At 63.0% G+C, this 56861-nt stretch carries 50 protein-coding genes (2 of these 50 only partly in view); 27 read left to right on the forward strand and 23 right to left on the reverse strand.

All coding sequences use genetic code 11. The features are described 5' to 3' along the window. A protein-coding gene (gene aroQ / locus BCV67_RS12040; protein WP_062169690.1) for a type II 3-dehydroquinate dehydratase crosses the window boundary here: on the reverse strand, positions 1-76 show its start. The gene continues 371 nt to the left of window position 1, outside the view; only the first 76 of its 447 coding nucleotides appear in the window; the start codon lies at positions 74-76; the stop codon falls past the left edge of the window. A 533-nt stretch (positions 77-609) separates the two neighbouring features. Between aroQ and BCV67_RS12045 the strand changes: the two genes are divergently transcribed. The 4 genes from BCV67_RS12045 to BCV67_RS12060 all read left to right on the forward strand — a co-directional run bounded on the left by BCV67_RS12045 (position 610) and on the right by BCV67_RS12060 (position 3645). Then, on the forward strand, positions 610-1239 hold the full coding sequence (locus BCV67_RS12045; protein ID WP_062169688.1) for a TetR/AcrR family transcriptional regulator: 630 nt from the start codon (positions 610-612) through the stop codon (positions 1237-1239). 10 nt (positions 1240-1249) lie between these two features. Further along, positions 1250-1936, forward strand: a complete 687-nt coding sequence (locus BCV67_RS12050; protein ID WP_062169685.1) for a type 1 glutamine amidotransferase domain-containing protein — start codon at positions 1250-1252, stop codon at positions 1934-1936. A gap of 117 nt (positions 1937-2053) precedes the next feature. Next, positions 2054-2464, forward strand: coding sequence for an organic hydroperoxide resistance protein (locus BCV67_RS12055; RefSeq protein WP_062169683.1), 411 nt, complete (start codon positions 2054-2056; stop codon positions 2462-2464). A 203-nt stretch (positions 2465-2667) separates the two neighbouring features. Continuing rightward, complete coding sequence (locus tag BCV67_RS12060) at positions 2668-3645, forward strand: zinc-binding dehydrogenase (protein WP_062169681.1); 978 nt, start codon at positions 2668-2670, stop codon at positions 3643-3645. 154 nt (positions 3646-3799) lie between these two features. On the opposite strand, the gene BCV67_RS12065 is transcribed toward BCV67_RS12060, so the two are convergent. The 6 genes from BCV67_RS12065 to BCV67_RS12090 all read right to left on the reverse strand — a co-directional run bounded on the left by BCV67_RS12065 (position 3800) and on the right by BCV67_RS12090 (position 10625). Then, the gene (locus BCV67_RS12065; protein WP_082746634.1) at positions 3800-5260 is read right to left on the reverse strand and encodes an arylsulfatase; all 1461 of its coding nucleotides are present in this window, start codon (positions 5258-5260) and stop codon (positions 3800-3802) included. A 251-nt stretch (positions 5261-5511) separates the two neighbouring features. Further along, positions 5512-6408: an STM4011 family radical SAM protein gene (locus tag BCV67_RS12070; protein WP_062169679.1), complete on the reverse strand. Its 897-nt coding sequence runs from the start codon at positions 6406-6408 to the stop codon at positions 5512-5514. Between the two features lie 7 nt (positions 6409-6415). Further along, the gene (locus BCV67_RS12075; protein ID WP_062169677.1) at positions 6416-7777 is read right to left on the reverse strand and encodes an STM4012 family radical SAM protein; all 1362 of its coding nucleotides are present in this window, start codon (positions 7775-7777) and stop codon (positions 6416-6418) included. Further along, entirely contained in the window at positions 7774-8589 is an 816-nt protein-coding gene (locus tag BCV67_RS12080) for an STM4013/SEN3800 family hydrolase (RefSeq protein ID WP_062169675.1), read from the reverse strand. The genes BCV67_RS12075 and BCV67_RS12080 overlap by 4 nt, the downstream gene beginning before the upstream one ends. Further along, the gene (locus tag BCV67_RS12085; protein WP_062171827.1) at positions 8582-9691 is read right to left on the reverse strand and encodes an STM4014 family protein; all 1110 of its coding nucleotides are present in this window, start codon (positions 9689-9691) and stop codon (positions 8582-8584) included. The genes BCV67_RS12080 and BCV67_RS12085 overlap by 8 nt, the downstream gene beginning before the upstream one ends. A 22-nt stretch (positions 9692-9713) precedes the next feature. Continuing rightward, the gene (locus BCV67_RS12090) at positions 9714-10625 is read right to left on the reverse strand and encodes an STM4015 family protein (protein ID WP_062169672.1); all 912 of its coding nucleotides are present in this window, start codon (positions 10623-10625) and stop codon (positions 9714-9716) included. A 975-nt stretch (positions 10626-11600) separates the two neighbouring features. Here BCV67_RS12090 and BCV67_RS12095 point away from each other — a divergent pair. Continuing rightward, positions 11601-13046: a serine hydrolase domain-containing protein gene (locus tag BCV67_RS12095; protein ID WP_237334375.1), complete on the forward strand. Its 1446-nt coding sequence runs from the start codon at positions 11601-11603 to the stop codon at positions 13044-13046. A gap of 104 nt (positions 13047-13150) precedes the next feature. Here the strand turns inward: BCV67_RS12095 and BCV67_RS12100 are convergent, their stop codons facing one another. After that, the gene (locus BCV67_RS12100) at positions 13151-13543 is read right to left on the reverse strand and encodes a hypothetical protein (RefSeq protein ID WP_062169668.1); all 393 of its coding nucleotides are present in this window, start codon (positions 13541-13543) and stop codon (positions 13151-13153) included. A gap of 226 nt (positions 13544-13769) precedes the next feature. Here BCV67_RS12100 and BCV67_RS12105 point away from each other — a divergent pair, with 226 nt between their 5' ends. Beyond that, on the forward strand, positions 13770-14282 hold the full coding sequence (locus BCV67_RS12105) for a GlxA family transcriptional regulator (RefSeq protein ID WP_231732511.1): 513 nt from the start codon (positions 13770-13772) through the stop codon (positions 14280-14282). A 430-nt stretch (positions 14283-14712) separates the two neighbouring features. Here BCV67_RS12105 and BCV67_RS12110 read toward each other — a convergent pair whose 3' ends face one another. From BCV67_RS12110 to BCV67_RS12115, 3 genes are all read right to left on the reverse strand, one after another. Next, positions 14713-16869, reverse strand: coding sequence for an AAA family ATPase (locus tag BCV67_RS12110; RefSeq protein WP_065868224.1), 2157 nt, complete (start codon positions 16867-16869; stop codon positions 14713-14715). A 449-nt stretch (positions 16870-17318) separates the two neighbouring features. Beyond that, the gene (locus BCV67_RS20130; RefSeq protein ID WP_156455878.1) at positions 17319-18029 is read right to left on the reverse strand and encodes a hypothetical protein; all 711 of its coding nucleotides are present in this window, start codon (positions 18027-18029) and stop codon (positions 17319-17321) included. Between the two features lie 692 nt (positions 18030-18721). After that, positions 18722-19165 (reverse strand): DUF2834 domain-containing protein, encoded by a 444-nt coding sequence (locus BCV67_RS12115; RefSeq protein WP_197430035.1) that lies wholly within the window; start codon positions 19163-19165, stop codon positions 18722-18724. 149 nt (positions 19166-19314) lie between these two features. Here BCV67_RS12115 and BCV67_RS12120 point away from each other — a divergent pair, with 149 nt between their 5' ends. Further along, the gene (locus BCV67_RS12120) at positions 19315-20682 is read left to right on the forward strand and encodes an alpha/beta hydrolase (protein ID WP_082746631.1); all 1368 of its coding nucleotides are present in this window, start codon (positions 19315-19317) and stop codon (positions 20680-20682) included. Between the two features lie 126 nt (positions 20683-20808). Here BCV67_RS12120 and BCV67_RS12125 read toward each other — a convergent pair whose 3' ends face one another. The 5 genes from BCV67_RS12125 to cyoA all read right to left on the reverse strand — a co-directional run bounded on the left by BCV67_RS12125 (position 20809) and on the right by cyoA (position 25407). Continuing rightward, on the reverse strand, positions 20809-21483 hold the full coding sequence (locus BCV67_RS12125) for an SCO family protein (protein ID WP_082746630.1): 675 nt from the start codon (positions 21481-21483) through the stop codon (positions 20809-20811). Positions 21484-21558: 75 nt separating this feature from the next. Then, positions 21559-21891 carry a cytochrome o ubiquinol oxidase subunit IV gene (gene cyoD, locus BCV67_RS12130; protein WP_057627619.1) on the reverse strand — a complete coding sequence of 111 codons (333 nt, stop codon included), beginning with the start codon at positions 21889-21891 and terminating at the stop codon, positions 21559-21561. Between the two features lie 2 nt (positions 21892-21893). Further along, positions 21894-22523 (reverse strand): cytochrome o ubiquinol oxidase subunit III, encoded by a 630-nt coding sequence (cyoC, locus tag BCV67_RS12135; protein WP_062169664.1) that lies wholly within the window; start codon positions 22521-22523, stop codon positions 21894-21896. Then, complete coding sequence (gene cyoB, locus BCV67_RS12140; protein ID WP_062171818.1) at positions 22520-24502, reverse strand: cytochrome o ubiquinol oxidase subunit I; 1983 nt, start codon at positions 24500-24502, stop codon at positions 22520-22522. The genes cyoC and cyoB overlap by 4 nt, the downstream gene beginning before the upstream one ends. Before the next feature lie 5 nt (positions 24503-24507). Further along, entirely contained in the window at positions 24508-25407 is a 900-nt protein-coding gene (gene cyoA, locus BCV67_RS12145; RefSeq protein ID WP_062169661.1) for a ubiquinol oxidase subunit II, read from the reverse strand. Between the two features lie 182 nt (positions 25408-25589). On the opposite strand from cyoA, the gene BCV67_RS12150 reads away from it, so the two are divergent. The 4 genes from BCV67_RS12150 (at position 25590) to BCV67_RS12165 (ending at position 29491) form a co-directional block, all read left to right on the forward strand. Next, entirely contained in the window at positions 25590-27002 is a 1413-nt protein-coding gene (locus BCV67_RS12150; RefSeq protein WP_062171816.1) for a PLP-dependent aminotransferase family protein, read from the forward strand. 48 nt (positions 27003-27050) lie between these two features. Next, a complete protein-coding gene (locus BCV67_RS12155; protein ID WP_062169659.1) occupies positions 27051-27335 on the forward strand; it encodes a hypothetical protein in 285 nt (94 codons plus the stop codon). Further along, positions 27332-27937 carry a DUF6436 domain-containing protein gene (locus BCV67_RS12160; protein ID WP_231732400.1) on the forward strand — a complete coding sequence of 202 codons (606 nt, stop codon included), beginning with the start codon at positions 27332-27334 and terminating at the stop codon, positions 27935-27937. The genes BCV67_RS12155 and BCV67_RS12160 overlap by 4 nt, the downstream gene beginning before the upstream one ends. A 198-nt stretch (positions 27938-28135) precedes the next feature. Next, positions 28136-29491 carry a PLP-dependent aminotransferase family protein gene (locus BCV67_RS12165; RefSeq protein ID WP_231732399.1) on the forward strand — a complete coding sequence of 452 codons (1356 nt, stop codon included), beginning with the start codon at positions 28136-28138 and terminating at the stop codon, positions 29489-29491. Positions 29492-30001: 510 nt separating this feature from the next. Here the strand turns inward: BCV67_RS12165 and BCV67_RS12170 are convergent. The 3 genes from BCV67_RS12170 to BCV67_RS12180 all read right to left on the reverse strand — a co-directional run bounded on the left by BCV67_RS12170 (position 30002) and on the right by BCV67_RS12180 (position 32861). Beyond that, entirely contained in the window at positions 30002-30418 is a 417-nt protein-coding gene (locus BCV67_RS12170; RefSeq protein ID WP_062169653.1) for an H-NS family nucleoid-associated regulatory protein, read from the reverse strand. Positions 30419-30859: 441 nt separating this feature from the next. Then, positions 30860-31600 (reverse strand): GntR family transcriptional regulator, encoded by a 741-nt coding sequence (locus BCV67_RS12175; RefSeq protein WP_062169651.1) that lies wholly within the window; start codon positions 31598-31600, stop codon positions 30860-30862. Positions 31601-31616: 16 nt separating this feature from the next. Continuing rightward, positions 31617-32861 (reverse strand): acetyl-CoA hydrolase/transferase family protein, encoded by a 1245-nt coding sequence (locus tag BCV67_RS12180; RefSeq protein WP_062169649.1) that lies wholly within the window; start codon positions 32859-32861, stop codon positions 31617-31619. 135 nt (positions 32862-32996) lie between these two features. Between BCV67_RS12180 and BCV67_RS19585 the strand changes: the two genes are divergently transcribed. Genes BCV67_RS19585 through BCV67_RS12205 form a run of 5 tightly spaced genes read left to right on the forward strand, consistent with a single transcriptional unit; the run spans position 32997 to position 39789 of the window. Next, positions 32997-34355 carry an MmgE/PrpD family protein gene (locus BCV67_RS19585; RefSeq protein ID WP_062169647.1) on the forward strand — a complete coding sequence of 453 codons (1359 nt, stop codon included), beginning with the start codon at positions 32997-32999 and terminating at the stop codon, positions 34353-34355. Next, positions 34355-35746, forward strand: a complete 1392-nt coding sequence (locus BCV67_RS12190) for an MmgE/PrpD family protein (protein WP_062169645.1) — start codon at positions 34355-34357, stop codon at positions 35744-35746. Before BCV67_RS19585 ends, BCV67_RS12190 begins: the two co-directional genes overlap by 1 nt. Then, a complete protein-coding gene (locus BCV67_RS12195) occupies positions 35743-37140 on the forward strand; it encodes a phenylacetate--CoA ligase family protein (RefSeq protein ID WP_062169643.1) in 1398 nt (465 codons plus the stop codon). Before BCV67_RS12190 ends, BCV67_RS12195 begins: the two co-directional genes overlap by 4 nt. A 10-nt stretch (positions 37141-37150) precedes the next feature. Then, entirely contained in the window at positions 37151-38548 is a 1398-nt protein-coding gene (locus tag BCV67_RS12200; protein ID WP_062169641.1) for an amidase, read from the forward strand. Next, positions 38545-39789 carry a CaiB/BaiF CoA transferase family protein gene (locus tag BCV67_RS12205; protein ID WP_062169639.1) on the forward strand — a complete coding sequence of 415 codons (1245 nt, stop codon included), beginning with the start codon at positions 38545-38547 and terminating at the stop codon, positions 39787-39789. The genes BCV67_RS12200 and BCV67_RS12205 overlap by 4 nt, the downstream gene beginning before the upstream one ends. A gap of 405 nt (positions 39790-40194) precedes the next feature. On the opposite strand, the gene trmL is transcribed toward BCV67_RS12205, so the two are convergent. Both trmL and BCV67_RS12215 read right to left on the reverse strand, forming a co-directional pair. Beyond that, a complete protein-coding gene (trmL, locus tag BCV67_RS12210) occupies positions 40195-40674 on the reverse strand; it encodes a tRNA (uridine(34)/cytosine(34)/5-carboxymethylaminomethyluridine(34)-2'-O)-methyltransferase TrmL (RefSeq protein ID WP_057627589.1) in 480 nt (159 codons plus the stop codon). A 37-nt stretch (positions 40675-40711) separates the two neighbouring features. Next, on the reverse strand, positions 40712-41116 hold the full coding sequence (locus tag BCV67_RS12215; RefSeq protein ID WP_062169638.1) for a hypothetical protein: 405 nt from the start codon (positions 41114-41116) through the stop codon (positions 40712-40714). A 364-nt stretch (positions 41117-41480) separates the two neighbouring features. Here BCV67_RS12215 and BCV67_RS12220 point away from each other — a divergent pair, with 364 nt between their 5' ends. From BCV67_RS12220 to BCV67_RS12240, 5 genes are all read left to right on the forward strand, one after another. Then, positions 41481-44324, forward strand: a complete 2844-nt coding sequence (locus BCV67_RS12220) for a M16 family metallopeptidase (RefSeq protein ID WP_428999476.1) — start codon at positions 41481-41483, stop codon at positions 44322-44324. 501 nt (positions 44325-44825) lie between these two features. Beyond that, positions 44826-45143, forward strand: coding sequence for a DUF4156 domain-containing protein (locus BCV67_RS12225; RefSeq protein ID WP_062169634.1), 318 nt, complete (start codon positions 44826-44828; stop codon positions 45141-45143). A gap of 122 nt (positions 45144-45265) precedes the next feature. After that, positions 45266-46282 (forward strand): 3-oxoacyl-ACP synthase III, encoded by a 1017-nt coding sequence (locus BCV67_RS12230; protein ID WP_062169632.1) that lies wholly within the window; start codon positions 45266-45268, stop codon positions 46280-46282. Between the two features lie 208 nt (positions 46283-46490). Then, positions 46491-47384: an alpha/beta fold hydrolase gene (locus BCV67_RS12235; RefSeq protein ID WP_062169630.1), complete on the forward strand. Its 894-nt coding sequence runs from the start codon at positions 46491-46493 to the stop codon at positions 47382-47384. Between the two features lie 839 nt (positions 47385-48223). Continuing rightward, complete coding sequence (locus tag BCV67_RS12240) at positions 48224-48913, forward strand: phospholipase D-like domain-containing protein (protein WP_062169628.1); 690 nt, start codon at positions 48224-48226, stop codon at positions 48911-48913. 68 nt (positions 48914-48981) lie between these two features. Here the strand turns inward: BCV67_RS12240 and BCV67_RS12245 are convergent, their stop codons facing one another. Then, positions 48982-49413, reverse strand: coding sequence for a YkgJ family cysteine cluster protein (locus tag BCV67_RS12245; RefSeq protein WP_062169626.1), 432 nt, complete (start codon positions 49411-49413; stop codon positions 48982-48984). A 104-nt stretch (positions 49414-49517) separates the two neighbouring features. On the opposite strand from BCV67_RS12245, the gene oleC reads away from it, so the two are divergent. The 4 genes from oleC to BCV67_RS12265 all read left to right on the forward strand — a co-directional run bounded on the left by oleC (position 49518) and on the right by BCV67_RS12265 (position 53335). Next, positions 49518-51161 carry an olefin beta-lactone synthetase gene (oleC, locus tag BCV67_RS12250; protein WP_062169624.1) on the forward strand — a complete coding sequence of 548 codons (1644 nt, stop codon included), beginning with the start codon at positions 49518-49520 and terminating at the stop codon, positions 51159-51161. Between the two features lie 259 nt (positions 51162-51420). Further along, positions 51421-51807, forward strand: a complete 387-nt coding sequence (locus tag BCV67_RS12255) for an endonuclease domain-containing protein (RefSeq protein WP_062169622.1) — start codon at positions 51421-51423, stop codon at positions 51805-51807. A 283-nt stretch (positions 51808-52090) separates the two neighbouring features. Then, positions 52091-53077 carry a 2-alkyl-3-oxoalkanoate reductase gene (gene oleD, locus BCV67_RS12260; RefSeq protein WP_062169620.1) on the forward strand — a complete coding sequence of 329 codons (987 nt, stop codon included), beginning with the start codon at positions 52091-52093 and terminating at the stop codon, positions 53075-53077. 102 nt (positions 53078-53179) lie between these two features. Next, positions 53180-53335, forward strand: a complete 156-nt coding sequence (locus BCV67_RS12265; protein WP_065868112.1) for a DUF1328 domain-containing protein — start codon at positions 53180-53182, stop codon at positions 53333-53335. Between the two features lie 82 nt (positions 53336-53417). Here the strand turns inward: BCV67_RS12265 and ddlA are convergent, their stop codons facing one another. After that, positions 53418-54521, reverse strand: a complete 1104-nt coding sequence (gene ddlA, locus BCV67_RS12270; RefSeq protein WP_062169618.1) for a D-alanine--D-alanine ligase — start codon at positions 54519-54521, stop codon at positions 53418-53420. Positions 54522-54882: 361 nt separating this feature from the next. On the opposite strand from ddlA, the gene BCV67_RS12275 reads away from it, so the two are divergent. Together BCV67_RS12275 and ubiB are read left to right on the forward strand one after the other, a co-directional pair. Continuing rightward, on the forward strand, positions 54883-55533 hold the full coding sequence (locus BCV67_RS12275) for a ubiquinone biosynthesis accessory factor UbiJ (RefSeq protein WP_062171813.1): 651 nt from the start codon (positions 54883-54885) through the stop codon (positions 55531-55533). Continuing rightward, a protein-coding gene (ubiB, locus tag BCV67_RS12280; RefSeq protein WP_062169616.1) for a ubiquinone biosynthesis regulatory protein kinase UbiB crosses the window boundary here: on the forward strand, positions 55530-56861 show its 5' portion. 336 nt of this gene lie beyond the right edge of the window; the window shows 1332 of its 1668 coding nt (coding positions 1-1332); the start codon lies at positions 55530-55532; its stop codon lies beyond the right edge, outside the window. The genes BCV67_RS12275 and ubiB overlap by 4 nt, the downstream gene beginning before the upstream one ends.

Raw genomic sequence — 56861 nt, forward strand, 5'->3', positions numbered from 1 at the left:
TGTGGCCGTAGACGTCGGGCTCGCGGGTGCCCAGCAGGTTGAGGTTGGGGCCGTGAAGGACCAGCAGTTTTGCCATGTGCCAAGGGTCGGCGGGGAAGGGCGGCAGTGTGAGGGAAGCCGGGAATACTGTCCAGTTCGACGAAATTAGCCGTGTTTTAATCGATTGTTTGAATTTTGCGATGATGCTGGAGTGGCTTGTAGGGCGGTGCGTCCGCGTTGCCTGGGGGTAACCGCCGTGCGCAACTTCCCCTGCAGGGCCGGAAGCCGCTCCCCGCACGATGCGCAGAATTTGCGAGGAAATGAGCGAACTTGGGCTTTCTCCGGCAAACCGCGACGACCAAAGCCCCTCTCCCTTTCGGGAGAGGGGTTGGGGAGAGGGCAGAACGAAGCAGCCATCCTGGATTTCCAGAAAGCTATCCGCACCTGGCTTCAAACGATGAAGCCAAAGCAACAGCCAAAGCCCCCTCATCCGCCCCTTCGGGGCACCTTCCCCCACAAGAAGGGGGCTGCAGTCCCGTCAACGGGAGAAGGGATAGCAGGCTCCTGCTTTCTTCTCCCGGTAATCACCTGTTAATAGACGACCGGTCTATTCGGAGTAGCATCCGCCCCATGAACCTCTCCCCCAAAGCCCAGGCCACCCGTCAGCACATTCTGGACACCGGCTACCGGCTGGTCCTGCAGAAGGGCTTCGCCGCGCTCGGTCTGCAGGAAATCCTCAAGGCGTGCGCCGTTCCCAAGGGCTCCTTCTATCACTACTTCGCGTCCAAGGAAGTCTTCGGCTGCGAGTTGCTGCAACAGTACGTAGACGGCTACGGGCGCAAGCTGGATGAACTGCTGGCCGACCCCGGCAATGGCCGACAGCGCTTGATGCGTTATTGGGAGGCTTGGGCGCGCGACCCGGCCGATCCAGCGCAGGGTTGGGCCGAGGAATGCCTGGTGGTGAAGCTGGCCGCCGAGGTGTCCGACCTTTCCGAAGACATGCGCCGCGTGCTCGACCAGGGTGTGCAGCGCCTGCTGCAACGCATTGCCGCCCTGGTCGAAGAAGGCCGCGCCGACGGCTCGCTGCCCAAGGGCAAGCCCGCCCTGCAGGTTGCCCGCGTGCTGTACCAGATGTGGCTGGGCGCGGCCCTGCTGTCCAAGCTCAGCCAGGACCGCCTGCCACTGCAACAGGCCCACGAGGCCACCGAACACCTGCTGACCTGCGACAACACCGTCGCAGCTGCTTCCCCCGCCCACTGAAGGTACTGCCATGAAAGTTCTGTTCGTACTGACCTCGCACGACCAGCTCGGCGACACCGGGCACAAGACTGGCTTCTGGCTGGAAGAATTCGCCGCACCGTATTACGTGTTCAAGGACGCCGGCGCCAACATCACCCTGGCATCGCCAGCCGGCGGCCAACCGCCACTGGACCCGCGCAGCGATGAGCCCGATGCACAGACCCCGGCCACCGACCGCTTCCGCAGCGACGGCGACGCCCAGCAGCAACTTGCCACTACGCTCCCGCTGAAGCAGATCGACGCTGCCAAGTTCGACGCGGTGTTCTACCCCGGCGGCCATGGCCCGCTCTGGGATCTGGCCCGCGATGCCGACTCCATCGCCCTGATCGAAACCTTCGACCGCGCCAACAAGCCGCTCGGCCTGGTCTGCCACGCGCCTGGCGCCTTGATTGCCGCACGCACTGCCGACGGCAAGCCGCTGGTTGCCGGCCGCAAGGTCACTGGTTTTTCCAATAGTGAAGAAGAGGCCGTCGGCCTGACCGCCGTGGTGCCGTTCCTGATCGAAGACGAGTTCGCTCGTCTCGGCGGCAACTACAGCAAGGGCCCGGACTGGCAGCCCTATGTGCTTAGCGACGGCCACCTGGTCACCGGCCAGAATCCGGCCAGCTCCGAAGCCGTGGCCAAGGCCCTGCTCGCCCAACTCGCCCAACTCGCCTGAGCCGCATGACCAGTAGCCCGGGTAAGCAAAGCGCACCCGGGAAATGAGCCATCAAGAAAAATCTGCAAATCCGCGTTCCACCAAAGCACCCTCAACGCACCCCACAAGGAATCGGCAATGAAGATCTTCTACAAAACCCGCGCCACCGCCACCGGTGGCCGCGCCGGCCACACCGCGTTGGACGACGGCAGCCTCGGCTTCGATCTGGCACTGCCGGGTTCCAACAAGGCCGGCACCAACCCCGAGCAGTTGTTCGCGCTGGGCTATGCCGCCTGCTTCGACAACGCCTTGCCGGTAGCGGCCAAGCAGTTGCAGTTGCAGCCGGCGGGCACCGCCACCTCGGTGGAAGTCGGCATCGGCCAGACGGCTGAAGGCGGCTACGCGTTGGACATCGACCTGCACGTTGAAGTGAAAGGCCTGCCGCAGGTCGACGCCCAGCGTCTGGTCGAAGCCGCACACAAGATCTGCCCGTACTCCAACGCCACCCGCGGCAACGTCGATGTGCGCCTGCACGTAAGCGCGGTCTGATTCACGAATAAACGCCGAGTCAGTGCATGGCGCTGACAAACACTTGTAGGAGCGGCGTGAGCCGCGAAGCTGGCGTTGCTTACACGAATGGCATCTGTGCCATCTGATGATGTGCTTGCTTCGCGGCTCACGCCGCTCCCACAAAAACGAAGCTGATGCCAGAACTCTGACTACGGCCATTCCTCCAGCAACAGGAGACAAACATGCGCAGCGCCATCCACACCACCTTCGGTGAGCCGGCCGAAGTACTCGCACTCGGCGACAGCCCCCTCCCGCAGCCAGGCGTGGGCGAAGTACGGATCAAGACCCTGCTCGCGCCCATCCACAATCACGACCTGTGGACCGTGCGCGGCAAGTACGGCTACAAGCCTACGCTGCCCGCCATCGGTGGCAGTGAAGCAGTAGGCTTCGTTGATGCATTGGGCGAAGGCGTGCAGGGCATCACCATCGGCCAGCGCGTCATGGCCGCATCGGTGCACGGCACCTGGGCCGAATATTTCATCGCCCCCGCACGCATGGTCATTCCAGTACCGGACGGCATCGTCGACGAAGCCGCCGCGCAGTTGATCGCCATGCCATTGAGCGCGCTGATGCTGCTGGAATTCCTGCAGGCCGAACCGGGCCAATGGATCGTGCAGAACACCGCCAACGGTGCGGTCGGCAAGACCCTGGCCATGCTCGCTGCCGCGCGCGGCATAAACGTGCTGGGCCTGGTGCGTCGCGATGCGGGCGTCGATGAACTCAAGGCGCTCGGCATCAACAATGTTCTGTCGACGACACAGCCGGATTGGAAGTCGCGCGCGCAGGCATTGCTTGGCGCCAAGCTCGCACACGCAGCAGTCGATTCCATCGGCGGCCAGGCCAGCGCGGATCTGGTCTCACTGCTCGGCGACAACGGCACGCTGGTCTCGTTCGGCACCATGGCCGGCGAAGCGATGCAGATTCCCTCAGGCGACCTGATCTTCAAGCAGGCCACGGTCAAGGGCTTCTGGGGCAGCAAGGTGAGCCAGCAGATGTCGGTGGAGAACAAGCGTCGACTGGTCGGCGAGCTGCTGCAGCGTGTGCTGAGTGGCGAGCTTAAACTGCCGGTGCAGGCGGTCTATGAACTGGGTGATGTCGCCGAGGCGGTGACGGCGAGCTTGTTGCCGGGGCGCAAGGGCAAGGTGTTGCTGCGTCCCTGAGTGGATGGCGTTGCAGGTTCGCGATTGCCAGGGCCTCGCCGCCATGCGTGCGGGCCCCCGGCGTTTCAGCAAGCGGGGAAAACACGGACGCACGTCGCCTGCGTGAATGCAGCCGGCACTGCAACAAGGTCGTCATCCGTAGGCGCAGGCGAACTCAGTGCCTGGACGCTGCCGGCGTATAAGGATCTGGCGTGCCCATCTTGATGGGAGGATATTTCTTCAGGCTCGCCTCCCAGTCGTAGACAATCTTCATCATCGGCGTGGCCAGCCACGAGGCCTTGACGCCGACATCGCGTTCTTCCTTAAGGTCGGTAAGCAGGTTGATGATCTTTGGCTCGGCCAAGGTGATGGGCGCGTCATACATGTTTTCCTGCCAGATGAAATGCATCTTCCAGTCGTGCCACTTCACCGCTGAAAGCCGATCAGCGACGTAAGCCGGAAAGCCCTCACGATTGGAATGCGGTTGCTTGCCCTCGAAGAACGCCAGCTGGTTGACCCCATCAATCGCACGGTCGGTGGGCACCTTGGCGCCGGCAACATCGGCCAGGGTCGGATACATGTCGACGATATGCACGATGTCATTGCTGACCGTGCCTGCCGGGATTCTGCCCGGCCAGCGGATGATGAAGGGTGCGCGCAACGAGGCTTCGGTTGCGGTGAAGTACGTGCCGCGCCAAGGACCGCTGTCGCCTTGCCAGGGGTCGGTCGCCTCGGGGCCGTTATCACTGGCAAAAATAACGATGGTGTTGTCCTCGATACCTGCGTCATGAATGGCATCGAGAATCTGGCCGGTGCGCGCGTCCATCTCGGCCAGGCAGTCGGCCCAGTCACCATTGCCTGTCTTGCCGGCGAACTCCGGATTGGGCAACACCGGCATATGTACCATCGACGACGATACATAGGCGAAGAAGGGCGTGCCTTCGCGTGCGTTTTTCTGGATGAAGGCCACTGCGTGATCGGTGATCCCGGCCTCCATCGTCAGCCGCGCCTGCAGGTTCAGCGTGCCCACCTGGCGTGGTTTCTCGCCCTTGCGGGCCTCGTAGATCGGCTCCGGCGCGACGACATCGGCGTTCCAGCCTTGCTTGTTGCCAAATGACGGCCACATGCTGTTGCTTTGGTTCTGCGCCGGCCACATGGCCTCGTCATAGGTGCGCGGAATGCCGTACCACTCGTCAAATCCCTGGCCGGTGGGCAGCCGCGCTTCCGCGCTGCCCAGATGCCACTTGCCCCACATGCCGGTGCGGTAGCCTTGCCCGGACAGCAGCTCGGCAATCGTGATTTCCCATAGCGTCAAGCCATCGGTCTGCCCACCCACGGGCACCGCATAGGTGCCTGAGCGCATCGAGAAGCGCCCGGTCATCAAGGCCGAACGGCTAGGCGAACACTGGGCTTCAACATTGAAATTCAGCAGCCGCATGCCCTGGCTGGCCAGTGCATCAATCCGTGGCGTGGGCGCACCACGCAGAATGCCGCCGCCATACACGCCCAGCTCGCCGTAGCCAAGATTGTCGGTAAGGATGAAGACGATATTGGGCTTTGCACTGCTGGCTGCCTGCGCCACGCCGGCGTATAGCGGCAAGGCCAGCGCAAGGCTGGACGCAAGGACACGGCGCATGACGGAGGGCCCGTTCCAATGCGTGCGGATTGCAGTGCTCGGTTCGGTAAGCATGGTTCACCTCGAAGGGCAGTGCGCGCCACCATGACCGGCATTGCGCAGCCCACAAGCACGCGCTGCGCACACGGGCGGTATCAACGGCCTGCGGCGATCCAGCACAGTTTATGAAGTTCCGCTGCGGCGGATCTAAGTAATGAAAGCCACCCGCCTGCAGTATTTCTACTGGCTGCCTTGGCGGTGCCAGCCCTGGTTCAGAGCGACCTTCCGATTTTGAAAGCTGTCCCCGTCATGCCTTCGCCTCGCGTATCGCGAAAGCGCTCCAGCACCCCGGCCGGATAGTCCTGTTGGAACGGCAGATCCTTGCGGTGCGCATAGCCGATATAGCAGTCGCAACGCTGGTTCGGGCAGGCCCGTGCGCGCAGCTGGCCGGCGAAGCTGCCGTCATACAGATTGCCCAGCGGCGTGGCGACAAAGTGGCAGCGTTTGACGTTGCCATCACCGTCCACCGATATCACGTTCTCGCCGGTGAAGCAGGGCGCGCCCAGACTGGCCGAGGGTTCGAGGTTGAACAGGAAGTGCGGGTCCACGTGCTGCAGCTGTTGGATTTCCGCCTCGCTGTAGTAACCGGCAGGGCGTTCGTCGTAGGCGTTGATCCACAGCGGCACGTTGTCGGCCAGTTCGGCACGCAGCAGCTGGATCTCTTCCAGATGCTCGCGCATTGCCACCATGCCAACCGTATAACGCACGCCGCGCCGATCCAGTTCGCGGCAGCGGGCCAGGAAGGCAGCGCGGCTTACCTGCCCCGGGTGATACGTGCACCACAGCGCGAAGCTGTCGAGATTGACCTCGTCCAGCCAGCGCGTGCCGATGCACAGGTTGGTCTGGATAACCACGCGGCGGACATGCGGCATATGGCTGAGCTGCACCATCGCATCGCGGTAGTGGCGGCGCACCAATCCCTCGCCCCACGGCGTAAACAGCACCGACAGTTCCATCGTCTGCTGGCCCGCCCATTCGACGAAGCGCGTCAGGTCCTCGGCATCGCGGCGCAGCGCGGCGCGGGTATCGTAGGTCTTGGCGAAGGGGCAGTATGGGCAGTCGTAGTTGCAACTGCTGAGCCGGCCGCGATAGAGGATGGAAAGATGCATGCGTGGCTCAGTCCAATTGGTAGTCGCGCATGCGCTCTGCCACGCCGGCGGAGATCAGCCAGGGGCCGATGGTGTCGGCGCGGGCCAGGCCGGTGTCATTCAACGCAACCAGTGCGTCCTCGCGCGTGGCCAGGCCTTGCTCGAACAGCTCGTCCAGCTGCGGCAGATCGTCGAAGCACTCCGTACCGAAACGCTCACGGTACTGCGCAAGATCCAGGCCCGGCTGTGCCAGCAGTGATTGGATCACATAGCGACGACGTCGCTCGTCCTCATCCAATCGCACGCCGTAATCGATACTGGCGAAGGATGCCTCATCGCGTTCCAGGTAGTGCGCGAGAATGTCCGCCACCGAGCGGCGGCTGACGCCGTACTCGCTGGAGTAGTGCAGGCCGCTGGTGTACGAGCGGGCGCCGCAGCCAATGCCGACCATGCCATCGCTCTGGCAGCAGTAAGCCGGTCCGCCGGAATCCGGCGCATTGGCCGCGCGGAACATCCGCATCGATACCTGCACATAGCCTGCAGCAAGTAATCGCTCACGGCCGGCTTCATACAGGGCCAGCCGGTTGTCCACCGACTCGGGGTGAATGACGAAGGTGCGCTTGCCGCCTTCCTTAGCACCGATGCGGTCCAACCCGGTGTGCGGGCGCACGTACAGCGGATAGAGATAGAGTTCTTCAGGCTGGAAGGCGAGAGCGCTGTCGATCGAGCTCAGGAAGCTGGCCACGGTCTGCCCGGCGATGCCGTAGATCAGGTCCAGGTTGAGCGTTGGAATGCCCGCCGCACGAATTTGCGTGATGGCCTCCTCGACCACCGCGCGTTGCTGCGGCCGCACCAGCGAGCGCACTTCAGCATCGCTGAAACTCTGGATACCCATGCTGACGCGGTCGATGCCGGCGTCGCGGCAGATTTTCATCTTGGCCGCGTCCACGGTTTCCGGTGATACCTCGATGCCGGCGGGAATCGAATGCAGGTCGATGTTGGCGTGGCGCTGCACGAAATCGAACAGCCGCTGCAGTTGCGGCGCATCCAGATAGGTAGGCGTGCCGCCGCCCAGCGCGAAGCGCACGAAGCGGTGTTCGCCCAAGGCATCGGCGGTCACCCGCAACTGCTTCTCCATCTGCTCTAGATAGGCCTCTACCTGTGCCGGCGCCGGGCGCGCCATCGCAAACAGGTTGCAGAAGCCGCAGCGGTAGCTGCAGAAAGGCACATGCAGGTACAGGAACAGCGCATCACGCGGCTCACTCGCCCAGGCATCGGCAAGCAGCGGCGGCTGGGTGATCGGCCGGTACGCGGACTTGTGCGGGTAGGAGTACGAATAGGCCTGGTAAGGCTCGAGCTGCAACAGCTCGGACAATCGATGGGCGGTCATGGGCTCAACACAAAATGCGCATAGGGGACGTTCATTACCGTCTCGTGGGCGAGCCGATGGCCGTGGAAGCCATCCTCGCCGTAAGCGGTGCCATGGTCGGAGCAGATGATCACGAAGGCCGGACCACGCGCGCGCAGGGCGGTGAACAAGGCTGCCAGCTCGTCATCTACATAGCGCAGCGCGGCGCAGTGGCTGTCCAGGCCATCGGTCTCGCAGCCGGCCAGATAATGCCGGTTCGGCTGGTGGATGGCCGAGATATTGATGAAGAGGAAGCAGCGCTGGTCGCCCGCTGCCTGGAGGCGCTCGCAGGCCAGTGCCACCTGGCGCTGCGTGGAATCGAGCGCGGTCACGCCGAACTCCGGCTGCCAATGGCTTTCTTCGAACAGGCCCGGCAGTTGCGAGCCAAGCGCATTGCGACGGTTGAAGAAGCCGACGCCGCCGATACAGATGGTGCGGTAGCCCTGATCACGGAAGCCGCCGACGATATCGGCACGGCCGGAGAACACGAAGGTATCCGGCACGATGGTCTCGCTGCCTTCGAATTCCAATGCGAACAGGCGCGGATGCGGGCCGGGCCGCGCAGGCGTGGGCAGGAAGCCGGCAAAGAACGCCGTATGCGCCGCATAAGTGAAGCTGCCCGGCGTATGCCGCAGCTCCCAGCCTTCGGCCGGCAGGTGCGGTGCAAGCACTGGCAGCTCGCCGCGTTCGAAGCAACGCTGGGCGGCGTCGAAGCGCAGGGCGTCCAGGGTGATCATCACCACATCATGGCTGCCGACGATGCGGTGCATGTCGGGCAAGGGGGTCTCAAGCATGGGCGTACTCGTTGATTGCTGGCTGCACGGGCGCCAGCAAGGCTTGGTCTTCATAGGTGGTGCGGCCGGCGTGGCGCAGATCCAGCAATAGATCACCGAAGCCGTTGGCTTCCAGCACCCAGCTGCGCGTGCCGCGCACGATAAGATCGAAGCCGATCATGCGGCTGTTCGGGAATGCGGCCGCTGCTGTTGCGGTGGCGCTTTCCAGATGCTCGATGGCCTCTGCGTCCAGCAGAAAATCCAAACCGGTGCGTGCATTGCCCAGGTGCAGGTTGGTCAGCGCGCCTGCGCTCATCCGCGCCACCCGCTGCCGCGGCTGGCCATCCAGCGTGACCATGCGTACGTCGTAGCGACGGCCATCGCTGCCCGGCACCGTCGGCTTCGGAATCCAGCGTTCGATGTAAGCGCCCTGCATGGCAAGCAGGTCCACCAGCCGTGTGATGTCGTCATGCCGGTCGTAACGGCGTTGCCGCAGCGAATTGAACACCCGCCAGCGGCCATCCTGCTCAGCCAGCTCCGCAGAGCCGTAGGCAACCTCACGCCCATCGCGGTTGCGTGCATAAGCCAGCACGCCCGCGCCGGACGAGCCGTAGCGGGCCTTGATGAAGACGCGCTCGCAGCCGACATCGCGCAGGCGTTCACGCAGTTCTTCATAGCTGCTGATAACGCCGAACAACGGCGGCACCGCAACGCCCGCTGCGGCGAGATGCTGCTGGCAGCGGAGTTTGTCCGACATGCAGGCCAGATCGGCCGGTGCATTGAGGTAACGCGGCCCCGCTGGCAGCGACGCCAGCACATCGGCAAAGCCGGCATACCAGAACTGTTGATGGGCCAGCTCGCCATGCGCGGCCGGCTGCGGGGCATCGCCTGCAGCGCCGGACAACTCCCAGCCGCGCCGCACCAAGGCCTGGTGCAGCGCGGGCGCTTCCCCCGGCGATTCGAGCTTGACGATGGCGCCGGGCAGCTGCGCGAGTGCCTCAGGCAACCGTGCAGGTTCGGCAAGCAGGGTTTCGTAATCGAACACATGCGCAGCGGGCGCGCCCTGATCACGCAGGGCACGCTGCAACCACGCGATACGGCGGCTGCCGCGCGGGCCGATCAACAGCCAATCCGCCATCTTCGGCTTACTCGGACACCGCCACGTAGCGGTCACCGTCATCTTCTTCTTCCGGATCGTCCAGCACCACGGTGCACGGCAGTGCCTGCAGCTTCTTCTGCCATTCTTCGGAAATGAAGTGGTGGCTCAGGTCGATGCTCTGCAGGTTGCCCAGGTTCGGGCTCTCGCACAGCGCCTGCGCACCCACATCGCCGATAGTGCCCAGCGACAGATCCAGCGTCTGCAGCGAGCCCAGCCAGGGCTCACCGGCCAACCACACCGCCAGCTCGTCGCTGATCATCGCGTTGCGCAGGCCCAGGTACTGCAGCCGCTCCGGCCCGATTGCCGACAATAGGCGCTGGTAGACCGCCACATCGCCATCGAAGCCATAACCGTCATCGCCAAGCCATAGCTCAAGGTGGCGCAAGGCCGGCAGGGTGGAGTTGGCGATGGCAATGACAATCTCGTTAGGCAGCCCGCCGCTCTCGATCGCCAGCTCCTGCAGCGACGCATGTGTGAAAGGCTGCAGTTCCAGTTCGGAAGTGCCACGGATACGCAGCGATTCCAGGCCCGGGAATGCCTCAAGCAGTGGGTTGTAGGAGATCTGGTTGATCCACGACATCTCGCAGTCTTCGTAGGTCATATCGCCCACGAACAGCGCCTTCAGGTTGCCCAGCTCGGCACGGCGCGCAATCAGCCCATCGATCAGGCCCTGCGGGCCATCGCTGGAAGCTTCATCCCATGCACCGATGATCAGCACTTCAATCGACTTCGGATCAACGTGCTCGAAGAAATTGGCCAGCAGTTCTTCCTGGCTCTCGTCGCTGTCGTATTCCTGCATCAAGCGGTAAGCGACATCGCCGGCTACAGCGGAGCCCCCCATCTTGAAATCAACGACTTTCTTGCCACGATAAACCTGCGTGTATTCGCCAATGGTCACGGTACGTCCTTGCCGGAATGGTGCCGTAGCATAACCGAGAGATTGGCTGCGCTGGCAGCAGGGCATCACGTTTGCCAGCGCGCACGGAGCCGCCGTCGTTCCGTAATCATCCCGTGCTAACGCAGCAATCAAGCACAAAAGACAAGCAACCAAAACAAGCGAAGCCAGCTTGAGCCCCCTCCCTTGCGCGTAGCGCAGGGGAGGGCGGGGGAGGGGTGCACTTCGCAACAGCCCAACACCCCAAGCATCCCCAGCTTCGCGGCTAACGCCGCTCCCACAAAGAGCGCGCGAGCCACGCCGCAGCTCCAAGCAAAGCCAGCTTCAGCCCCCTCCCTTGCGCAACGCGCAGGGGAGGGCCGGGGAGGGGTGCACTTCGCAATAACCAAACACCCCAAACATCACCAGCTTCGCAGCTAACGCAGCTCCTACAAAAGCGCGCCAGCAACGCACCAGCTCCAAACAACGCCAGCCTCAGCCCCCTCCCTTGCGCAACGCGCAGGGGAGGGTTGGGGAGGGGGGCATTTCGCAATAGCCCAACACCCCAAGCATCCCCAGCTTCGCGGCTCACGCAGCTCCTACAAAAGCACGCCAGCAACGCCGCAGCTCCAAGCGAAGCCAGCTTCGCCCCCTCCCTTGCGCAACGCGCAGGGGAGGGTTGGGGAGGGGTGCACTTCGCAATAGCCCAACACCCCAAACATCACCAGCTTGGCAGCTAACGCAGCTCCTACAAAAGCACGCCAGCAACGCCGCAGCTCCAAGCAAAGCCAGCTTCGCCCCCTCCCTTGCGCAACGCGCAGGGGAGGGTTGGGGAGGGGTGCACTTCGCAATAGCCCAACACCCCAAACATCACCAGCTTCGCAGCTAACGCAGCTCCTACAAAAGCACGCCAGCAACGCCGCAGCTCCAAGCAAAGCCAGCTTCGCCCCCTCCCTTGCGCAACGCGCAGGGGAGGGTTGGGGAGGGGTGCACTTCGCAATGAACCAACACGCCAAGCATCCCCAGCTTCGCGGCTCACGCCGCTCCTACAAAAGCCAGGAGACGTTCACCCATCCTTCGGAGCCGTTCAAAGGACGCCGGCGCTACAGCAGCATCCGCCTGAGAGAACCTTGCCAAAACCAGCAGCACCACAACCCCGCAGCTACCGCCCCCAGCCCCCGAACGCTACATCCACTCAAAAATTCCGCTGCAGCTCAAAAACTCCAGGCAGAGACCGAAGTCATGCACCCCAAGCGAATTCACCGCCCAGCGCCTCGTCACCCGCAGTCAAGGATCAAGTCCAGCCTAGCCTTGATGCTTCTAGCCGCGTTCAGCACCAACAGCCAAGCCGCGCCCCAATCGGCCAAACAGAACCCCCCATCTTTCGCCCAGGTCATCGAGCGCGAGGTGCCTGCAATCATGGAAGAAGCCAAGATTCCGGGCGTTTCAGTTGGCTTGATCGTCGACGGCAAGCTGGCATACGCACGTGGTTTCGGCCATGCAGACCACGCAGGCAAAGTGCCGGTAACTCCCGACACCATATTCGTAGCAGCCTCACTATCCAAGCCCATAGCCAGCTGGGTAACGATGCGCCTCGTCGACCAAGGCCGTATCCAGCTCGATCAACCGGTGGCGGATCTACTCTCGCCATGGCCGGTGGCGCAGGGCCCGTACGACTACCGCAAGATCACGGTTCGTCACCTGCTTTCCCACAGTGCCGGCACCAGTGTGGGCGGTTACGAGGGCTGGCTTGATTTCAAGGCGCTGCCAACACTGGAGCAGTCGTTGGCGGGGCAGACCAACGGGCGCGGCGCGGTCGAGCTGATTGCACCGGCGGGCAGCAGGTTTCAGTACTCCGGTGGCGGCTATACCTTGCTACAACTGGCCCTCGAGGAAACCACTGGGCGCCGGTATCAGGATCTGGCGCGTGAACTGGTATTCAAACCGCTGCACATGACGCACAGCAGCGTGGCGATGACGCCCGCCGTGCTTGCAGGTGCCGCTGAAGGGTATGGCGACGATGGCAGTCCGGTGCCCATGCGTTACTACGTGGAGCAGGCGCCTTCAACGCTGACTACCAGCGTGCGCGACTTCTCGCGCTGGATGATCGCAGGCATGGATGGCACCCCCGGCGCACACCCGTTGAACCACGCGCAGCTTTCGCAACTGCATGCACCTTCAGAGCTGAGTGCGCCACGCGCACCCAAGGAAATGGTTTATGGGCTGGGCCACTTCATTGAGCAGCTTCCCGATGGCAGTGTCGCCGTCGGTCACGATGGCCGTAACCAGGCAGGCTTCCGCGCCAAGTTCCTGATGCGGCCTGCAACGGGCGATGGCATCGTGTTCTTCAGCAACTCGCGCAGCGGCTTGGCGCTGGATCGCATTGTCTGCCTGTGGGGCGCCGACGTGGCAAAGGTGGACCCGGCCACGGCGTGCCCGAAATAGCCGCCGCCTGGTCGAGCCAAGCGGCCGCGATCAGCGCCGGGTTTCCAGTATTGCTTCTGCTGTGCCCACACACCGAAGAAGTAGCCACCACGCTATCGGCAGAACTACAGCGAGCTACAGGTAGCGCTGTAGTTCCCTTGGCTGATATTGAGATATTTGACGCCGCCGTAGTATTTGTAGCCCACGCCCATCACCCGGTGCCCGCTCTCGGTCGGGAACACGACAAACTCATACTCATCCCCAACCAGCGGATCAGCAGGCGTGAAGCTCAGGTTGACCTTGTCGCCAAGATCATCGTGCTTCCTCCGCCAGGTCAGCTTTCCCTGCAGGGCTTCGCCCAGCATCTTCACTTCCGCCCGTTGCGTCTTGGTGTCCCAGGAGATCAGTTCCGGGCCGGTCGAGTCACCCTCGACCTTGCAGATGGTTGTTTGAGCGAAGGCGGGTGCAGCAGCTCCGAGCAGAAGAAAGGCAGCCAGATTGAAAGGTTTGAATCGCATTGGTTACGTCCAGTAGGTCGGATCAGAAGTTGATAGGCAACTCCGTGCTGGGTTTTACCAGATGCAAGCGGGTAGGGGCCATGGTTTTAGCGATATTACATGCTCCATCAGCTCGGCCCTGGGCTGACGCTACACAAGCGAGGCCCGAGCCCCACGAAGCGATAGCGCAGCCCCACTTGATGGTATGGCTGCATGTTTTCCCGAGGTGATGCTGGACGTGGACCAGATGCTCACCGACGGCGACGACATCTTCAGCGCAGGCGGCGCCATGGCCTGGACCGACCTCGGCTTGCGGCTGGTAGACCGCTACCTCGGCGCTGCAGTGATGCTGGATGTCGCACGCACGCTGTTGATCGATCCACCCGGCCGCCAGCAGCGCTACTACAGCAGTTTCTCGCCACGCCTGACGCACGGCGACGCCGCAGTGCTGGCCGTGCAGCAATGGCTGCACGACACCCATGCCAAACAGGTCGCATCCACTGAACTCGCACAACGCGCAGGGCTGGAAGAGCGCACTTTCCTGCGCCGCTTCCAGAAAGCCACCGGCATGACCGCAACCGAGTACTGCCAGCGCGTACGCGTGGCCCGCGCACGCGAGATGCTGCAGACCAGTAACGTGCCGCTGGAGCGGATTGCCTGGGACGTGGGTTACAGCGACCCGGGCTCGTTCCGGAAGGTGTTCAGTCGGATTGTGGGGTTGTCGGCGGGGGAGTATCGGAGGCGGTTTGGTGGGCTGTGATTAAACAGTGATGAGCAGAAAAAATCCGCTCTATTCTTGATGCTCTTGGCAGTAGCCTTCTTGTGCGCCTCCGACAGCTTCCGGCCAGAAGTAGCCCGTTGATTGACCGGCTGGATCCTCTGTCTGTGTCAGTCAGATCAATAAGCATTCTCTAGGCACTGGTGAGCGCACGCATCTGTGGCACTCAATCATTCATTGTGAAGACAAAATGCCCGATCCTTCGTTATCGATAATGTAGCGGACAAATCACTTAAATGGCTCCAACCGGGCTGAAAATGGGCTGAAATGGAAAATTAGTCCGTCCCCTTCTCGTTACACAGCTGTTGCCTGACGCATTCCGAGCCACACCAACCTTGCGACGAGAGGATTGCGCGAACAGTCGAAAAGACGGTGCGCTCACCACATTACGAATGCCCGCCCCATGCTGGATTTACTTACTCATAGCCTGATAGTGCTCCGCATACCCACACCCTTCAAAGATCAACCTCAGGCCTTCTTTGAATACATTGTGATCAAATTCCTTTATGTCGAAAATGTTTTGACCCAAGGAATGCGACTCCCGGTTCATGTACCTGTAGAATGTCGCGAACTTATCACTTGACAGGGCTGGCTTCTGGAAAACGTTATTAAAATCTTTTTTCTGAACAAAATTAAAGAAATATTCGACAATGTTCCGCATGCAGTTAGCAATCAACGCAGGCGGTGACGCCGGGTCCTTTATGATTGACCAATAGGACTGGTAGTCATTCTGGATCTCCTCATACTTCATTGGAATCACAGCGCTCCCATTTGTATTTTTTAAAACTCTGAATAAGTGCTGCGTCTCCGCACGCTTTTCGCTGCTGGTGTGCGTCAGCTCGTAGAAGAAATACAGACTATGGGTGAGAACAAACACCTGCGCGAACATCTTATCGTTAATGAAATATTTCTTGATCAGCTGCCCAATGTTGAACACGTAGAGGTGAGAAAGGCTGGAGATTGGATCATCAATCACAACCACTTTAGGCAGAGGCACAGCAGCCGCCGTTTTCTGTCCTTTGCAAAGCTCCATAAAGTATAGAAAACTAATAACAGTTTTCTCCCCCTCGCTCAGCGAGTGAAAAGCATTCGCTTGATCGGCAGCCCTGGACACCCGATAGAAATTCTCACCGTAGGGCACCACAGAAAACCCATCGATTCCAATCTCCACCAGTCCAGCGTTTATATTTTCGATTGACTCTTCGATGTTCACCGTTTGCTTTCTGAGAGCAGCAAGCTTGCCGTTAGAGGCTGTAACATCAGCGCCAATTCTGGTAGCTTCTTGGCTTATTTTTCTGGCCTCATCCTTGAGATCTGAAGCTAATTGCGAGTGGGCAGAAATCGTCTGATCATAATCCCAGCGCATCAACGCCCAAAAGCGCAACCTTATGTCTTCCCGAGTTTTTTTCTTGTTCGCCAGCTTGTCGTTATGTGTCTCAATCAGCACATTCAGGTCGCCGATCAAATCATTGATCACATCGATGGCGGACTGGGTTTCGGTGAGGACAACTGGCGTACTCGGGCTTTTGATCTTGTTGCTAATATGCAGAATGTTTTCGCGGACTGACGCCTTCAAAGCCTCAATGGCTGCGCGCCAGGACTCAACAAGTTTTTTGCTGGCAAGCGGAGAGTTTGAGATATCCTGGAGAGTCATGCCGGAGGTTAGAGCCTCATAGCGGATCTTGAATGACTCCAGTTGGTTAACATCTTGCTCATAGTCTTCGTCGAAGACTTTGCGGATGGAATCGATGATATTTCTAGTGATCGTTTCTTTCTGACAGAAAGGACAGGCCTGAGGATCCTTATCATCTGAAATGTATTGGAGCCCTTGCTTCACCCAGTCAGAATTTCGCGCTTTTGAAATAAACTCTGCAACTGAACCTTCTTGGCTGCCGACAATGATTTTCGACCAGAGGGAATCCCCTTCAATGGTCAGCCAGTCGGCCGAAAGGGTTGGAATTTTCGTGTATGTAGCTGCACCCTCGCCTTCAATGGACGACGCCTCAGCCTTCAGGTCATCTATGGTGTAGCCAGGTGCGCTTTCCGGAAGAGCCAACCCAATAATGTGCTGGAAGAGAAGTTCTGTTCTTTTGAGGCTTTCCAGGCAAAACTCCAGAACGCGGTCTCCACCTGCGAATTTCGTCTTGATCTCCCAGACCTTTCCGCTTGCCTTTGTCTTTTCTTGATCGAGTTTTGCCGTGTTCTCAATGGCCCGAGCTGAATTCTCCTGCTGAGCGATCAGATGCTTCTCCAGCTCTTTCGTCTCGGCTTCAATTTGCTGGAGCGCAACCTTGTTCTCTTTGGAGAGGGTGAAAATCCCTTTTAAATCTTCCTCTTCGTAAAAGTAGTCGTCGAGGAAGCTTTGGTTGTACACCAATATTTCACATGGCTGACTGGTTTTCAGACTACATTTATCAAACCGAGATTCAGTGTGATTGTACAAAAACTGGGAGATGGTGCTCTTACCTGCGCCATTTAGCCCGTAGATTAGAGACGTCTTGTTCGTGGGCGAGAGAGTAGACTTGGATTTGTAACTCGTGACGCCATCTATGTTCAATTCCGTGATCATAAACTGACTCCTGAGTGCTAAGTGGCTTTGCGCCATCTCTGTTGACGAGGAGGAGCATAGGCGATCCAAGAGTGGCCTGCTACACCGACTTTGTCCGTCTCCTGTAAACGATGACAAAGCTGCTTGGGAACATTCCCAATCCCTGCATGTTTTCCGCCTCTATCCTGACTATGAAGAGTGCTTTTGTCCGATTTGTGCCTGCCGCGACCTACAGTTATGGGGCGCATGGCGTCATGCGGCCACAAGCAGTCTTCTCAAAAGTCCGCTTCGGGGCGACGGGACGGACAGTACCGATAGTCGCAGACAAGAGCGGACATGTATCCCAGATGCTGGCCGGGCACAAAAACTATGACTGTTCAAATCACCTTCTACACGGAAATCTGCACACGCTCGCCGTTCAATGCCAGAATTAAGCCGAGCCGCGAAGCGGCTTCAGCTTGAATGAATTGTTATGTGGGCTTCTTGCTGGCGCCCCATATTTTCGTTTCCACGCCACCCATGGATGTTCTTTGCGCATGGTACCGCTTGCTGCAGGTCGGGCAAGAAACAATTCGGCTTGTAGATGGGTATGGTTGCAGTTCAACAGGCGCACGACCGTCGCATCCTGCGTAAGGACAGGACGACTCAGAAATGAATCCCTTGCCACCGTCTTGCTTCAGGTTATCTTGGATGTCCTTTAATATCTCTGTCAGCTCTTCAGGTGTAGCGCCAATGGTGCCGCTCTCAATCTTCGTTATCAGTTCACCAATGGATGTAATGGTGTCATTGAGAACTCCTGGGTCGAACTTTTCACCGGTCAGGTCATTTATGTCCGCAATTATTGCCCGGAGTGAGGGAATTGTTTCAGACAGCCTGTTTATTGGATGATTGTCTTGCGACTTCTTTTTCTCATCAATAATTACCGCGCTAATTTGGGATGTGATAGTCGCCAGAAGTCTGTTGATTGAATTAAGTCGCGGAGATATTGACTTTATGTATCTGCGTGGAGTTGAGAAGGCATCTGCCAGCAGCGCCCCTCCGGCTGCAGACAGAGCGGCGCTCACGGCAACCACTGAACTCGCTGTTTGGGCTGCAACGAGAGGCAGATAGACACCGGAGAATATCAGAAGAATAGATCCAATCAGCTTAAGCCAATTGAACTCGCCTTCCATGCTCTTCATATGTGTTCCCGCCCCCTTTAGCATCGAGATCCCCCTGTCTGCACAACGCCTGAATTAAGCCGAGTCGCGAAGCGGCTTCGGCTTGAATGAATTGTTAGCTGCTAGCTTGATGGCTACTCCTTGGAGGGCCAAGTACCGCAGCTGTCGCCAATAAACTGTGTGCCGCAATTACGGCATATATAAAAAAATTCGTCATCACGGTTGCCGTGATGGCCGACGCTCTTTGACACGCCGGATCGTTCGAGTTGCTCGTGCCGAGAGGAGACGGCACCACTCAAGAGGTCTTGGCATTTGGAGCAGGGCTTCGTAGTCATCGATAAACCTCGTTTCGAGCAGCTAGCTATCTAATAGACGGGCTTCGGGGTCCGGTTATTACGACTTACCCACAAAGCGCCGTATGGTGGGCTTTGCCCTTGATACAGCCCGATCTTAGGGCCGCCAGGCCCGGCTAACAAGCCTGCGTATAACCAGACCCAGAGCCAGGCTCGGCGGCGGCACTAATGGCCGCTATGGGTCGGAAGGGGACGTTGGTCTGAGTGCATTGCTACAGGCGCTCTTACGCTTCTGCGTGCTTCTTGCCCTGTTTTGGAACTATACGCCTGCCAGGTTTTCTCGAAATTTCTTATAGCTTCACCGAGCAGCTATAAATGAGTTGAGTTGGTGGTTGCAGTCCCGATCTCAGGCTATCGGCGTTACCGGGTCTGTTCCTTCATTGCTGTGAGATGCCGCTCCCTGAGATACAGAAAAAGGGGGAGTGCCAAGGACGGACCAATCACGATGCTGGACAGCGGCATCCACAGGCGGCGCATCCTGAGCCTGCGTCCCCCGACGCAGATGAGCACAATCGTTGCGAGCCCTGAGACGAGGACGTCTGCCCAAGCAAACGCCGCGATGTTGCTGGAAGTCGCCTGCTGCAGCAGAAGCGGCACATTGAGGCCGTTGGCGATTAGCCACGGCACAAACTGGGCGAGGGGCAGGGCGGTGCCTGCGATGCAGAGAAGTAGGTAAACAAACCGTATGTTGCTCTCCGGCTGATTAGGTTGGGCGTCTCTACCTAGGATTATCGCTGGAACCAATGAATCTTGGGCCTTGATGAGCGGCGAGCTCGGAGTTTCAGTGCGATCAAGGAAGTCCAACCCACAGTTATTTCCGAGCCCCGTAAGAGCTCAGCGACACAAGGCAGCACGTCGGCGCGCTTGGTCCCCAATCACCCATTACCGATGGACATTCCCGCAGCCCCAGCACACTGGCATGCTGTCGCCTGCTCATCAGGGGATGAAAGTCGATGTTTCGATCTGTTGTTCTTGCGGCTGCGCTATTTGCAGCGCTTCCCGCGCGCGCGGAGCTGGCTTTCGAGGCGCCGGTGGCCTGCGCCGACGCGGATTCGTCTCCTGCGCTGAAAGACAGTCTCTGTGTCACCACCCATGTTCCGCTGCGGCATGAGTCGCCGGGCGATGGTTCGTTGAAGCTGTTCGTGCGGCGCTTTCCTGTCGAGACGGGGGAGCGGCGTGGGGAGGTTTGGTTGTTGGCTGGTGGGCCTGGTGAGTCCGGGGCGTCCTTGTATCCGGTGGTTGCGACCTTCCGGCGCGCGTTTCCCGGTTATGACCTGGTGATTCCGGACCACCGTGGCGTGGGCCGGTCGGAGCGCATCTGCCCGGTGCAGGAGGCGGCGGACAGCGCCGATGGTGTTGCGTTGGCCGGGGACGAGTGGGGTGGCTGCATTGGCGCGATGTACGCGGATGCGGCGCGCACGCAGGCGTTCTCGGTGACCGAGGCGGCGCAGGATCTTGCGCTGCTGATGTCGCGCTATCGCGGCAATGGGCCGACCTATCTGTACGGGGTGTCGTATGGCACGCAGCTGGCCTTGCGTGCGCTGCAGGTGGCGCCAATGCCGCTGGACGGTTTGATCCTGGATGGGCTGGTGCCGCTGGAGACCACCGAGCAGTGGGATCTGAGCCGGCGCACGGCGCTGGTGGATGCGGTGGGGCGTGCGGTGCTGGGTGAGCAGAAGGTGGCGGTCTATCAGCGTGTGCTGGCCGCTGCGCCGGCGGCGCGATGGAGGGGCGAGGTGCCGGGTGGTGATCTGCGCCGGTTGCTGGGCTCGCTGCTTAACTTCCCGGCGCTGCGTGCGCGTATTCCATACATCGTTGATGGGCTGGCGGTGGACGATACGTCCGCGCTGCTGGCGACGGTGGCGGAGTTGAAGACGGCGATGGCCGGGATGGGGCAGGGCGGTAACAACCAGCCTTCGTTGCCGCTGGTGATGTTGATCTCGGCGTCGGAGAACAATGCGCGGCCGGGGCTTACGCGCGAGCTTGTTGAGCAGGAGGCTGCTGGGGCTTTGTTTGTCAGTGCGATCCCCGGGTTTCTGGTGGGGGCACCTGTGCCTGCTTATGCCAAGGATGCCTGGTTTGGGAAGTCGCCGGGTGCGTTACCCAGGACCTTGGTTGTGCATGGGACCTTGGATCCGAATACGGCGTATGCGGGCGCGGTGGAGCACGCGGCTGTGCTGGGGAAGGCTGGGGAGGTGAGTTTCAGTACGGTGGAAGGTGGGGCGCATTTGCTGTCTTACTTTGCGCCTGGGTGTTTTGTTGAGGCGGTTGGGGTGTTTGTTGGGGGTGGGGAGGTTGGTGGTGGGTGTGTTGAGCGGTGAGTTGGTTGGGTTTTGTTGGTGAGTTTGGTTGGGGTGTTGGAGGTTTGGGGTTGGTGGTTTTGTTCTGCCCTCACCCCAACCCCTCTCCCGCGGGCGGGAGAGGGGCTTTGGTCATGCGGGGCGGGGCTATCCGGTTGTCTGACAGGTTGTTGCGTGCGGCCTTGTTGGCTCCAGCGTTAGTCGCTGCACATCCGAGAACAGCTGCTCTACCGGCATGCCGTACGGCGCGAACAAACGCAGCCGTCCTTGGCGGTCGAATACGTAGCCGCCTGCGGTGTGGCTCATTGAGTAGGCGCCGGGGTGCTTGCCTTCTTCGCGGTCGTAGAAGGCTTTGAATGATGCTGCCATTGCGGCCAGTTGCGCATCGTTACCAACCAACGCAGTAGCAGTCGGGTCAAACGCTTTTACATAAGTCTCGGCAACAGGAGGCGTGTCGCGGGCCGGGTCTACGGTGACGAAGATCACCTGCAGTTTGTCGGCGTCTGAGCCCATCAGGTGCTTTACGCGGTTCAACTCCACCATGGTTGTGGGGCATACATCCGGGCAGCTGGTGAAGCCGAAGAACAGGTAGGTCACTTTGCCGTTGAGGTCGGCCGGGCTGCGGCTTACGCCGGTGCTGTCGGGCATCGTCCATTGCTGGCCGAGCGCTTCGCAGGCGATGTCCTTGCCGTAGAAATCCACCTTTGGCTTTGCGGCGCAGGCCACCAGCAGCAGGGTGGCGGCGCTTATCGCGATGGTGGACAGGTGCAGTTTGCGGGCCAGTGCGGCGAGGCCGCTGGCGGGAGTGTCATTGCGGGACATGGCTATGGTCGATGAAGGACGGACAGCCGAACTGCATGCAAGGGGCCGGCAGTGTGTGCCGGCCCCTTGCATGCGTCAGTTGACCATCATGTGGAAATGCATGCTCCAGATGATCCAGATGGAGAGTGCTACCACGATGAAAAGAATGACCAGGGTGAAAACAAAACTGGCCAGGTTCCAGCCGCCCTCCGAGGAGCGGTTCATGTGCAGGAAGTACACCAGCTGCACGATGATCTGCACGACGGCAAAGCCGACCAGCAGGGCCATCGTCAGTGGCCGTGACAGCGTCGGGTTCATCACCAGCATGAAGGGGATGACGGTGAGCACGGCGCAGATCACGAAGCCGATCAGGTAGGACTTGGTGGAGCCATGTCCGCTGCCGGCGCGGGAGGTGTCGTTGTCGGACATGTTCAGAACACTCCAATCAGATAGACAAAGGTGAAGACGCAGATCCAGACCAGGTCAAGGAAGTGCCAGAACAGGCTCAGGCAGGAGATGCGGGTGACATTGGTCGGGGTGAGCCCGCGACGCTTCACCTGGTGCATCACCACCGCCATCCAGATCAGGCCGCTGGCCACGTGCAGGCCGTGCGTACCAACCAGCGCGAAGAACGCGGACAGGTAGGCGCTGGTGGTGGGGCCGGCGCCGATGTGGATGAGGTGGTTGAACTCATACACTTCCATGCCGATGAAGCCTGCACCGAGTGCGAAGGTCACGCCCAGCCAGGTCAGCACCGCCTGCTTGTTCTGGCGGTGCATCGCCAGCACGGCTTGGCCGTAGGTGATGCTGGAGACCAGCAGCAGGAAGGTTTCCACCAGCACGAACGGCAGCGAGAACAGCTCGGCACCGGTCGGGCCGCCTGCATACGCGTTGCTGAGCACCGCGTAGGAGGCGAACAGCGAGCCGAACAGCACCAGGTCGGACATGAGGTAGACCCACATGCCGAATACCTTCATGCCGCCCTGGTCGTGGCCATGGTCGTCATGGCTGTGGTCGGTCGTCTGTGCGTTGTCTACGGCGACGTTGGACATGATGTTCATGCAATCACCCCATGCTGCTTGAGCTTGCTCTGGTGCTGGTTCTCGATGGCGGCCACTTCTTCGGCGCTGACGTAGTAGTCCACGTCCTCGTCGTAGGAGCGCACGATCAAGGTGACGATCATCGCCACGAAGCTCGCACCGGCCAGCCACCAGATGTGCCAGATCAAGGCGAAGCACAGCGCCAGGATCCAGACGTTGAGGATCAGCGGCACGCCGGTGTTACGCGGCATGTGGATCGGCGCGTACTGCTTGGGCGGCTTGGGCAGGCCTTGCTTCTTGGCTTCGTGGAAGGCATCCAGAGTGTCGGCCTTGGGCACCACGGCGAAGTTGTAGAACGGCGGCGGCGAGGGCGTCTGCCATTCCAGCGTGCGCGCATTCCACGGGTCGCCGGTGATGTCCTGGTTCTGCTTGCGGTCGCGGACGCTGACGTAGATCTGCACCAGCATCAGCACAATGCCTGCGAGCACGAACAGCGCGCCGACGAAGGCGGCAATCAGGTAGGGCGTCCACGCCGGGTTGTCGTACTGGTTCATGCGCCGGGTCATGCCCATGAAGCCCAGCATGTACAGCGGCATGAAGGCCAGGTAGAAACCGATGATCCAGCAGGCGAACGACCACTTGCCCAGGCGTTCGTTGAGGGTGAAGCCGAACACCTTCGGGAACCAGTAGACGAAGCCGGCCAGGTAGCCGAACAGCGCGCCACCGATGATGGTGTTGTGGAAGTGGGCCACCAGGAACAGGCTGTTGTGCAGCAGGAAGTCCGCGCCCGGGATGGCCAGCAGCACGCCGGTCATGCCGCCGATGGTGAAGGTGACCAGGAAGGCGATGGTCCACAGCATCGGCACGCTGAACTCGACGCGGCCGCCGTACATGGTGAACAACCAGGTGAAGATTTTCACGCCGGTCGGGATCGCGATGATCATCGTCATGATGCCGAAGAAGGCATTGACGCTGGCACCGGAGCCCATGGTGAAGAAGTGGTGCAGCCACACCACGAACGACAGGATGCCGATCGCCAGCGTTGCACCCACCATCGACTTGTAGCCGAACAGCTTCTTGCGCGAGAACGTGGCGGTGATCTCGGAGAAGATGCCGAACGCCGGCAGCACCAGAATGTACACCTCCGGGTGGCCCCAGGCCCACACCAGGTTGACGTACATCATCGGGTTGCCACCCAGGTCATTGGTGTAGAAGTTGAAGTCCAGGTAGCGGTCCAGCGTGAGCGCGCCGAGGGCGACGGTCAGAATCGGGAACGCGGCAATGATGATCACGCTGGTTACCAGCACGGTCCAGGTGAACACCGGCATCTTCATCAAGGTCATGCCCGGCGCACGCATGCGCAGGATGGTGATGAACAGGTTGACGCCGGTCAGCAATGTGCCGACACCGGAGGCCTGCAACGCCCAGATGTAGTAATCAACCCCCACGCCTGGACTGAACTCGATGCCGGACAGTGGCGGGTACGCCACCCAGCCGGTCATCGCGAACTCGCCAAGGCCCAGCGAGATCATCATCAGCGCAGCGCCGACCACGAAGATCCAGAAGCTGAAGGCATTGAGGAAGGGGAAGGCCATATCGCGCGCGCCGATCTGCAGCGGCACCACGATGTTCATCAGGCCCACCACGAAGGGTGTGGCCACGAAGAAGATCATGATCACGCCATGCGCAGTGAAGATCTGGTCGTAGTGTTCCGGTGGCAGGAAGCCATCGCTACCTGGCCCGGCTGCGGCCAGCTGCGCGCGCATCATCAATGCGTCGGCAAAGCCACGTACCAGCATCACCATCGCCACCACGATGTACATGATGCCGATCTTCTTGTGGTCCACGGTGGTGAACCAGTCGCGCCACAGCACGCCCCACAACTTGAAATAGGTGACGGCGGCGAGCAATGCGATGCCGCCAAGCACCATGCCCGCCAATGTCACCACGACGATCGGGTCGTGCAACGGCACGGCGTCCCACGTCAACTTACCGAACATGCTCATTACTCCTGGGAGGCCTTGGTATCTGCGTTGTGGCCCGACGGGGCCGCGGTGTTCTCACCCACGCCGATGAACTGGTCGATGACCTTCTTGAACAGCAGCGGCTCGACGCTGGCGAAGTGGTGCACCGGTTCCTTGCGCGACGGCGCAGCCAGGCGCTTGAACTCGGCGAAGCTCAGCTGATCCGGCGACTGCCGTACATGCGCAACCCAGTCATCAAACTGCTGCTGGCTCATCGCGGTGGCGACGAATTTCATGTTGGAGAAACCGTGGCCGCTGTAATTGCCCGACATGCCGTCGAACTTGCCCGGCTCGTTGGCCACCAGGTGCAGCTGCGTGCGCATGCCGGCCATCGCATAGATCTGCCCACCCAGCTGCGGGATGAAGAAGGTATTCATCGTCGAGTTGGAGGTGATGTCGAAGGCCAGTTGCTGTCCGGCCGGGAAGTTGAGCTGGTTGACCGTGGCGATGCCCAGGTCCGGGTAGACGAACACCCACTTCCAATCGGTGGCGATCACTTCCACGTGCAGCGGCTCGCCGGGGATATCCAGCGGCTTGTAAGGATCAAGCTCGTGGGTGGATTTCCACACGATTACCGCCAGCACGGCAACGATGATCAGGGGCACGCCCCAGACCACGATTTCCACCTTGGTCGAGTGCGCCCAATCGGGCATGTACTTGGCCTTGGTATTGCCGGAGCGGTAGCGCCAGGCAAAGACGAAGGTCAGCACGATGGCCGGTATCACCACGATCAGCATCAAGGCGATGCAGATGATGATCAGGTCGCGTTGGGCAATGCCCACGTCGCCCTTGGAGTCCAGTAGTACCCAGTTGCAGCCAGACAGGCCCACGCATGCCAAAGCGGCCAGCGCTGGGCGGATGCGTTTCCAGCAGATATTCATTGAAGGTCGACCCTGTTGAAGGAGCTCTTGAGCGGGGACCGCCTCTGCCCGGCGCATAGGCCGGGAGCGGCTACACTGTCCGTACGGCGGTGCCTACAAAAGGATTGCCGATCCAGTCAAGTCCATACAAGATACATCATTGTATGGGTTGGTGCACGTACAACGCAGGGAAGGTTTACCCGATGCCGCAGCCAGCCGCAGGCCGACGCCTGAAAAAACCCAATCGGACCTGGGTCCGTCCCTTCGCCGAGGGCACCGGTCCGCTCTACCTGCAGATTGCCCAGCAGGTGCGCGACGCCGTGGACGATGGCGTGCTGCAACCCGGCGACCGCCTGCCGCCGCAGCGCGATCTGGCCCAGCTGATGGGTGTGGACCTGACCACGGTCACCCGCGCCTATGCCGAGCTGCGCCAGTCCGATCTGCTCGATGCACAGGGCGCCGGTGGCACCTTCATCGCCATGTCGGCCGGTAACAGCGCCACCTCGGTAGACCTGAGCATGAACATCCCGCCGCTGCTGGGCAGCAGCCCGTTCGCGCAGAGCATGGAGCGCGGTTTCCAGCAGCTCAGCCAGAAGCTGGGGCAGGGCGAGTTGATGAGTTACCACGTCGGCGCCGGCTCCCGCGATGACCGGGCTGCCGCCGTGCAATGGCTGGCGCCGATCCTCGGCAACGTCTCCGCCGAGCGGGTGGTGATCTGCCCTGGCGCGCAGGCCGCGCTGTGCGCCCTCGTGCTGGCCAAGACCCAGCCCGGCGACCTGATTGCCGCCGAACAGCTCACCTATCCGGGCCTGCTGGCCGCCGCGCGCGTGCTGCAGCGGGGCATCGTCCCCATCGCCATGGACGCCGAGGGCATGCTTCCGGACGCGCTGGAAGCGGCCTGCCAGCAGCGCGAGCTCAGCCTGATCTACCTGATCCCGACCATCCAGAACCCGACCACCGCGACCATGTCGCAGGCCCGTCGCGCCGCCATTCTGGCGATTGCCCGCCGCCACGGCGTGGCGGTGGTGGAGGACGATCCGTACTGGCTGCTGGCCGCCGATGCAGCCGCGCCGCTGGCGGTGGATAGCCACCCGGACGCCCCCGTTTATTACGTTTCCACCCTGTCCAAGTGCTTGGCCCCGGGCCTGCGCACCGCCTACCTGGTAGTGCCGCCGGGCGAGCCGATGGAGCCCATGCTGGACGCCCTGCGCTCGATCGCGCTGATGCCCACCCAGTCCATGGTGGCGGTGGCCTCGCATTGGATCCGTAGTGGCCAGGCCGATGAGATGGTGCGCCGCTTCCAGCAGGAGCTGCGCCAGCGCCAGCAGATCGCCGCGCGCATCCTGCCGGCGCCGTACCAGGCGCACCCGTCCGGCCTGCATGTGTGGCTGCCGCTGCCGCCACGGCTGGACCAGTACCGCTTGATCCAGGCCGCCCAGGCACAGGGCTTGGGCATCGCCAGCTCGGACTCCTTCAGCATCGAGGAGCAGGCCGGCAATGCCATCCGCCTGTCGTTGGGCGGCGCAGTCGATCAGCACAGCTTGGCGGCGGCTTTGACCAAGCTGACCGAGGTGATCTCGGCTGCGCCTGAGACGCGTACGCAGGCTATCGTCTAGGCACTACCCGGCCATATCCATACAAAAGTGATACATTGCATGTCTTGTATGGATACGCGGGTAGCTGCTGTGCGTCGGGACAAGCTGAAGTTTCATCTGGTCATGCTGGGCTGCGCCGGCTTCGTGGTGCTGGCGCTGGCGTCGCTGGTCTATGTCTGCTCGCGGCCGCAGACCCCCGACGTGCAGGCCAGTGAGCGAGCGGCCATCGACCAGTGCCTGCAGCGCAGCCGCGCGCCGGAGCGCACCGAGATCTACCGCCGCGCCCAGGCCGACTCCTGCGCGGAGATGCTTGAGCAGTACGAGCACAAGTTCGGCGCGGACGCCGCCTCGTGAGCCCGCGCAACGGCGCATCGCCGCCTCGGCGCGGCATGCGCCTGTGGATAGCGGCGGCCTGTGTGCTGATGGCCGGTATTGCGATGGCGCTGTGGCAGTACTTCGGCCTCAGCGAGCAGGCCAGCTTCGCCGAGCAGGTCATCGTCTTCGACGACACCCAACTCAAGCTGCCGCCGGAACTGGCCGGTGCCAACGGGCGCATCCGCTTAGTGCATTTCTGGGACCCGGCTTGCAAGGTCTGCAACCGCGAAACCGGCGCGCACCTGAGCTATCTGATCAGCATGTACCGCCGCGCCAACATCGATTTCTATGCGGTGCGCCGCCCGGGCACGACGGGTGAGCTGCCCGAGTATCTGCGTGGTCGGTTGAAGGAGCTGCCAACGATTGAAGGGGCCGAACATATTCCGGCCAGCCCGGCGGTGGCCATCTGGGACCGGCAAGGGCATCTGGCTTACGCCGGCCCGTACAGCATCGGCATGGTCTGCAATTCGGCCAATAGTTTTGTCGAGCCCATCCTCGACAAACTTGTCGATGGACAAACGGTACGGCCGCGCGGCTTGTTGGCGGTGGGCTGTTACTGCCCCTGGCAAAGCAAGCCCTGATCCGCTGCTGATGAGTCTGCATGCACGCCAGCGTACGTGGACGTTTTGTCCGCGCACAAAAAACAGCGGGCACCCACTCCAACCGACCGATGGTTGTGAGCAGGCACCCGCCGCTGATGTAAACAATACGTGGCTACATCGTCCATACATGGTGCGACAGGTTGTCGCAGTTTTTGCCGGTAAATGCGGGGTTTTGCGATGACCTGGATGGACAGCGCGCTGCTCAGCAACGGCCCGATCTACCTGCGCATCGTCAACAGCATCGAGCGCAGCGTGAATACCGGCGAGCTGGTGCCTGGCCATCGCCTGCCATCGCAACGTGCATTGGCCAAGCAGCTCGGCATCGACCTGACCACGGTGACGCGTGCGTTTGATGAAGCGCGGCGACGTGGTCTGATTGAAGCGCGTGGTCCGCAGGGCAGTTTCATCGCGCCGCCGAAAGCCGCCTTCGGTCAGCCGGTGGACCTGAGCATGAACGTGCCGCCGGTGCCGGACGCGACCGCCTTGAACGATGCGCTGCGACGTGGCGCGGCTGCGGTGCTTGCACGCAGCAATGCACCCAACCTGATGACGTATCACCTGGCCGGCGGCAGCCCGACCGACAGGCATGCGGCGATCAGCTGGTTGCAGCCGATGCTGGGCGATGTTGCCGATGCCGGCCTGGTGGTTGCTGAAGGCGCGCAGTCGGCCTTGGCGTCGATCCTGATCAGCCAGACCCAGGAAGGCGAGGTGATTCTGTGCGATCACCTTGTCTATCCCGGTTTGCTGCAGGCTGCCAGGTCATTGGGCCGACGTTTGCTGCCGGTTGCTGGCGATGCCGATGGAATGTGCCCGGACGCGCTTGAACGCGCTTCCCGGCAGAGCGGCGCACGCGTGGTGTACTTCAATCCCACCTGCAACAACCCGACCGGGTTGACGATTCCGCTGCAGCGCCGTGTGGCGTTGGCACGGGTGCTGCAGCAGCTGGATCTGCTCGCCATCGAAGACGATCCGTATTGGCATCACGATGTGCATGCGCCAACGCCGATCGCCGCGCTTGCACCGGGGCAGGTGTATTACGTATCAACCTTGTCCAAGGTGATCAGTCCCGGCTTGCGTACTGCTTTCGTGCGTTGTCCTTCCGTTCGCCATGCAGAAGGGCTTGCTGTTGCCTTGCGTTCGATCTGTTTGATGGGCCATCCATTGGTGATGGCGCTGGTCAGCCAGTTGTTGCTGGATGGTTCGGCGACTGCCTTGTTGCGGCAGGTGCTGGAAGAAGCGCGCGAACGCAGCGCCCTGGCGGCGCACCTGCTGGTGCCTGCGCTGAAGGTGCAGGCCGCTGGCCTGCATGCGTGGTGCACGGTGCCAGAGCCATGGACGGACGCCGGCTTCGTGCGTGCGGCGCAGCTGCAGGGCCTGGCGATATCGCCTTCGTCGTCGTTCCGGCCGGACGGCGCGCAGCGCAGCCGTGGCTTTCGTCTTTCGCTGGGGCAGGCCAGCAACCGCCGCCAGCTGCACAGCGCCCTGCGCCGCATCAATCAACTGGTGGATGCAGCAGATTCGATGGCTGTGTAGGAGCGGCGTCAGCCGCGAAGCTGATAGCAATTGAACGATAGCGCCACTTGGCGCAAGGCAGCTGTTGGTTCTCCAGCTTCGCGGCTGACGCCGCTCCCACAAACGCCGGGGCGGATGGTTGTAGGAGCGGTGTAAACCGCGAAGCCGACAGCAATTGAACTGTTGCGCGATGTGGCGCGAGGCGGCTGTTGGTTCACCGGCTTCGCGGCTGATGCCGCTCCCACAAATGCCGGTCTGGATGGATGTGGGGGCGGTGTAAACCGCGAAGCCGGCGGAATGGCAGCAGCGGTAATCCTGCCGTGCTGTTGTTCTCCTGTCTTGGGCTTCGCGGCTGACGCCGCTCCCACAAAAGCCGAGGCAGATGGTTGTAGGAGCGGTGTAAACCGCGAAGCCGACAGTGCATCAGCTGTATATCACCGCGAACGGCCCCCCTCCCCAACCTTCCCCTTGCCTGCGGCAAAAGGGAGGGGAAAGGCAGGCGGCACGAAGCCCTCTTGCCCGCAGCTGCACTCAGCTCTGCTTGAACAGCTTGCGCTTGCCGGTCAATACCTTTTCCTTGGGCGTCAGCTTTGCGACGCCGGGGATAAGGAAGTCGGTCGGGGTCTGCCCGAAGCGGATCTTGGAGGCCAGCCAGAGCGGCATCTTGCCGCGGCCGGTCCAGGTGTTCCAGCGGTTCTCGGGGTCACGGTATTTCGGCTTGACCTTCGGGCCCTTGCGGCGCGTCGGCTTGCTCTTCAGCGCTGCGGTGTCTGCGGCCGGACCGAACAGTTCTTCGATCGTATAACCGGTCTGCTTGGCCAGCGCGGTCAGCTTGCGCCTGACTTTTTCCGCAGGTTGACGTTGGGTGAGCGCTTTGTGCCTGTCCTGTGCGGCGCGGATGAGAGTGTTCAGCTCCCGGAGGTCAAGGGTGTTCAGATCGATACTCATGGCGCTAGCGTCAGTTCTTGCCGCAGGGGTGTCAAGCCATTGTTGGCAGCTTTTGACACCAGCACAGCTGCCTTTGGCGCTTTGCCCGGAAGTGCGGCTGGCTGTGGCCGGGGCGGGTGCCTGCCTGGTAGGCAAGGGCAGGGCTGGCTTCTTCCGGTGCCATCCCTCGCCAAATGCCGCCCGGGTAAGCGCAGCGCACCCGGGGCGGTTCGCCGGTGGGCTGAAACATCGGCAGATGTCGGTTCCCAAATGAGTCCCGTAGCCCGGCTAACTGCAGCGCACCCGGGGCAGTTCGCGGGCGGCCCGAAGTTTCCGCAGATGCATGCTCCCCGGGTGCGCTGCGCTTACCCGGGCTACCTCATTGCCGGCGAGGGCACAAAAAACCCGATGACCAAGGCTGGCATCGGGTTTGAGGTGCTTCAAGCGTGGGTTGGGCTTCGATCAGCGGTGGTTGCGCGAAAGCACCATCGAGTAGGCGAAGCGGCCCGGTGGGTGCAGGCTGATGGCGATCAGCAGCAGGCGACCATTGGCATCGCGATAGCGGCGCTGCACGCGCATTGCCGGCTCGGTCTTCTTGATGTCCAGCAGCTTGGCGTCGGCGGCTTCGAACGAGGCAGCATCGAATACCTGTTCCACCCGCGACAGTTTGGCCGGGTCAAGGAACTTGGCCAGGGCACGGGCGGCGCCGGCTACTTCCAGCAGCTTGTCGGTCGGCACGCCGCTGCGCACCGGGATCAGCATCTCGGTGACGGCGATGGGCTCGCGGGTCTGTTCTTCAAGGCGCAGGCAGTGCAGGCGCAGGTATTCCTTGCCCTCATGGATGTCCAGGCGCTGCGCCGTGGCCGCATCGGCCAGCTTGCGCTCGGCTTCCAGCACCTTCAGGCGGGTGCTGTTGCCGTACTGCATCAGCAGGTCGACGGTGTCGATCTCGTGCTCGTAACGCATGGCCGCGCTCTGCGCGATCACCCGCGTGCCGGCGCCCGGCCGGCGCTGCACCAGGCCGGCGCTGATCAGCTGCGCCAGTGCTGCGCGTGCGGTATGGCGGCTGACGCTGAAGCGTTCGCACAGTTCCAGCTCGGTAGGTAGCAGGGTACCAACGGCGTACTCGCCCTTTTCAATTGCCGCCTGCAGTAGATCGCCCAGTTCGGCATAGCGGGGCTTGTTGCGTCGCGTACCAGTCATATGTACAGATCCTTGTTCAAAGTCTGAGCGAGAGTTCCTGCCAGCTGCGCTGCAGGGTTTCACGGTGTTCGGGTGCGGCGATGGCAATCAGGGCCTGGGCCCTTGCATGGACATCGAGATGGCGTACATCAGCTACACCATAGTCGCTGACGATACAGTCGGCATCTACGCGGGCAAGGCTTATGGGACCGGCGGGAAGCATCGGGACGATCCTGCTTTCGCCCTTGGGGGTACTGGCAGGGAGTGCAATGATGCCGCGACCAGCGGTCGATTGGCGAGCGCCTTGCAGGAAATCAGGCAGCCCGCCGACACCACTCAGTTGGCGTCCAGACAGGAACTCGCCGTTCACCTGGCCCAGCAGATCCACCGACAGCGCGCTGTTGATGGCGGTCAGGCGCGGAATACCGCCCAGTACGTTGTGATCGTGGGTATGCCCGACCTCGCGGAAGCTGATGCTGCGCGGGGCGATGTCGTACAGCGCCTGTGTACCCAGTGCCACGCCCGCCACCACCGCATCCGGCGCCGGTGACAGCGCGCCCGATTCCAGCAGGCCTAGCAGACCGTCGGAGATCATGCCGCTGTGGATGCGCAGGTTGCGCCGCTCGCGCACCGCGCGCAGCACCGCCGACTGCAGCCTGCCCAGGCCGAGTTGCAGGGTGGCGCCGTCTTCCACCAGCGTGGCGACCTGCGCGGCAACTGCGTCCATCGCGGCATCGGCCGGCGGATCGGGAATGTCCAGCAGCGGTGCGTCCTGCTCGATCACGGCGGTCATCCGCGACAGCGGGATCGATGGGCCGCGCGTGCGCGGCATGCGCGGGTTGATATGCGCCAGGATGCGGGTGGCGCGCGGCCATGCGGCCGGGGTGAAGTCGCAGGCGATGCCCAGCGAGCAGTTGCCGTCCTCATCCGGCGGCGCCACCTGTACCAGCACGGTGTCGAAGGCGACACTCTCGCGCAACCAGCGCCAGGTGGCGGTATAGGTCATCGGCAGATAGTCGACCCGGCCATCCAGCCAGGAATTGCGCAGCTCGCTGCTCAGGAAGATCGTGCGCTGGCGTGCCTGCGGGTGCAGCCCGGCAAAGTCGAAGGTATTGACCGTGGGGATATGCACGCCGGTGAAGCGCAGGCCTGCGCAGCGTTCAGCGCCGCTGCGCAGCCAGTGTTCGAACAGCAGGGAATGGCCGGCGCAGCCGGGCGCGAAGATCTCCGGGCCTTGTGCGAGGTAGTCGAAAAAAGTGTCGGCATCCAGAATTCGGGGCATGGGGCTGATTGCGGTGGTGGGAGAGCGGATCATATGATATGTCCGGACAAAGTCGGTTATGCTCCTTTTACGCGGTCGCTGTTCCCTCCTACCCGAACCCGCTGTTGCGGGCCTGCACCGAGACTTCATCGCGCGATGACCCTGCCTGCTGCCAGCCTTACCGAACAGCTTGCCCAGCGCCTGCAACGGCCGGTGTATGACGCCGCCAGGCGGCGCGCGGCACTGCTGCTGGTGGATTGGCTGGGCTGTGCCTTGGCCGCGCTGCGTTACCCCATTGCCAACCAGCTGCGCACGGTGGTGCAGGCGCAGGCCAGCGGTACTGTGGTCGCGCTGGGCGCAGGCCGGCGCACCGCCGCCGATGCGCTGCTGCTCAATGCCGCGCTCGGCAACGTGCTGGAAATGGACGATGTGCATCGTGGCGCCATCCTGCATCCGGGCCCGGTGGTCATCCCGGTGGCCTTGGCCGTGGCGCAGGCCGAGGGCGCAGATGCCGGCGAACTGCTGGACGCCATCGTGCGCGGCTATGAAGCCACCATCCGCGTCGGCCGCGCCCTGGGCAAGGCGCATTACCGCTATTGGCATCCCACCTCCACTGCAGGCGCGTTTGGCGCAGCCGCAGCAGCGGCATCGATACTGCGCCTGCCGGCCGAGTCACTGGCCGATGCACTGGGTAATGCAGGCAGTCGAACGGGCGGCCTGTGGCAGATGCGCCACGAGCCGGTGCCGACCAAATCCCTGCACAACGCCGAAGCCGCACGCAGTGGCTGGCTGGCGGCGCAACTGGCGCTGGCGGGCATGCGTGGGCCGCGCAGGATACTGGAAGGCGAGCAGGGCCTGTTTGCCGCCACTGCGGCAGATGCCGTGCCGGAACTGGTGATTGCCGAGGAAGCCGACTGGCTGATCCACAGCACCAGCCTCAAGCCGTGGCCGGCATGCCGGCATGCGCACCCGGCGATCGACGCGATGCTTGATGCCTTGGCGCAACTGGATGCCGGCGAGCAGGCGCAGATACAACACATCGAAATGCGCAGCTATGCCGAGGCGCTGCGTTTCTGCGACCGCGCGCAGCCGCAGACCGAACTGGAAGCCAAATTCAGCTTGCAGCACGCGCTGGCCTCGATCCTGGTGCACGGCCGTCCACAGCTGGCGCATTACACCGCCGAAGCCTGCAGCGATACCGAACTCGCGCCGTGGCGGCAGCGCATCCAGCTGATCGAGGATGCGCCCTGCAGCCAGCGTTTTCCCGCCCATTACGGCGCCAGCGTGCGCTTGCTGCTGGCCGATGGCCGCAGCGTGCAGGCCGAGCGCATCGACGCCTGGGGCGACCCGGAATGCCCGATGTCGGCCGACGATGTGCTGGCCAAGGCAATGGCCTTGGCGCACTGGGGTGGCGTATCCGCCGGCCTGGCGCAACCCCTCTTTGGGCAGGTGCAGGCGCTGGCCGATGGCGGCAGTCTGGACGCCCTGAATTTGATGTTGGCGCGGGTAGCGTGATGCGATTTACCGAAGCCTTGTTGCAGCATGCCGGCACGCTGCGTTTTGAAGACCTTTCCGCCGAGGCCGTTGCCGCAACGCGCGTGTTCGTGATGGATTCGGCTGCGGTGGGCATATCCGGTTCCGGTGCGCAGGTGCCGCTGACCCAGGTTGTCCGCCGCAGCGCCGCCAGTTACGGCAGTGGCAATGCGGCGCGCGCTTGGGTGACCGGCGAAGCGCTGCCTGCGGCCAGCGCGGCCATGGTCAACGGCTATCAGATCCACAGCCAGGAATTTGATTGCGTGCACATGCCGGCGGTGGTGCATCCGCTGGCGGTGATCCAATCGGCGGTGTTTGCCGCCGCCGAACAACGCGCCAACGTCGACGGCTTGCCGGTCGATGGCAAGGTGCTGATCACCGCGCTCAACGTGGCGGTCGATGTGGCCACGCTGATTGGCATCAGTGGCCGCGCGCCGATGCGTTTCTTTCGCCCCTCGATGTGCGGCGCGCTCGGTGCCGCGGCAGGTATCGCGCATCTGTACGGTGCCGATGAAGAGCTGCTGCGGCGCGTGGTCGGCCTGACCTATAGCCACCTGTCCGGCACCATGCAGGCGCATGTGGAAGGCTCGCCAACCCTGGCGCTGCAGGTCGCCTTGAATGCCCGCGCCGCAGTGAGCTGTTGGGAGCTGGCGCGCAATGGTTTCCCGGCACCGCGCGACATGCTGGAAGGTCCGTTCGGCTATCTGCCCTTGATTGAAGGTGAGTTCGATACCGGCCCATCGCTGCAGAAACTGGCTGCCGGCGAAGCGCAGATCCTCACGGTCAGCCACAAGGTATTCCCCACCGGCGGTGCCGCGCACGCCGCGCAGGACATGCTGATGGAGCTGCGCCAGCAGCACAGCTTGGACCTGGAAAACATCGCCAGCATCGAACTGCAGGCGCCACCGCTGGTGCGCCGCCTGGTCGGCCGCAGCTATCAGCCGGCGATGGAAACCAGCTACGCCCGGCTATGCCTGCCGTTCCTGCTCGGCACCGTGCTGCTGGATGGCAAGGTCGGGCTGTCGGCATATGCACCGAAAAAACTGGCCGACGCGCGCCTGGCTGCGTTCGCCGCGCAGGTCCGCCTGGTGCCGAACGACTGCGAAAATCCCAATGCACTGGTGCCGCAGTCGATGACGGTCACCCTGCGTGATGGCCGCGTGCTGCACAACCAGCGCGATGCTGCCATCGGCTCACCGCAACGGCCGCTGTCGCGCGCCCAGCAACTGGAAAAGTTCCACCACTGCCTTGATCACGCCGCGCTTCCGTTCGACGCCGGCCACCGTGATGCCCTGATCTCCCACTTCGACCATCTGCAGGACATCGACGATGTCAGGCGGTTGGTCGACCTGCTGATTGTCGAGACCCCATGACCTACGCCACTTATTTCGAATCCTTCGATGTCAAGGAGCTGCTCAAGCAGTTCCCGCTGGACCAGGCCTTCACCGACAAGTTCAAGAACATCAGCCGCGAGGAACTGCGCGCCGAGCAGAACGCGATGTTCCTGCGCTGCGTGACGCGCGCCTGGCAGATTCCGTTCTATCAGCGGCTGTGGGGCGATGCCGGTATCACCCCGGATGACATCCAGAGCCTGGACGACATCACCAAGCTGCCGGTGTTCGGCAAGCACGAGATCATGGCTTCGGTGGAAGCGAATCCACCGTTGGGCGATTTCCACGGTTGGCAGGACGGCACCGAAGCCGGTAACAAGCCGCTGGTATTCCACACCACCTCCGGCACCACCGGCCGCCCGCAGCCGTTGGTGTTTTCGCCGCATTCGCGCGAAGTGCAGAGCCTGCTGCTGGCGCGCCTGTACCGCTGGCAGGGCATGCAGCCCGGCGACGTGGTGCACTCGGTGTATGGCCACGGCATGATCAACGGCGGCCACTACGTGCGCGAGGCCATCACCCATTACACGCAGGCCCTGTTCTGCTCGGCCGGCACCGGCATCGAGATGCGTTCGGCGCAGCAGGTGCAGCTGATGAAGAGCATGGGCACCAACGTGATTGTTGGCTTCGCCGACTACATCAAGAAGCTGGCTGACGTGGCCCGCGAAAATGGCCTGGTGCCGGGCAAGGACATCCCGGTGCGGATGATCTGCGGCCACCTTGGCCGTGAATCGCGCGAAACCCTGTCCGCCGCCTGGGGTGGTGTCGAGCTGTACGACTGGTATGGCGTGGGCGATACCGGCGCGATTGCCGGCCAGGGCCCGGACCAGGACGGCCTGTACCTGATGGAAGACGCGCAGTACGTGGAAATCCTCGACGTCGACAGCGGCGAACTGGTGGCCGATGGCGGCACCGGCGACATGGTGGTCACCTGCCTGTACAAGGACGACATCTACCCGATCATCCGCTTCAATACCCATGACGTGACCCGCGTGCTGACCACGCCCTCGTCGCTGGGCATGAACCTGCGCCGCATCGAGGGCTTCCTCGGCCGCAGCGACAACATGGTCAAGATCCGCGGCATCAACGTATTCCCACAGGCGATGGCGCCGGTGCTGGAAGAACATGCCTCGTTCGCCGGTGAATTCATCTGCGTGGCCAGCCGTGATGAAGGCGGCCGCGATGATCTGGCCGTGCACGTCGAGACCCGTGGCGCGTTGGATGACGCACAGCTGGCGGCGGAGTTTGCCGCCTTGCTGCGCCAGCGTCTGGGTGTTGAGATGAGCATTGTGCTGGCCGCGCCGGGTGCGCTGGCCGCGCTGACCGGTATCGAGGTACGGCAGAAGCCGGTACGTCTGATCGACAAACGTTTCGCTTGAGGAAGACCGCGTGAGCAAGGCCGATGCGCAATTGTTGAGCCAGGATCTGACCGCGCAGGCGGCCCTGCTTGCAGCCGGTGAGGTCAGTTGCACGGAGCTGGTCACCCAGCAGCTGGCGGCCATCGCCGCCAGCCAGGCGCAGATCAACGCCTACATCCACGTCGATGCGGAAGGGGCATTGGCGGCGGCTGCACTGTCCGAGCGGCGCCGTCAGCGTGGTCTGCCGCGCCCGCTGGAAGGCCTGCCGATCGCGGTCAAGGACAATATCGATGTGGCCGGCATGGTCACTACCGCGGGTATGGAAACACGCCGCCACGATGCGCCCGCCGCCACCGACAACCCGGCCGTGGCCGCGTTGCGTGCGGCCGGCGCGATCATCGTCGGCAAGCTCAACATGCACGAAGCGGCGATGGGCGCCGACAACGACAATCCGTTCTACGGCGCCTGCCACAACCCGCACCGGCACGGTTACACGCCGGGCGGTTCCAGTGGCGGCAGCGGCGCGGCGGTAGCTGCCGGTCTGTGTTCGGCGGCGCTGGGCACCGACACCATGGGCTCGGTGCGCATTCCCGCAAGTTACTGCGGCGTGGTCGGGCTCAAGCCGAGCTGGGGCGCGATCAGCACACGCGGCACCGTCGCCTTGTGCCGGAGGCTGGACCATATCGGTCCGCTGACACGTTCTGCCCGCGACCTGCGCCTGTTGCTGCAGCTGATGACCGGCTTTGATCCGGACTGCGCGCAGTCGCGCGCCATTCACTACGCAGCGCCGGACACGCTGGGCCTGCGTATCGGTGTGGTCGATTTCGGTGATGCAGCCGAGGTTGCCGCCGATGTACAGCAGGCCTTCGAGGAGGGCCTGCGGGTACTGGCCGGCTTGGGTCATCGTGTGCAGGCCTTGCCCGCACCGGCATTTGCCTCGGCCCGCGCCCGTCGCGCCGGCCTGCTGATGAGCGAGGCGGAGATGCTGGTCGAGCATGCCGATGCCTGGGCCGGCGACCGCAGCAAGTTTTCGCCGTTGCTGGTCAAGCTGATGTCCTGGGCCGAGGGCCGCAGCGCGGCTGAACTGGCCGCTGCCTCGCAATTGGCGGACCGTGGACAGGTGCAGCTGCAGCAGTGGCTGGCGCAGTGCGATGTGCTGGTGATGCCGACTGCGCCGCAACGCGCGTTCGCCTTCGGCCAACCCGCACCGGCCAGCCAGGCCGACCTCACCGCCTACGCCAACCTGGCCGGCAATCCGGCCTTGTCGGTACCGCTGCCGGTGGCCGCCGGCGAGCTGCCGGTGGGCATGCAGCTTGTCGGCAAGATCGGCGACGAGCTGAGCCTGATCGCCTTGGCGGAAGCCTTCCAGCAGGCCATCGCCTGGCAGCCGTCGCTGCCGCAGGCCTGCAGCAACTGGTGGCCGAAATGAAGCTGCTTGATGGTGTTCGGGTGCTGGACCTGTCACGCATCCTGGCCGGGCCCTGGGCTACCCAGGTGCTGGCCGATTTCGGCGCCGATGTGATCAAGGTCGAGCGTCCCGGTGTGGGCGACGACACCCGTACCTGGGGGCCGCCGTACCTGAAGGATGCTGCCGGCAACGACAGCAGCGAGTCGGCGTATTACCTGTGTGCCAACCGTGGCAAGCGCTCGGTGGCGATTGATTTCACCACGGGCGAAGGGCAGGCCTTGCTGCGCGAGCTGGTGATGCATTGCGATGTGCTGGTGGAGAACTACAAGGTCGGTGGCCTGAAGAAATATGGGCTGGATTTCGCCAGCCTGCAGGCGATCAATCCCAAGCTGGTGTATTGCTCGATCACCGGCTACGGCCAGGACGGGCCTTATGCACAGCGCGCTGGCTACGACGCCGCCATCCAGGCCATCGGTGGTTTGATGAGCGTCACCGGCGAGCCCGATGGTGCGCCGGGTGCAGGCCCACAGAAAGTAGGCGTGGCCGCGACCGATCTGATGACCGGCATGTATGCGGCTACCGCAATCCTGGCCGCGTTGCGGCATGCCGAGCGCACGGGCGTAGGCCAGCAGATCGATCTGGCGCTGCTGGACACCCAGGTTGCCTGGCTGGCCAACCAGGCCTCGAATTATCTGGTGGGTGGCGTGGTGCCAACCCGCCAGGGCACGGCGCACCCGAATATCGTGCCGTACCAGGTGATGCCGGCCGCCGATGGCTATTTCATGCTGGCCGTGGGCAATGACGGACAGTTCGCGCGCCTGTGCGAGGTGATTGGCGAGCCCGGTCTGGCCACGGATCCGCGCTATGCAACAAACAATGCGCGAGTTGCGAATCGCGAACTGTTGGTGCCGCAGCTGCAACAGATTTTGAGGACGCGGCCGGCGGCTGAGTGGTTGGCTGCGCTCGAAAAGGCGGTGGTACCGGCCAACCCGGTCAATCGCATTGATCAGGTATTCGCCGACCCGCAGGTGCAGGCGCGAGGCCTGCGCATCGAACTGCCGCATGCCGGCGGCAGCAGCGTGCCGATGGTGCGCAACCCGCTGAAATTCTCGGCCACGCCGCTGCGCTATGAGCAGGCGGCGCCGGTGCTCGGGCAGCACACGTCGGCAGTGCTGGAGGAAGTGCTCGCCATTGATGGTGAGCGGCTGCGGGTGCTGCGGGAGTTGGGGGTTGTTGGGTTTGCTGGTGAAGCTAGAAGCTAGAAGCTAGAAGCTAGAAGCGTTACCCCTCCCCAACCCTCCCCTTGGCTGCGCCAAAGGGAGGGGCGCAAGCCTGCGATCCGTCAGATCATCGCGACCCGCTTTGCTCCCTCCCTTTGGCATAGCCAAGGGGAGGGTTGGGGAGGGGTGCTCTCGGCGATCAATCTTCAGCTGACTTATTGCCGGCTTCGCGGCTGACGCCGCTCCCACAAAAGCAGTCACGGTTCCGCGGGGGACTGGGTAGTGCCGAGCCATGCTCGGCAGGGGCGTTACCGGTGCAGCATCTAACCTGTAGGAGCGGCGTGAGCCGCGAAGCTGGCAGCACCGAAATTACCGGTATGCCAGCAATCGGACAGGTCCATTGCTTCGCGGCTGATGCCGCTCCCACAAAACACCAAACATCCAAATTCACGCGCCGCCCGGAAAGCCCTGCTGTCGCCACGCTTCATACACCACCACGGCGACCGAGTTGGACAGGTTCAGGCTGCGGTTGTTGGGCTGCATCGGCAGGCGCAGGCGATGGCCATCCGGCAAGGAATCCAGCAGATCCTGCGGCAGACCACGGGTTTCCGGGCCGAACAGGAAGGCATCGCCATCGGCGAACTGCACGGTGTCATAGCGAACGCTGGAGCGGGTACTCAAGGCAAACAGCCGCTTGGGGGCGATGCGCGCCAAGGCGGTTTCCAGATCCGGATGGACCTGCATCTGTGCGTACTCGTGGTAGTCCAGGCCGGCGCGCTTGAGCTGCTTGTCACTGAGGTCGAAGCCCAAAGGCTCGATCAGGTGCAGCCGCGCGCCGGTATTGGCGCAGAGCCGGATCACGTTGCCGGTGTTCGGCGGGATCTCGGGCTGGTAAAGCACTACATCGAAAACAGGGGCAGAAGTCATCGGCGCATTTTACGCCGGGTGTTGCGTCAAGGCTGGCTTAGTTCGAAACCAGCCCCTGTGCGACGACCTTGCCGATGGCTTCAGCAGCGGCTTCAGCAGCCATCGCCTGCACCTGCTCCACGTCCGGGCGGACGGTGATGGCCGGCAGCGACACCATCCAGTTGCCGGCGCGGGTGCCGATGGCGACCGGGTTGGCCGAAGCCAGCTGGCTGGCGGTCTGTTCGGCCATCAGTTCGACGATCTGGCCGACGGTCGGGCGAACCTGCACGGCAGCCAGGGTCGGGATGTTGCTGTTGGCTTCGTGCTCGGCCTGCACCATCTGATCAGCGGAGGGGCGAACCTGCACGGTTTCCAGGGTGACGATATCCGAGGCCTGGACCGAAGAAACAAAGCCGGCGCTGGCGACGAGGGCGAGGGCAATGGCGAGAGACTTGGCGTTCATGGCGGGACCTGTTTGGTGTGTGTGGGCAGTGGTGTGGTAGTAAGGTAGTACAGTGAATCTCGAACTGCAAGAACTTTTTCGATTTTTCTTTGTTTGTTCAGCTTTCAGTCATTTATCGTCTGAGTGGATCTTGCTGCGAGTAATAGGCAGCAGGATGCGTGCCAATCGCATCTGATTGATAAATAAGAATTTGTTGTTTCTGGAAAGTGTCCGCTGTCCGGACACCCGTCACCCAGGCAGTGACCGGACGGACGCTGTGGCGGTCACTTCGCTACCCATGACGCATGGCGTATGCCGTTGTGACGGCGCCCGGTTAGGATCAGCGTTCACCTTCATACCCAAGGGAAATGGAATGAACGCAGCTATGCCCCGTACCGCCTTGTTGACCCTGGCCTTGAGTGCCGCCCTCGGCGGATTCGTCGGCGTGCCGCTGGTTGCGGAGGCCAAGCCGGCCGCCGCCGCTGCGTCGGTAGACATCCCGTATGAAGAGTTCACCCTGCCCAACGGCCTGCGCGTGGTGGTGCACACCGACCGCAAGGCGCCGATCGTGGCGGTGAACATCTGGTACCACGTTGGTGCCAAGGACGAACCGGCCGGCCGCACCGGCTTCGCGCATCTGTTTGAACACCTGATGTTCCAGCGCAGCGAAAACCACAGCGGCGAATTCTTCGAACCCTTCAAGCAGGTCGGTGCCACCGACCAGAACGGCACCACCAATACCGACCGCACCAATTACTTCCAGAACGTGCCGACCACCGCGCTGGACATGGCGTTGTGGATGGAATCTGACCGCATGGGCCACCTGGTGGGCGCCATCGACCAGGCGGCACTGGATGAGCAGCGCGGTGTGGTGCAGAACGAAAAGCGCCAGGGCGAGAACCAGCCCTACGGTCAGGTCTGGGACAAGCTGACCCGCGCGATGTATCCGGCCGGCCACCCGTACCATCACGGTGTGATCGGCTCGATGAACGATCTCAACGCCGCCTCGCTGGATGACGTCAAGACCTGGTTCCACACCTGGTACGGCCCGAACAATGCGGTGCTGGTGCTGGCCGGTGATATCGACGTGGCCACCGCCAAGGAAAAGGCCGCCAAGTACTTCGGTGACATTCCGGCCGGGCCGAGCATGGCGCAGCCGGCAGTGAATGTTGGCCAGCGTTCTGCCAGCACCCGCGAAGTAATGAGCGACAAGGTGCCGCAGGCGCGCATCTACCGCGCCTGGAACGTGGCCCAGGTCGGCACCACCGATATCGATCAGCTCGATCTGTTCTCCTACGTGCTGGGCGGCGCCAAGTCCTCGCGTCTGGACCAGCGCCTGCTGCACAACGACAAGCTGGTGGACAACATCAGCGCGATGACCGATGCCTCGCAGCTGGGTTCCAACTTCCTGATCATCGCCACAGTCAAGCAGGGCGTTGATCCGGCCAGGGTCGAGAAGGCCATCGACGAAGAGCTCAAGCGCCTGATCGCCGAAGGCCCGACTGCCGATGAACTGGAACGCGCCAAGGTGCAGTCGCGTGCCGGCTTCGTGCGTGGCATCGAACGCATCGGCGGTTTCGGCGGCAAGGCCGACGCGCTGGCCCAGTGCGCCGTCTATGAAGGCAACCCGGGTTGCTTCCGCACCTCGCTGGCCAATGTGGATGCCGCCACCGCGGCGGATGTAAAGGCGGCCGGTGCCAAGTGGCTGGGCGTGGGCGACCACACCATCGTGGTCGAGCCGGGCGAACGTGTTGCCCTGGCCGAGCTGCCCTCGGTCAAGCCGGCCCCGTTCAATGTACCGGCCGTGGACCCGAAGTACACCACGCTGCCAAGCCAGGTGGACCGCAGCGCCGGCGTGCCCAAGACCACCAGCTTCCCGGAACTGAAGTTCCCGCAGCTGCAGCGCGCCACGTTGAAGAACGGCACCAAAGTAGTGCTGGCCGAACGTCACGATATTCCGGTGGTGCAGTTCAGCTATGAATTCCCGGGTGGCTTCACCGCCGACCAGGGCCGCAAGCCGGGCACCGCCAACTTCACCATGGGCATGCTGGACGAAGGCGCTGGCCAGCTCGGCTCGCTGGCGTTTGCCGACGCGGTGGAACGCCTGGGTGCCAGCGTCAATGCCGGCGCTTCGCTGGATGGTTCCAGCGTGTATCTGTCGGCACTGAAGGAAAACCTGGCGCCGTCGCTGGCCCTGTACGCCGACGTGGTGCGCGCGCCGCGTTTCGATCAGAACGAGATCGACCGCATCAAGGCAACCTGGATTGCTGGCATCCAGCAGGAAAAGGCCCAGCCCAACGCGGTGGCCATGCGCGTGCTGCCGCCGCTGCTGTACGGTGCTGGCCACCCGTATGCGATTCCGTTCACCGGCAGCGGCAACGAAGCGGCGATCCAGTCGCTGACCCGCGAAGACCTGACCTCCTTCCACAAGCAGTGGCTGCGTCCGGAAGGCGCCACCCTGATCGTGGTCGGCGACACCACCTTGAAGGACATCGTGCCGCTGCTGGAACGCAGCTTCGGTGACTGGAAGGGCGAGGGCGCCGCACCCAAGGTGCAGGCCCCGAACAATGTGGACCGTCCGCAGACCGCACGCGTGTTCCTGATCGACCAGCCGGGCGCGGTGCAGGCCAACCTGTTCGCCGGTGAAGTGGCGCCGTCGACGATGGACCCGGGCACCACCCGTTTCGACATTGCCAATGGCGTGCTCGGTGGCGACTTCACCTCGCGCCTGAACATGAACCTGCGTGAGGACAAGCATTGGTCCTACGGCGCGCGTTCGTCGGCCTCCAATGCCCTGGGCCAGCGCCCGTGGATGGCGGTTGCACCGGTGCAGATCGACAAGACCGGTGAGGCGATGAAGGAAATGAACGCCGAGATCAGCCAGTTCGCCAGCGGCCAGCGCCCGCCCACCGATGCCGAAGTCAGCCGCATCCGCAACATCCAGACGCTGAGCCTGCCCGGTGCCTACGAAACCGCATCGGCGGTGATGAGCACCATCGGTGGCATCGTGCGTTATGGCCGTCCGGACGACTATGTGTTCAAGCGCAAGGCCGAGATCGAAGCGATGACCCCGGCGCAGGTAGCCGAAGCGGCCAAGATCCTGGATCCGTCCAAGCTGACCTGGGTGGTCGTAGGCGACCTGAAGCAGACCGAAGCCCCGGTACGCGCACTGAAGCTGGGCGAAGTAACGGTGATCGACGCCGACGGCAAGCCGGTGGTGAAGAAGTAACAACAGGCAAGCAGCGTAGCCTTCGGCTTGAGCCCCTCTCCCGTATACGGGAGAGGGGTTGGGGTGAGGGCGGCTTTAGCTAGTAGAGCCCCTTTCGAGCATGGCTCGGCACTACAGTTTTCACCCCTTCCCTTTCGCGCAGCGAAGGGGAGGGCTGGGGAGGGGTAGTTTTTTCTTTAAGCCCCTCTCCCGCGTGCGGGAGAGGGGTTGGGGTGAGGGCGGCTTTAGCTAGTAGAGCCCCCGCCGAGCATGGCTCGGCACTACAGGTTTCGCCCCCCTCCCTTTCGCGCAGCGAAGGGGAGGGCTGGGGAGAGGTAGTTTTTTTCTTTAAGCCCCTCTCCCGCGTGCGGGAGAGGGGGTTGGGGTGAGGGCGGTTTTCGCTGGTAAAGCCCTTGCCGAGCATGGCTCGGCACTACAGGACGGACCATCCCAAACCTTGGGATCACCACCTGTTCATCCTTTCCCGGCACAATCCGTTCTGATCTTCACAAGGAATAGTCCATGCGCGTCCTGCTTCTGTCCGCCCTGATCGCCAGCACCGCCGCCTGCACCTGGGTGCCGATTGAGTCCGGCGGCAAAGCCGTACGTGTGCTGCCCGCCGGGCCGGTGGCCCCGGGCTGCGTGACCAAGGGCGAAATCGTGGTGTCGGTGAAGAACAAGGTCGGTTTCTACAACCGCAATCCGCTGCGCGTGCAGGAGGAACTGGAAACCCTGGCCCGCAACGAGGCCCCCAGCGCGGGCGCCAACGCGGTGCAGGCCAGTGGCCAGCCGGACGACGGCAGCCAACGCTTTGCCGCCTTCCAGTGCCCGCCGCGCTGAGCGCAAAGGCCGTCTTGCGGGCCTGGCGGCTCCATACGCCGGGCCGCCTATTTGTAAAGATGCGGTAAAAAGGCGCAGGGGCTAGAATAGCGACCCCTTCGCCTGAGTCTTGGCGCTTTCTGATGCCTTTTCAAAATGTCTCGATCGCGGGACTGGCGCATATTGATGCGCCGCATACGCTGACCTCAAAGGAAATCAACGAGCGGCTCCAGCCCACACTGGAACGCCTGGGCATTCGTGCCGACGTGCTTGGCGATATCGCCGGCATCCATGCGCGCCGCCTTTGGGACCAGGGTACGCAGGCCTCGGATGCCGCGACCATGGCCGGCCGCAAGGCGCTGGAAGACGCCGGCATCACCGCCGACAAGGTGGGCCTGCTGGTCAATACGTCCGTCAGCCGTGATTACCTGGAACCCTCCACCGCTTCGATCGTGTCCGGCAACCTGGGCATCGGCGAAGAGTGCGTCACCTTCGACATCGCCAACGCCTGCCTTGCCTTCATCAATGGCATGGACATGGCGGCGCTCATGTTGGAGCGCGGCGACATCGACTACGCATTGATCGTCGATGGCGAGACCTCCAACTTGGTCTATGAAAAGACCATGGAGCGGATGATGTCCCCGGACATCACCGCCCAGCAGCTGCGCGACGAAGTGGCAGCGCTGACCACCGGTTCCGGTGCGGCAGCGATGGTGATGGCGCGCTCGGAGCTGGTGCCGGACGCCCCGCGTTACAAGGGCGGCGTGACCCGTGCAGCCAACCAGTGGAACAAGCTGTGCGTGGGCAACCTGGACCGCATGGTCACCGATACCCGCATGCTGCTGATCGAAGGCATCAAGCTGGCCACCAAGACCTTTGAAGCCACGCGTGTCGCGCTGGGCTGGGCGGTGGACGAGATCGACCAGTTTGTGATCCACCAGGTCAGCCAGCCGCATACCAATGCCTTCATCAAGGCCTTCGGCATCGACCCGAAGAAGGTGATGACCATCTTCGGCGAGCACGGCAACATCGGCCCGGCCTCGGTCCCGATCGTGCTGAGCAAGCTGCGTCAGCTGGGCAAGCTCAAGAAGGGCGACCGTGTCGCGCTGATGGGCATCGGCTCGGGCCTGAACTGCACGATGGCCGAGGTGGTCTGGTAAGTTCCGGCCTTGCCGCGAACTGCGGGATCGCATGTTTTTCCTTCTCCCCTTGTGGGAGAAGGTGCCCAAAGGGCGGAAGAGGGGACGCGTGCGCAGCACGCATGCGCCTGGGGTTGGAGCGCTTGTTCAAGCACCTCCACGCTGGCCAACCCTCTCCCCAACCCCTCTCCCGACAGGAGAGGGGCTCAGCAGCCGCAGGTGCAACCCGATGAACAAACTCCCCGGTTACCCCAGCAAGACCCACCGTTTCGAAGTGCGTCCGGGTTTGTCGATGAATTACATCGATGAAGGCCCGCGCGATGGCGAAGTGGTGGTGATGCTGCACGGCAATCCGTCGTGGAGCTATCTGTGGCGGCACCTGGTCAACGGCCTCAGCGACAAGTACCGCTGCATCGTGCCCGATCACATCGGCATGGGCCTGTCCGACAAGCCTGACGACAGCCGCTACGAATACACGCTGCAGTCGCGTGTGGATGATCTGGATGCGCTGCTCAAGCACCTGGGCATCACCGGCCCGGTGACGCTGGCGGTGCACGATTGGGGCGGCATGATCGGCTTCGGCTGGGCCTTGTCGCACCATGAGCAGGTCAAGCGCCTGGTCATCACCAATACCGCTTCGTTCCCGTTGCCGCCAGAAAAGCCGATGCCGTGGCAGATCGCCATGGGCCGGCACTGGAAGGCGGGCGAATGGTTCATCCGCACCTTCAATGCATTCTCGGCCGGTGCCTCGTGGCTGGGCGTGAGCCGGCGCATGCCGGCCGATGTGCGGCGAGCGTATGTGTCCCCGTACAACAACTGGGACAACCGCATCTCCACCATCCGCTTCATGCAGGACATTCCGCTGTCGCCGGCCGACAAGGCCTGGTCGCTGCTGGAACGTGCGGCGGCAGCGTTGCCCAGCTTCGCTGATCGCCCGGTGTACATCGCCTGGGGCCTGCGCGACATCTGCTTCGACCATCACTTCCTGGCCGGCTTCAAGAAGGCATTGCCGCAGGCTGAAGTGACCGCGTTTGAAGACGCCAACCACTACGTGCTGGAAGACAAGCACGAGGTCGTCGTGCCGGCAGTGCGTGCCTTCCTGGAACGCAACCCGCTGGGGTGAGACGGGGCCTTGAGAGCCTTTGTAGGAGCGGCGTCAGCCGCGAAGCAAGGGACACCTCAGCGGTGGCCACCTCTGGATTCAGTAGGCCAATTTCCGGCGCTTCGCACAACGTGTGCGATTGTTTTTCTCGTCGTCTGAAGCATCACCAGCTTCGCGGCTGACGCCGCTCCTACAAGACCATCCCCTGTATTGCCGAGCCATGCTCGGCAGAGGCTCTACCGGTGAGGCTCCTGCCGAGCATGGCTCGGCACCACGCCCCCTCCCTTGCGCCGAAGGCGGAGGGGAGGGTTGGGGAGGGGTGAGCTTTTGTGGCCTTTCCCAATGCACCAGCTTCGCGGCTGACGTCGCTCCTACAAGACCATGCCCTGTAGTGCCGAGCCATGCTCGGCAGAGGCTCTACCGGTGAGGCTCCTGCCGAGCATGGCTCGGCACTACGCCCCCTCCCTTGCGCCGAAGGCGGAGGGGAGGGTTGGGGAGGGGTGAGCTTTTGTGGCCTCTCCCGGTGCACCAGCTTCGCGGCTGACGCCGCTCCTACAAGACCATGCCCTGTAGTGCCGAGCCATGCTCGGCAGAGGCTCTACCGGTGAGGCTCCTGCCGAGCATGGCTCGGCACTACGCCCCCTCCCTTGCGCCGAAGGCGGAGGGGGTGAAGAAGGCCATTTTGCGCGCCACTGGCGCGCGGCCTGATGAACGACCGAAGGCTGTGCCTTCGGGCCGGACGGGTTGGGGAGGGGTAAGCTTTTGTGGCCTTTCCCATTCCACCAGCTTCGCGGCTTACGCGGCTCCTACACACACGCGGGTATGCGAAGCTCTGTGCTTCTTTGCACAGGGAGTGAAGGATGGATTTCGACAGTCTGGACCGTCAGCTGCGTGACAGTGCGCAGGACCTTGCCTTGAGCAACGAGGAACGCTCGGCGCTGCGCGAACTGGGGGATGAGTTGCCGCCCGACCGCCTGCGCTTCCTGCGCAACCGCGCCTTCGACATCGCCCGCGAACAGATCAGCGCCGATCCGGCCGGGGCCTTGCCGATGCTGAAGTGGGTCGAGCAGGTGGTGCGTACCCTGGACGTCAACGCCGGCCCGGTCGAGACCCTCACCAGCACGTATTTTTCGCCCGGCGACGCCTGCATGCAGCGCCTGCGTGCGCTGTGTGCCGGGGCCAGGCAGACGATGGATATCTGTGTGTTCACCATTTCCGACGACCGCCTCAGCAGCGTCATCCTGGACGCGCACAAACGCGGCGTGGTGGTGCGCATCATCAGTGACAACGACAAGGTCTATGACGACGGCAACGATATCCGCCGCCTGCACGATGCCGATATTCCGGTGCGGGTGGACCACAGCGAGTACCACATGCACCACAAGTTCGCGCTGTTCGACGGCAAGCTGCTGGCCAATGGCAGCTTCAACTGGACCCGCACCGCGACCGAGCACAACGATGAGAACCTGGTGGTCAGCAACGACCGCAACCTGGTGCGCAGCTTCGCGCAGCAGTTCGAGGTGTTGTGGGGGCGCTACAAGTCGCTTTGAGGCGTTCTTGCCATCCTTCCCGTCTGCGCGGGAATGATGGTCCTGCGCCGATCAGCCGATCAGCTGACTTATGCCGCGATCGGCGTGGTCGGCGGTGACGCCGGGCTGTTGCCGTTGTCGTCCGGATGATCGTCATCGTTGTCGGCACCGTCGCGCCAACGCCAGTCGGCCAGGGTCAGCGGCTCCATGCCATGGGCGATGCGGGCGCGGTCGCATTGTGAGCTGGCATTGCCGTACTCCCACGACGCGTCCACCTCGCGGCACACGCTGGGCCGGTTGGGGTGGATGGTGCAGCGCGAGTACACACCGATTTCCGAATCCAGCGCCACGCAGCGGATAGGGTCCGAATAGGTACCCTGCATGCACAGGCGGTGCGGGTCCAGGCGCTGGGTCAGCTGGTGCGGTACGCCGCCTTCGGTGACTTCGTCCGATTCCATCCAGTGGAAGGCAACACGATATTGAGTGCAGCAGGCGCCGCAGGTCAGGCAGGGATGGGGCATGGGATGCCGGCCTTGGCGGCAGCAATAGGACAAAAGGAAGGTGGGAAATTTTCCACGCTGACGGCCGGCGCGCAAGATTTTTCTGCATTGGCGACAATAGGAAGATGAACGAAACCTGCAATATCGCCGCGCGCTTGCCCGAGCTGGCGCGTGAACGGCCCGACCAGATCGCCATCCGCTGCCCCGGCAAACCGGCGGCCAATGGCATGGCCGCCTACGACGTGAGCCTGGATTACCGCACGCTGGACGCCCGCAGCGACGCCATTGCCGCCGGTCTGGCGGCCAATGGCATCCGCCGTGGCGTGCGTGCGGTGGTGATGGTGCGGCCCGGCCCGGAGTTCTTCCTGCTTATGTTCGCGCTGTTCAAGATCGGCGCGGTGCCGGTGCTGGTGGACCCGGGCATTGATAAGCGCGCGCTGAAGCAATGCCTGGACGAGGCGCAGCCGCAGGCCTTCATCGGCATCCCGTTGGCGCAGTTCGCGCGGGTGCTGCTGGGCTGGGCCAAGTCGGCCAGGGTCAAGGTCACCGTGGGCCGGCGCTGGGGCTGGGGTGGCATTACCTTGGCGAAGGTCGAGGCCGATGGCGCAGGTGCGGGTAGCCAGCTGGCTGAAACCGCCCCGGATGACACGGCTGCGATCCTGTTCACCAGCGGCTCCACTGGGGTGCCCAAGGGCGTGGTCTATCGCCACCGCCATTTCGTCGGTCAGGTCGAACTGCTGCGCAACGCCTTCGGCATGCAGCCCGGCGGCATCGACCTGCCAACCTTCCCGCCATTCGCCTTGTTCGACCCGGCGCTGGGGCTGACTTCGGTGATCCCGGACATGGACCCGACCCGGCCCGGCAGTGCTGATCCGCGCAAGCTGCACGATGCCATCGCCCGTTTCGGGGTGACCCAGCTGTTTGGTTCACCGGCGCTGATGCGGGTGCTGGCCGAGCATGGTCAGCCACTGCCGACGGTGACCCGCGCCACCTCGGCCGGCGCGCCGGTGCCGCCGCAGATCGTTTCCAAGATCCGTTCGCTGATGCCGGCCGAGGGCCAGTTCTGGACCCCGTACGGCGCAACCGAATGTCTGCCGGTGGCGGTGATTGAAGGCCGCGAGCTGGTCGATACGCGCGAGGCGACCGAGGCCGGTGCCGGGACCTGCGTTGGCCGCGTGGTGACGCCGAACGAAGTACGCATCATCGCCATCACCGATGCGCCGATTGCTGAGTGGAATGGCGTGCGTGAGTTGCCGGCTGGTGAGGTGGGCGAGATCACCGTGGTCGGCCCGACCACCACCGACAGCTATTTCAACCGACCGCATGCAACGGCTGCTGCCAAGATCCGCGAAGTACTGGCCGATGGCAGCGAGCGCATCGTGCATCGCATGGGCGATGTGGGGTGGTTCGACGAGCAAGGACGGCTGTGGTTCTGTGGGCGCAAGACCCATCGCGTCGAGACGGCCGCCGGGCCGCTGTACACCGAGCAGGTGGAGCCGGTGTTCAACACCGTGGCGGGTGTGCGGCGAACTGCTTTGGTGGGTGTTGGTGCCCTTGGACAGCAGCGGCCGGTGCTGTGTTACGAGCTGCTGCCCGGTGCCGACGCCACAGCCGTGGAGTCGCAGTTGCGGTTGTTGGGTGCCTCGCGGCCCACGTTGGCGGGGATTGGCACGTTTCTGCGACATCCGGAGTTCCCCGTCGATATTCGCCATAACGCCAAGATCGGGCGAGAGAAGTTGGCGGTGTGGGCGCAGGCGCAGTTGGGTTGAAGACGAAGGCTTGAAGCAGAAGCACCCCTCCCAACCCTCCCCTTCGCTACGCGAAAGGGAGGGCTCAAGCCCTGCTGTCTGAAGGTCTCGCAGTGCTGCAGCTGTTGCCCCCTCCCTTGCGCCGAAGGCGGCGGGGAGGGTTGGGGAGGGGTAAAGCGCAGTGCTGTTTGAGCCGAAGGACAGCCCAATCCAGCCATTCCCTGACTGGCTTCCATCAACAGCAATCGCAGGCTTTCCGCAGCAAACACGGAGAGCCGCAATGGGCAAGCTGCGCAAGCGTGCCAGGCCACTGCGCAACACGCCTACCGATGCCGAAGACCGCCTGTGGCAGCAGCTGCGGCGCCGCCAGTTGGCGGGCTTTCGCTTCCGTAGACAGATGCCCTTGGGCGGATACATCGCCGACTTCGTCTGCCTTGAAGCGAGGCTGATCGTCGAGCTGGATGGTGGGCAACATCTTGAACAGCGTGCATATGATCAGCAGCGCAGCGAGGTGCTGCAGCGCTTGGGGTTTCGGGTGCTGCGCTATTGGAATGATGAGGTTCTGCTGCGGATGCCGGCGGTATTGGAGGACATTCTGCGGGCTCTGGCGCACGGCCAGGAGCACCCCTCCCAACCCTCCCCTTCGCTGCGCGAAAGGGAGGGCTAAAGCCTGGCCCCCTCGCAGCTGCATGGAGCTGCAGCTGTAGCCCCCTCCCTTTGCCGCAGGCAAGGGGAGGGCCGGGGAGGGGTGCTTCTGCTCCCTCCCTTTCGCATAGCGAAGGGGAGGGCTGGGGAGGGGTAAGGCCCCGCCCAGCCACCGCAGGCAAACCACCTCACCAGCCAGTGCTGCGATACTGGGCGCTTGGGCTGCACGGGGATTGTGCGCCGCCTTCATCTGCTTCCGTTGCGCGGGTTGCGCGGCGGCGGCCCTGCAGCAGAGCGATCAAACAATGAAGATTCTGGTTACCGGCGGTGGTGGTTTTCTCGGTCAGGCCTTGTGCCGTGGCTTGGTCGAACGCGGCCATCAGGTGCTGAGCTTCAATCGTGGCCATTACCCGGCCCTGCAGGAAATCGGGGTGGGGCAGATCCGCGGCGACCTGGCCGACGCCAATGCCGTGCATCACGCTGCGGCAGGCGTGGATGCCATCTTCCACAATGCCGCCAAGGCCGGCGCCTGGGGCAGCTATGACAGCTACTTCCAGGCCAATGTGGTCGGCACCCGCAACGTGCTGGCGGCCTGCAAGGCGCACGGCATCGGGCGGCTGGTCTATACCTCCACGCCCAGCGTCACCCATCGTGCCACTCATCCGGTCGAAGGCCTGGGCGCGGATGAGGTGCCTTACGGCGAGGATTTCCAGGCGCCGTACGCGGCCACCAAGACCATCGCCGAGCAGGAAGTGCTGGCCGCCAACGGCGCCGATCTGGCAACCATCGCCTTGCGCCCGCGCCTGATCTGGGGCCCGGGCGACAACCAGCTGGTGCCGCGGTTGGCCGAGCGCGCCCGTGCCGGCCGGCTGCGCTTTGTCGGTGATGGCAGCAACAAGGTGGACACCACCTTCATCGACAACGCCGCGCAGGCGCACTTCGATGCCTTCGATCACCTGGTGGTGGGCGCGGCCTGTGCCGGCAAGGCCTACTTCATTTCCAACGGCGAACCGCTGCCGATGCGCGAGCTGCTCAACCGGCTGCTTACCGCCGTTGGCGCGCCGGCGGTGGAGAAGTCGATCTCGTTCAAGACCGCCTACCGCATCGGCTCGGTCTGCGAAAAACTGTGGCCCTTGCTGCGCCTGTCCGGCGAACCGCCGATGACCCGCTTCCTCGCCGAGCAGTTGTGCACGCCGCATTGGTATTCGATGGAGCCGGCACGGCGTGATTTCGGCTATGTGCCCAAGGTATCGATCGAAGAAGGCCTGCGCAGGTTGGCGGCGGCAAGCTGAATGTCAGGGGGTGATCGTCATGTGGCGCTCACACACCCATCACTGCCTGACTACCGGCGATTGTTGAGTATGGACTCCAGTTTCCAACCGAGGACCAGCCACATGCTGCATTACGCCGTTGTTTTCTTCGTCATCGCCATCATTGCTGCCGTACTCGGCTTCAGTGGCATTGCCGGTGCGGCCAGCAATATTGCGTGGATCCTGTTCGTTGTATTCCTGATCCTTGCGGTGATCTCGCTGTTCCGCAAGAAAGGCTAGTCATTCGCCAGGCCTGACGTGAAACGGCCCGCATCCTCATCGAGGATGCGGGCCGTTTCGTTTGGGACGCTTCCGGGCTGGATCAGGCCGACGCGCTGATCGAGCTGCGCAGGCCCTTGTCGGCGGCGTGGCGCTCCAGCGCCAGTTCGATCAGACGGGTAATCAGCGCGGTATAACCCAGGCCGCTGGCGCCCCACAGCTTGGGGTACATGCTGATCTTGGTGAAGCCGGGCAGGGTGTTCAGTTCGTTGATGACAACCTCGCCTGCCTCGGTGAGGAACACGTCCACCCGCGCCATGCCGATGCAGTCCAGCGCCTGGTAGGCGCGCACGGCGATGTCGCGGATGCGTTGCTGCGCCTCGGCCGGGATATCGGCCGGGATCACCGTCTCGGCGCCGCTGGCGCTGATGTATTTGGTGTCGTAGGCGTAGAAGTCGTCATGCACCACCACTTCACCGCATACGCTGGCCTCGGGCAGGTCATTGCCCAGCACCGCGCATTCGATCTCGCGGCCGGCGATGGCCGATTCCACCAGCACCTTGTGGTCGAACGACAGCGCCAGCGCCATTGCGGTGGCGAATTCCTCGGCATTGCGCACCTTGCTCACGCCCACCGAGGAACCTTGGTTGGCCGGCTTGACGAACAGCGGCAGGCCCAGGCTTGCCACCAGTGCGTCGTAATCGGCGCCCGCAGCGGTGACGTGGTTGAAGCAGGCGAACGGTGCCACCGACAGGCCGGCGTCACGCAGCAGACGCTTGGCCATGTCCTTGTCCATCGCCGCCGCCGCGCCGAGCACACCGGGGCCGGCGAAGGGCAGGTTCAGCGTGCGCAGCAGGCCTTGCAGGGTGCCGTCTTCGCCCAGCGTGCCGTGCACGATCGGGAACACCACGTCCAGCTGCGGTACGGCGCGGCCGTCGGCGGCCAGCAACTGGCCACGTTCGGCGCCGGGCAGCACCGACAGCACCGGGCCGGAGGTGTCCAGCGCGATGCGCTTGGGGTCATCGGCATTGAGCAGGAAACCGGCGGGATCGCACAGGTGCCACAGGCCCTGCTTGTCCACGCCGATAAGGCTGACGTCGAAACGCTCCTTGTCCAATGCATCGAGGATGTTCTTCGCCGACTGCAGCGAGACCTCGTGCTCGGCCGAACGACCGCCGAAAATGATGCCAACCCGGGTCTTGCCCATTGCCTGTGTGCTCCTGCCGCTATGTTGAAGGGGTACGCATAGCATGAACTCAAAGACGGTAATGGGGAATCGTGGATCGGGCGGGTCAAGCCACCGCGTCAGCAGCCGGCGACAGCCGCAGCGCGCAGCCCCGTGCAGGGCGTTGCTGTCCGGCAAACGTGCGCGTCTACATGAACAAATCCTGTGGCACGGACGTGGCCCGGGTAAGCCGCGTGCATCCGGTGCGGATAGCGGATGGCCTGAAACACCGGCATATCCTTGCGCCCCGGCACGTTGCGCTTACCTCGGCTGCGGTGGCGGGTACGCTTAAACATCGTGCCTGTCAGGCTCCCAATCCCGGCCCTCCGGTAGAATGCCGGGCATGCCTGCATCCCCCCTCAAGATGATCAAGCCGCTGGCCGGCCGTGCGCTGGAAGTGGCCTTGAACCGCGCCCTGGCGCTGGACCCGGACACCCGTACCGCCTTGGCCGCACTCGATGGCCAGCGCATCGCCCTGACCCTGGAGTCGCCATCGCTGGCGATGCAGATAGGCGTCGCTGGTGAACGGTTGACGGTCGGTCCGGTGGACCCTTCGCTGGAACCGGACCTGGCGGTGCGCAGCACCCTGGGCGGGGTGCTGGCGCAGCTGCCGTTCCTTGCCAATGCGCGCCGCGGCAACAGTGCGCCGGCGGGCCGGGTCAAGGTATCCGGCGATGCCGAACTGGCGCGCCGCCTGCAGCAGTTGGCTACCCGTTTTGATCCGGATTGGCAGCAGCCGTTTGTCAAAGCCTTTGGTGAAATCCTCGGCGTGCAGATCGCACAGACTTTGCGCGCGGCCTTGTTGCAGGCGCGTCGCAGTGCCAAGGATCTGGCCGAGACCGCCGCCGAATACGTTACCGAGGAGTCGCGTGATGTTGTTGCCCGTGCCGAGCTGGACGCCTTCCATGACGATGTGGACGTGATCCGCGACGACGTCGAGCGCATGGCTGCGCGCCTGGCCCGCCTGCGTCAGCGTCTGGGAGGTGCCGCATGAAGGCTACCCGCGCCATGTTCCGCGCCAGCCGCATCGGCCGGGTGATCCTGCGTTATCGGCTGGATGACCTGCTTGATGGCACCCCGGTCGAGCGTTGGCTGGGCATCGCCAAGCCGTTCGTGCCGCGTGCCAGTGCCGATATCGCCTCGCAGTCGCGCGGCGCACGTCTGCGTCTGGCGCTGCAGGAACTGGGCCCGATCTTCGTCAAGTTCGGGCAGATCCTGTCCACGCGCCGCGACCTGGTGCCGCCGGATGTCGCCGCCGAGCTGACCCTGCTGCAGGACCGGGTCAAGCCCTTCGATGGCGAACGCGCGCTGCAGATCGTCGAGCAGGCGTTGGGCCTGCCGATCACCGAGGCCTTCACCAGCTTCGACACCACGCCGCTGGCCTCGGCCTCGATCGCGCAGGTGCATGCGGCCACGCTGGACGGCGGCCGCCAGGTGGTGGTCAAGGTGTTGCGCCCGGATATCGAAAAGCAGATTGCCGGGGATATCGCCCTGCTCAAGTCATTGGCGGCGCTGGTCGAACGCACCCATCCGCGCGCGGACAAGATCCGCCCGCGCGAAGTGGTGGCCGAGATCGAAACCACCCTGGCCGCCGAGCTGGACCTGCAGCGCGAAGGCGCCAATGCCAGCGTGCTGCGCCGCTTCTGGGAAAACTCCGACGATCTGTACGTGCCGGAAGTGATCTGGAGCCATACCGCCGAACGCGCGCTCACATTGGAGCGGGTCTGGGGCATTCCGTCCGACGATATCGTCGCCCTGGACAAGGCCGGCATCAACCGCAAGGCGCTGGCGGCCAAGGGCGTGCGCGTGTTCTACACGCAGGTGTTCCGCGACAACTTCTTCCACGCCGATGCGCATGCCGGCAACATCTGGGTCGACATCGATCCGGCGCGCCGCGACAACCCGCGTTTCATCGCGCTGGACTTCGGCATCATGGGCCAGCTGTCGGAAGAGGATCAGTTCTATCTGGCCGAAAACTTCATGGCCATCTTCAACCGCGATTACCGCCGCATCGCCGAGCTGCACCTGCAGGCGCAGTGGATGCCGAACACGGTGCGCATCGACGAGCTGGAAGCGGCCGTGCGTGCGGTCTGCGAGCCGTATTTCACCCGCCCGCTGTCGCAGATTTCGTTGGCCGAAGTGCTGATGAAGCTGTTCCGCACCGCCCAGCGTTACCAGCTGACCCTGCAGCCGCAGTTGATCCTGTTGCAGAAGACGCTGCTCAACATCGAAGGCGTGGGCCGCCAGCTCGATCCGAACCTGGACATCTGGGAAGTGGCCAAGCCGGTGCTGGAGCGCATCCTGCGCGAACGCTACAGCCCG

Source organism: Stenotrophomonas nitritireducens, assembly GCF_001700965.1.
Classification (GTDB): domain Bacteria; phylum Pseudomonadota; class Gammaproteobacteria; order Xanthomonadales; family Xanthomonadaceae; genus Stenotrophomonas; species Stenotrophomonas nitritireducens_A.

Bases quoted from the DNA above. Each gene is read 5' to 3' on its own strand.
- trmL (WP_057627589.1), bottom strand. From the start codon at position 40,674: ATGACTTCTGCCCCTGTTTTCGATGTAGTGCTTTACCAGCCCGAGATC.
- BCV67_RS12060 (WP_062169681.1), top strand. From the start codon at position 2,668: ATGCGCAGCGCCATCCACACCACCTTCGGTGAGCCGGCCGAAGTACTC.
- BCV67_RS12215 (WP_062169638.1), bottom strand. From the start codon at position 41,116: ATGAACGCCAAGTCTCTCGCCATTGCCCTCGCCCTCGTCGCCAGCGCC.
- BCV67_RS12170 (WP_062169653.1), bottom strand. From the start codon at position 30,418: ATGAGTATCGATCTGAACACCCTTGACCTCCGGGAGCTGAACACTCTC.
- BCV67_RS12240 (WP_062169628.1), top strand. From the start codon at position 48,224: ATGGATTTCGACAGTCTGGACCGTCAGCTGCGTGACAGTGCGCAGGAC.
- BCV67_RS12195 (WP_062169643.1), top strand. From the start codon at position 35,743: ATGACCTACGCCACTTATTTCGAATCCTTCGATGTCAAGGAGCTGCTC.
- BCV67_RS12235 (WP_062169630.1), top strand. From the start codon at position 46,491: ATGAACAAACTCCCCGGTTACCCCAGCAAGACCCACCGTTTCGAAGTG.
- BCV67_RS12105 (WP_231732511.1), top strand. From the start codon at position 13,770: ATGCTCACCGACGGCGACGACATCTTCAGCGCAGGCGGCGCCATGGCC.
- BCV67_RS12150 (WP_062171816.1), top strand. From the start codon at position 25,590: ATGCCGCAGCCAGCCGCAGGCCGACGCCTGAAAAAACCCAATCGGACC.
- BCV67_RS12275 (WP_062171813.1), top strand. From the start codon at position 54,883: ATGCCTGCATCCCCCCTCAAGATGATCAAGCCGCTGGCCGGCCGTGCG.
- BCV67_RS12075 (WP_062169677.1), bottom strand. From the start codon at position 7,777: ATGACCGCCCATCGATTGTCCGAGCTGTTGCAGCTCGAGCCTTACCAG.
- BCV67_RS12065 (WP_082746634.1), bottom strand. From the start codon at position 5,260: ATGCGCCGTGTCCTTGCGTCCAGCCTTGCGCTGGCCTTGCCGCTATAC.
- BCV67_RS12205 (WP_062169639.1), top strand. From the start codon at position 38,545: ATGAAGCTGCTTGATGGTGTTCGGGTGCTGGACCTGTCACGCATCCTG.
- BCV67_RS12165 (WP_231732399.1), top strand. From the start codon at position 28,136: ATGACCTGGATGGACAGCGCGCTGCTCAGCAACGGCCCGATCTACCTG.
- cyoC (WP_062169664.1), bottom strand. From the start codon at position 22,523: ATGAACATCATGTCCAACGTCGCCGTAGACAACGCACAGACGACCGAC.
- cyoB (WP_062171818.1), bottom strand. From the start codon at position 24,502: ATGTTCGGTAAGTTGACGTGGGACGCCGTGCCGTTGCACGACCCGATC.
- BCV67_RS12120 (WP_082746631.1), top strand. From the start codon at position 19,315: ATGTTTCGATCTGTTGTTCTTGCGGCTGCGCTATTTGCAGCGCTTCCC.
- BCV67_RS12155 (WP_062169659.1), top strand. From the start codon at position 27,051: ATGGATACGCGGGTAGCTGCTGTGCGTCGGGACAAGCTGAAGTTTCAT.
- oleD (WP_062169620.1), top strand. From the start codon at position 52,091: ATGAAGATTCTGGTTACCGGCGGTGGTGGTTTTCTCGGTCAGGCCTTG.
- cyoD (WP_057627619.1), bottom strand. From the start codon at position 21,891: ATGTCCGACAACGACACCTCCCGCGCCGGCAGCGGACATGGCTCCACC.
- BCV67_RS12175 (WP_062169651.1), bottom strand. From the start codon at position 31,600: ATGACTGGTACGCGACGCAACAAGCCCCGCTATGCCGAACTGGGCGAT.
- BCV67_RS12095 (WP_237334375.1), top strand. From the start codon at position 11,601: ATGAACCAACACGCCAAGCATCCCCAGCTTCGCGGCTCACGCCGCTCC.
- BCV67_RS12230 (WP_062169632.1), top strand. From the start codon at position 45,266: ATGCCTTTTCAAAATGTCTCGATCGCGGGACTGGCGCATATTGATGCG.
- BCV67_RS12100 (WP_062169668.1), bottom strand. From the start codon at position 13,543: ATGCGATTCAAACCTTTCAATCTGGCTGCCTTTCTTCTGCTCGGAGCT.
- BCV67_RS12055 (WP_062169683.1), top strand. From the start codon at position 2,054: ATGAAGATCTTCTACAAAACCCGCGCCACCGCCACCGGTGGCCGCGCC.
- BCV67_RS12180 (WP_062169649.1), bottom strand. From the start codon at position 32,861: ATGCCCCGAATTCTGGATGCCGACACTTTTTTCGACTACCTCGCACAA.
- BCV67_RS12245 (WP_062169626.1), bottom strand. From the start codon at position 49,413: ATGCCCCATCCCTGCCTGACCTGCGGCGCCTGCTGCACTCAATATCGT.
- BCV67_RS12070 (WP_062169679.1), bottom strand. From the start codon at position 6,408: ATGCATCTTTCCATCCTCTATCGCGGCCGGCTCAGCAGTTGCAACTAC.
- oleC (WP_062169624.1), top strand. From the start codon at position 49,518: ATGAACGAAACCTGCAATATCGCCGCGCGCTTGCCCGAGCTGGCGCGT.
- BCV67_RS12265 (WP_065868112.1), top strand. From the start codon at position 53,180: ATGCTGCATTACGCCGTTGTTTTCTTCGTCATCGCCATCATTGCTGCC.
- cyoA (WP_062169661.1), bottom strand. From the start codon at position 25,407: ATGAATATCTGCTGGAAACGCATCCGCCCAGCGCTGGCCGCTTTGGCA.
- ddlA (WP_062169618.1), bottom strand. From the start codon at position 54,521: ATGGGCAAGACCCGGGTTGGCATCATTTTCGGCGGTCGTTCGGCCGAG.
- BCV67_RS19585 (WP_062169647.1), top strand. From the start codon at position 32,997: ATGACCCTGCCTGCTGCCAGCCTTACCGAACAGCTTGCCCAGCGCCTG.
- BCV67_RS20130 (WP_156455878.1), bottom strand. From the start codon at position 18,029: ATGAAGAGCATGGAAGGCGAGTTCAATTGGCTTAAGCTGATTGGATCT.
- BCV67_RS12110 (WP_065868224.1), bottom strand. From the start codon at position 16,869: ATGATCACGGAATTGAACATAGATGGCGTCACGAGTTACAAATCCAAG.
- BCV67_RS12225 (WP_062169634.1), top strand. From the start codon at position 44,826: ATGCGCGTCCTGCTTCTGTCCGCCCTGATCGCCAGCACCGCCGCCTGC.
- BCV67_RS12190 (WP_062169645.1), top strand. From the start codon at position 34,355: ATGCGATTTACCGAAGCCTTGTTGCAGCATGCCGGCACGCTGCGTTTT.
- BCV67_RS12220 (WP_428999476.1), top strand. From the start codon at position 41,481: ATGCCCCGTACCGCCTTGTTGACCCTGGCCTTGAGTGCCGCCCTCGGC.
- BCV67_RS12125 (WP_082746630.1), bottom strand. From the start codon at position 21,483: ATGTCCCGCAATGACACTCCCGCCAGCGGCCTCGCCGCACTGGCCCGC.
- BCV67_RS12080 (WP_062169675.1), bottom strand. From the start codon at position 8,589: ATGCTTGAGACCCCCTTGCCCGACATGCACCGCATCGTCGGCAGCCAT.
- BCV67_RS12045 (WP_062169688.1), top strand. From the start codon at position 610: ATGAACCTCTCCCCCAAAGCCCAGGCCACCCGTCAGCACATTCTGGAC.
- BCV67_RS12255 (WP_062169622.1), top strand. From the start codon at position 51,421: ATGGGCAAGCTGCGCAAGCGTGCCAGGCCACTGCGCAACACGCCTACC.
- BCV67_RS12050 (WP_062169685.1), top strand. From the start codon at position 1,250: ATGAAAGTTCTGTTCGTACTGACCTCGCACGACCAGCTCGGCGACACC.